The sequence below is a fragment of the Methanolobus sp. genome, assembly GCF_016278385.1.
GTDB lineage: Archaea > Halobacteriota > Methanosarcinia > Methanosarcinales > Methanosarcinaceae > Methanolobus.
The window spans coordinates 1-57671 of record NZ_JADQBY010000003.1 but is presented as its reverse complement, the minus strand read 5'-3'; the positions used below and the strand labels follow the sequence as shown (position 1 = coordinate 57671).

General features: G+C 40.9%; 61 protein-coding genes, 3 tRNA genes and 1 pseudogene (1 of these 65 running past the window's edge). 23 read left to right on the top strand and 42 right to left on the bottom strand.

Annotated elements, in window-relative coordinates; translation table 11 throughout:
- The 4 genes from QZZ23_RS01840 to QZZ23_RS01825 all read left to right on the top strand — a co-directional run.
- Positions 1–519, top strand: the 3' portion of a protein-coding gene (locus QZZ23_RS01840) for a winged helix-turn-helix transcriptional regulator (RefSeq protein ID WP_292466506.1). The gene continues 267 nt to the left of window position 1, outside the view; 519 of the gene's 786 nt are visible here — the last part of the coding sequence; the start codon falls outside the window, past its left edge; its stop codon occupies positions 517–519.
- A gap of 369 nt (positions 520–888) precedes the next feature.
- On the top strand, positions 889–1656 hold the full coding sequence (gene purC / locus QZZ23_RS01835) for a phosphoribosylaminoimidazolesuccinocarboxamide synthase (protein ID WP_292466495.1): 768 nt from the start codon (positions 889–891) through the stop codon (positions 1654–1656).
- A 30-nt stretch (positions 1657–1686) separates the two neighbouring features.
- Complete coding sequence (locus QZZ23_RS01830) at positions 1687–1974, top strand: winged helix-turn-helix transcriptional regulator (protein WP_292466494.1); 288 nt, start codon at positions 1687–1689, stop codon at positions 1972–1974.
- Positions 1975–2013: 39 nt separating this feature from the next.
- Complete coding sequence (locus QZZ23_RS01825) at positions 2014–4062, top strand: cation:proton antiporter (RefSeq protein ID WP_292466493.1); 2049 nt, start codon at positions 2014–2016, stop codon at positions 4060–4062.
- 61 nt (positions 4063–4123) lie between these two features.
- Here QZZ23_RS01825 and QZZ23_RS01820 read toward each other — a convergent pair.
- Positions 4124–4802 (bottom strand): annotated as a pseudogene (locus QZZ23_RS01820) (IS1 family transposase).
- Here QZZ23_RS01820 and QZZ23_RS01815 point away from each other — a divergent pair.
- The gene (locus QZZ23_RS01815) at positions 4801–4932 is read left to right on the top strand and encodes a hypothetical protein (protein WP_292466492.1); all 132 of its coding nucleotides are present in this window, start codon (positions 4801–4803) and stop codon (positions 4930–4932) included. The pseudogene QZZ23_RS01820 and the gene QZZ23_RS01815 sit on opposite strands and share 2 nt — an antisense overlap.
- A 49-nt stretch (positions 4933–4981) precedes the next feature.
- Here the strand turns inward: QZZ23_RS01815 and QZZ23_RS01810 are convergent, their stop codons facing one another.
- Together QZZ23_RS01810 and purE are read right to left on the bottom strand one after the other, a co-directional pair.
- The gene (locus tag QZZ23_RS01810) at positions 4982–5110 is read right to left on the bottom strand and encodes an NAD-binding protein (protein ID WP_292466491.1); all 129 of its coding nucleotides are present in this window, start codon (positions 5108–5110) and stop codon (positions 4982–4984) included.
- A gap of 128 nt (positions 5111–5238) precedes the next feature.
- On the bottom strand, positions 5239–5718 hold the full coding sequence (purE, locus tag QZZ23_RS01805; RefSeq protein ID WP_292466490.1) for a 5-(carboxyamino)imidazole ribonucleotide mutase: 480 nt from the start codon (positions 5716–5718) through the stop codon (positions 5239–5241).
- A gap of 164 nt (positions 5719–5882) precedes the next feature.
- Here purE and ppcA point away from each other — a divergent pair, with 164 nt between their 5' ends.
- From ppcA to QZZ23_RS01765, 8 genes are all read left to right on the top strand, one after another.
- Positions 5883–7463, top strand: coding sequence for a phosphoenolpyruvate carboxylase (gene ppcA, locus QZZ23_RS01800; RefSeq protein ID WP_292466489.1), 1581 nt, complete (start codon positions 5883–5885; stop codon positions 7461–7463).
- A gap of 2 nt (positions 7464–7465) precedes the next feature.
- A complete protein-coding gene (locus tag QZZ23_RS01795; RefSeq protein ID WP_292466488.1) occupies positions 7466–7951 on the top strand; it encodes a carbamoyl-phosphate synthase domain-containing protein in 486 nt (161 codons plus the stop codon).
- Between the two features lie 37 nt (positions 7952–7988).
- Complete coding sequence (locus QZZ23_RS01790) at positions 7989–8213, top strand: hypothetical protein (RefSeq protein WP_292466487.1); 225 nt, start codon at positions 7989–7991, stop codon at positions 8211–8213.
- A gap of 425 nt (positions 8214–8638) precedes the next feature.
- Positions 8639–9151: an amino acid-binding protein gene (locus QZZ23_RS01785; RefSeq protein ID WP_292466486.1), complete on the top strand. Its 513-nt coding sequence runs from the start codon at positions 8639–8641 to the stop codon at positions 9149–9151.
- Positions 9151–10146, top strand: a complete 996-nt coding sequence (locus QZZ23_RS01780) for a homoserine dehydrogenase (protein ID WP_292466485.1) — start codon at positions 9151–9153, stop codon at positions 10144–10146. The genes QZZ23_RS01785 and QZZ23_RS01780 overlap by 1 nt, the downstream gene beginning before the upstream one ends.
- Before the next feature lie 41 nt (positions 10147–10187).
- Complete coding sequence (locus QZZ23_RS01775) at positions 10188–11879, top strand: ATP-dependent DNA ligase (RefSeq protein ID WP_292466484.1); 1692 nt, start codon at positions 10188–10190, stop codon at positions 11877–11879.
- Between the two features lie 45 nt (positions 11880–11924).
- The gene (locus QZZ23_RS01770; protein WP_292466483.1) at positions 11925–12290 is read left to right on the top strand and encodes a hypothetical protein; all 366 of its coding nucleotides are present in this window, start codon (positions 11925–11927) and stop codon (positions 12288–12290) included.
- 153 nt (positions 12291–12443) lie between these two features.
- A complete protein-coding gene (locus QZZ23_RS01765; protein ID WP_292466482.1) occupies positions 12444–13655 on the top strand; it encodes an MFS transporter in 1212 nt (403 codons plus the stop codon).
- A 9-nt stretch (positions 13656–13664) separates the two neighbouring features.
- On the opposite strand, the gene QZZ23_RS01760 is transcribed toward QZZ23_RS01765, so the two are convergent.
- The 6 genes from QZZ23_RS01760 to lonB all read right to left on the bottom strand — a co-directional run bounded on the left by QZZ23_RS01760 (position 13665) and on the right by lonB (position 21389).
- A complete protein-coding gene (locus QZZ23_RS01760; protein WP_292466505.1) occupies positions 13665–14030 on the bottom strand; it encodes a PAS domain S-box protein in 366 nt (121 codons plus the stop codon).
- Positions 14031–14161: 131 nt separating this feature from the next.
- Complete coding sequence (locus tag QZZ23_RS01755) at positions 14162–14473, bottom strand: response regulator (protein WP_366931293.1); 312 nt, start codon at positions 14471–14473, stop codon at positions 14162–14164.
- On the bottom strand, positions 14473–16515 hold the full coding sequence (locus QZZ23_RS01750; protein ID WP_292466481.1) for a CHASE4 domain-containing protein: 2043 nt from the start codon (positions 16513–16515) through the stop codon (positions 14473–14475). The genes QZZ23_RS01755 and QZZ23_RS01750 overlap by 1 nt, the downstream gene beginning before the upstream one ends.
- 268 nt (positions 16516–16783) lie before the next feature.
- Positions 16784–18094, bottom strand: coding sequence for a TldD/PmbA family protein (locus QZZ23_RS01745; RefSeq protein ID WP_292466480.1), 1311 nt, complete (start codon positions 18092–18094; stop codon positions 16784–16786).
- Between the two features lies 1 nt (position 18095).
- Complete coding sequence (locus QZZ23_RS01740) at positions 18096–19427, bottom strand: TldD/PmbA family protein (protein WP_292466479.1); 1332 nt, start codon at positions 19425–19427, stop codon at positions 18096–18098.
- A gap of 57 nt (positions 19428–19484) precedes the next feature.
- Positions 19485–21389, bottom strand: a complete 1905-nt coding sequence (gene lonB, locus QZZ23_RS01735) for an ATP-dependent protease LonB (protein ID WP_292466478.1) — start codon at positions 21387–21389, stop codon at positions 19485–19487.
- A 180-nt stretch (positions 21390–21569) separates the two neighbouring features.
- Here lonB and QZZ23_RS01730 point away from each other — a divergent pair, with 180 nt between their 5' ends.
- The 4 genes from QZZ23_RS01730 to QZZ23_RS01715 all read left to right on the top strand — a co-directional run bounded on the left by QZZ23_RS01730 (position 21570) and on the right by QZZ23_RS01715 (position 22882).
- On the top strand, positions 21570–22016 hold the full coding sequence (locus QZZ23_RS01730; RefSeq protein ID WP_292466477.1) for a hypothetical protein: 447 nt from the start codon (positions 21570–21572) through the stop codon (positions 22014–22016).
- Between the two features lie 567 nt (positions 22017–22583).
- Positions 22584–22660: transfer RNA gene (locus tag QZZ23_RS01725), tRNA-Val, on the top strand.
- 64 nt (positions 22661–22724) lie between these two features.
- A tRNA-Phe gene (locus QZZ23_RS01720) sits at positions 22725–22798 on the top strand.
- Positions 22799–22810: 12 nt separating this feature from the next.
- Positions 22811–22882, top strand: a tRNA-Gly gene (locus QZZ23_RS01715).
- Between the two features lie 229 nt (positions 22883–23111).
- Here the strand turns inward: QZZ23_RS01715 and QZZ23_RS01710 are convergent.
- The 15 genes from QZZ23_RS01710 to QZZ23_RS01640 all read right to left on the bottom strand — a co-directional run bounded on the left by QZZ23_RS01710 (position 23112) and on the right by QZZ23_RS01640 (position 31166).
- Positions 23112–23291, bottom strand: coding sequence for a hypothetical protein (locus QZZ23_RS01710; protein WP_292466476.1), 180 nt, complete (start codon positions 23289–23291; stop codon positions 23112–23114).
- Positions 23288–23704, bottom strand: coding sequence for a hypothetical protein (locus QZZ23_RS01705; protein WP_292466475.1), 417 nt, complete (start codon positions 23702–23704; stop codon positions 23288–23290). The genes QZZ23_RS01710 and QZZ23_RS01705 overlap by 4 nt, the downstream gene beginning before the upstream one ends.
- A 39-nt stretch (positions 23705–23743) precedes the next feature.
- Complete coding sequence (locus QZZ23_RS01700) at positions 23744–24151, bottom strand: hypothetical protein (protein ID WP_292466474.1); 408 nt, start codon at positions 24149–24151, stop codon at positions 23744–23746.
- Between the two features lie 198 nt (positions 24152–24349).
- Positions 24350–24742, bottom strand: coding sequence for a hypothetical protein (locus QZZ23_RS01695; protein WP_292466473.1), 393 nt, complete (start codon positions 24740–24742; stop codon positions 24350–24352).
- Between the two features lie 177 nt (positions 24743–24919).
- A complete protein-coding gene (locus tag QZZ23_RS01690; RefSeq protein ID WP_292466472.1) occupies positions 24920–25564 on the bottom strand; it encodes a hypothetical protein in 645 nt (214 codons plus the stop codon).
- Positions 25561–25833 carry a hypothetical protein gene (locus tag QZZ23_RS01685; protein ID WP_292466471.1) on the bottom strand — a complete coding sequence of 91 codons (273 nt, stop codon included), beginning with the start codon at positions 25831–25833 and terminating at the stop codon, positions 25561–25563. The genes QZZ23_RS01690 and QZZ23_RS01685 overlap by 4 nt, the downstream gene beginning before the upstream one ends.
- On the bottom strand, positions 25830–26069 hold the full coding sequence (locus QZZ23_RS01680) for a hypothetical protein (protein ID WP_292466470.1): 240 nt from the start codon (positions 26067–26069) through the stop codon (positions 25830–25832). Before QZZ23_RS01680 ends, QZZ23_RS01685 begins: the two co-directional genes overlap by 4 nt.
- On the bottom strand, positions 26066–26455 hold the full coding sequence (locus QZZ23_RS01675) for a hypothetical protein (RefSeq protein WP_292466469.1): 390 nt from the start codon (positions 26453–26455) through the stop codon (positions 26066–26068). The genes QZZ23_RS01680 and QZZ23_RS01675 overlap by 4 nt, the downstream gene beginning before the upstream one ends.
- Positions 26452–29136 carry a hypothetical protein gene (locus QZZ23_RS01670; protein ID WP_292466468.1) on the bottom strand — a complete coding sequence of 895 codons (2685 nt, stop codon included), beginning with the start codon at positions 29134–29136 and terminating at the stop codon, positions 26452–26454. Before QZZ23_RS01670 ends, QZZ23_RS01675 begins: the two co-directional genes overlap by 4 nt.
- A gap of 59 nt (positions 29137–29195) precedes the next feature.
- On the bottom strand, positions 29196–29393 hold the full coding sequence (locus tag QZZ23_RS01665) for a hypothetical protein (protein ID WP_292466467.1): 198 nt from the start codon (positions 29391–29393) through the stop codon (positions 29196–29198).
- Positions 29394–29754: 361 nt separating this feature from the next.
- Positions 29755–29886 carry a hypothetical protein gene (locus QZZ23_RS01660; RefSeq protein ID WP_292466466.1) on the bottom strand — a complete coding sequence of 44 codons (132 nt, stop codon included), beginning with the start codon at positions 29884–29886 and terminating at the stop codon, positions 29755–29757.
- A gap of 121 nt (positions 29887–30007) precedes the next feature.
- Entirely contained in the window at positions 30008–30154 is a 147-nt protein-coding gene (locus QZZ23_RS01655) for a hypothetical protein (RefSeq protein WP_292466465.1), read from the bottom strand.
- An 89-nt stretch (positions 30155–30243) separates the two neighbouring features.
- Positions 30244–30393: a hypothetical protein gene (locus QZZ23_RS01650; protein ID WP_292466464.1), complete on the bottom strand. Its 150-nt coding sequence runs from the start codon at positions 30391–30393 to the stop codon at positions 30244–30246.
- A gap of 147 nt (positions 30394–30540) precedes the next feature.
- Positions 30541–30837, bottom strand: a complete 297-nt coding sequence (locus QZZ23_RS01645; RefSeq protein WP_292466463.1) for a hypothetical protein — start codon at positions 30835–30837, stop codon at positions 30541–30543.
- A gap of 206 nt (positions 30838–31043) precedes the next feature.
- Positions 31044–31166, bottom strand: coding sequence for a hypothetical protein (locus QZZ23_RS01640; RefSeq protein ID WP_292466462.1), 123 nt, complete (start codon positions 31164–31166; stop codon positions 31044–31046).
- A 364-nt stretch (positions 31167–31530) separates the two neighbouring features.
- Here QZZ23_RS01640 and QZZ23_RS01635 point away from each other — a divergent pair, with 364 nt between their 5' ends.
- From QZZ23_RS01635 to QZZ23_RS01620, 4 genes are all read left to right on the top strand, one after another.
- Positions 31531–31860, top strand: coding sequence for a ribbon-helix-helix domain-containing protein (locus tag QZZ23_RS01635; protein ID WP_292466461.1), 330 nt, complete (start codon positions 31531–31533; stop codon positions 31858–31860).
- Positions 31861–31991: 131 nt separating this feature from the next.
- A complete protein-coding gene (locus QZZ23_RS01630; RefSeq protein WP_292466460.1) occupies positions 31992–32747 on the top strand; it encodes a hypothetical protein in 756 nt (251 codons plus the stop codon).
- A 258-nt stretch (positions 32748–33005) separates the two neighbouring features.
- Positions 33006–33341 carry a hypothetical protein gene (locus QZZ23_RS01625; protein WP_292466459.1) on the top strand — a complete coding sequence of 112 codons (336 nt, stop codon included), beginning with the start codon at positions 33006–33008 and terminating at the stop codon, positions 33339–33341.
- Positions 33322–33702, top strand: coding sequence for a DUF2283 domain-containing protein (locus tag QZZ23_RS01620; protein ID WP_292466458.1), 381 nt, complete (start codon positions 33322–33324; stop codon positions 33700–33702). The genes QZZ23_RS01625 and QZZ23_RS01620 overlap by 20 nt, the downstream gene beginning before the upstream one ends.
- A 19-nt stretch (positions 33703–33721) precedes the next feature.
- Here the strand turns inward: QZZ23_RS01620 and QZZ23_RS01615 are convergent, their stop codons facing one another.
- The gene (locus QZZ23_RS01615) at positions 33722–34921 is read right to left on the bottom strand and encodes a site-specific integrase (protein WP_292466457.1); all 1200 of its coding nucleotides are present in this window, start codon (positions 34919–34921) and stop codon (positions 33722–33724) included.
- Positions 34922–35419: 498 nt separating this feature from the next.
- Here QZZ23_RS01615 and QZZ23_RS01610 point away from each other — a divergent pair, with 498 nt between their 5' ends.
- Both QZZ23_RS01610 and QZZ23_RS01605 read left to right on the top strand, forming a co-directional pair.
- The gene (locus QZZ23_RS01610) at positions 35420–36784 is read left to right on the top strand and encodes an MATE family efflux transporter (RefSeq protein ID WP_292466456.1); all 1365 of its coding nucleotides are present in this window, start codon (positions 35420–35422) and stop codon (positions 36782–36784) included.
- A 192-nt stretch (positions 36785–36976) separates the two neighbouring features.
- Complete coding sequence (locus QZZ23_RS01605; RefSeq protein ID WP_292466455.1) at positions 36977–37201, top strand: DUF2892 domain-containing protein; 225 nt, start codon at positions 36977–36979, stop codon at positions 37199–37201.
- 94 nt (positions 37202–37295) lie between these two features.
- Here QZZ23_RS01605 and QZZ23_RS01600 read toward each other — a convergent pair whose 3' ends face one another.
- The 17 genes from QZZ23_RS01600 to QZZ23_RS01520 form a co-directional block, all read right to left on the bottom strand.
- Positions 37296–37562, bottom strand: coding sequence for a zinc ribbon domain-containing protein (locus tag QZZ23_RS01600; protein WP_292466454.1), 267 nt, complete (start codon positions 37560–37562; stop codon positions 37296–37298).
- A 158-nt stretch (positions 37563–37720) separates the two neighbouring features.
- Complete coding sequence (locus QZZ23_RS01595) at positions 37721–38086, bottom strand: DUF2149 domain-containing protein (protein ID WP_292466453.1); 366 nt, start codon at positions 38084–38086, stop codon at positions 37721–37723.
- Positions 38083–38706, bottom strand: a complete 624-nt coding sequence (locus tag QZZ23_RS01590; RefSeq protein ID WP_292466452.1) for a MotA/TolQ/ExbB proton channel family protein — start codon at positions 38704–38706, stop codon at positions 38083–38085. Before QZZ23_RS01590 ends, QZZ23_RS01595 begins: the two co-directional genes overlap by 4 nt.
- Positions 38707–39429: 723 nt before the next feature.
- Positions 39430–42036 carry an S-layer protein domain-containing protein gene (locus QZZ23_RS01585; protein ID WP_292466451.1) on the bottom strand — a complete coding sequence of 869 codons (2607 nt, stop codon included), beginning with the start codon at positions 42034–42036 and terminating at the stop codon, positions 39430–39432.
- Between the two features lie 186 nt (positions 42037–42222).
- A complete protein-coding gene (locus tag QZZ23_RS01580) occupies positions 42223–42435 on the bottom strand; it encodes a winged helix-turn-helix domain-containing protein (RefSeq protein WP_292466450.1) in 213 nt (70 codons plus the stop codon).
- A gap of 10 nt (positions 42436–42445) precedes the next feature.
- A complete protein-coding gene (locus QZZ23_RS01575; protein WP_292466449.1) occupies positions 42446–43612 on the bottom strand; it encodes a glycosyltransferase family 4 protein in 1167 nt (388 codons plus the stop codon).
- Between the two features lie 87 nt (positions 43613–43699).
- Positions 43700–45655: an amylo-alpha-1,6-glucosidase gene (locus QZZ23_RS01570; RefSeq protein ID WP_292466448.1), complete on the bottom strand. Its 1956-nt coding sequence runs from the start codon at positions 45653–45655 to the stop codon at positions 43700–43702.
- 34 nt (positions 45656–45689) lie between these two features.
- Positions 45690–47654, bottom strand: a complete 1965-nt coding sequence (locus QZZ23_RS01565) for a glycoside hydrolase family 15 protein (protein WP_292466447.1) — start codon at positions 47652–47654, stop codon at positions 45690–45692.
- Positions 47651–48460, bottom strand: coding sequence for a V4R domain-containing protein (locus QZZ23_RS01560; RefSeq protein WP_292466446.1), 810 nt, complete (start codon positions 48458–48460; stop codon positions 47651–47653). Before QZZ23_RS01560 ends, QZZ23_RS01565 begins: the two co-directional genes overlap by 4 nt.
- A gap of 46 nt (positions 48461–48506) precedes the next feature.
- Positions 48507–49703: a glycoside hydrolase family 57 protein gene (locus QZZ23_RS01555; RefSeq protein WP_292466445.1), complete on the bottom strand. Its 1197-nt coding sequence runs from the start codon at positions 49701–49703 to the stop codon at positions 48507–48509.
- A complete protein-coding gene (locus QZZ23_RS01550; protein WP_292466444.1) occupies positions 49700–50830 on the bottom strand; it encodes an alpha-amylase in 1131 nt (376 codons plus the stop codon). Before QZZ23_RS01550 ends, QZZ23_RS01555 begins: the two co-directional genes overlap by 4 nt.
- Positions 50827–51702, bottom strand: a complete 876-nt coding sequence (locus QZZ23_RS01545) for a mechanosensitive ion channel family protein (protein WP_292466443.1) — start codon at positions 51700–51702, stop codon at positions 50827–50829. Before QZZ23_RS01545 ends, QZZ23_RS01550 begins: the two co-directional genes overlap by 4 nt.
- Positions 51699–52412: a DUF432 domain-containing protein gene (locus QZZ23_RS01540; protein ID WP_292466442.1), complete on the bottom strand. Its 714-nt coding sequence runs from the start codon at positions 52410–52412 to the stop codon at positions 51699–51701. The genes QZZ23_RS01545 and QZZ23_RS01540 overlap by 4 nt, the downstream gene beginning before the upstream one ends.
- Before the next feature lie 30 nt (positions 52413–52442).
- Positions 52443–53516: a magnesium/cobalt transporter CorA gene (gene corA / locus QZZ23_RS01535; protein ID WP_366931292.1), complete on the bottom strand. Its 1074-nt coding sequence runs from the start codon at positions 53514–53516 to the stop codon at positions 52443–52445.
- Positions 53517–53561: 45 nt separating this feature from the next.
- Positions 53562–54728 (bottom strand): glycosyltransferase family 4 protein, encoded by a 1167-nt coding sequence (locus tag QZZ23_RS01530; RefSeq protein WP_292466441.1) that lies wholly within the window; start codon positions 54726–54728, stop codon positions 53562–53564.
- A 26-nt stretch (positions 54729–54754) separates the two neighbouring features.
- Complete coding sequence (locus tag QZZ23_RS01525; RefSeq protein WP_292466440.1) at positions 54755–55732, bottom strand: DUF4921 family protein; 978 nt, start codon at positions 55730–55732, stop codon at positions 54755–54757.
- Positions 55733–55735: 3 nt separating this feature from the next.
- On the bottom strand, positions 55736–57535 hold the full coding sequence (locus QZZ23_RS01520) for a glycosyltransferase (protein ID WP_292466439.1): 1800 nt from the start codon (positions 57533–57535) through the stop codon (positions 55736–55738).
- Positions 57536–57671: the final 136 nt, after the last annotated feature.

Sequence of the window (57671 nt, the reverse complement as noted above, 5' to 3'; positions counted from 1 at the left end):
GAAGAACAGATTACCATCACAGATGATGGCGATTATGTTATGGATATGATACTGCTTCCTATCTACTATGATGCTTCATTTAATGAAAGTGAGTTTTCAGAGCTTGATGTGATCGCCAGTTTTTCAGATGATGACCAGGGGACAATTTCACCTTATGTGATTGTGTTTGTTTTCATACTTCTTATAGGCTTTATTGCAGGTGGATATTATTTTGTAAAACAGCGCAGTGCGAAATCAGTCCTGGTAAATGAGGACGAATATATCGATGAAGGTGAGTTAGGATTAATATTGCCTGATGATAAATGGCAGGATTTACCTGATGATCTTCGGCAGGTCATAAATATCATTGTGAAAAGTGATGGCCGGATTACTCAGAAAGATCTGCGTACAAAAGTAAAGCATTCCGAAGCAAAGGTCAGTCTTATGGTGTCGGATCTTGAGAGTCGTGGTATTGTCCGGAAATTTAAGAAAGGCCGGGGTAATGTGATCATTCTTGAAGATTCGGAATCAGAAACATAAAAAAGAGGAAGATCCACAAGATTCGAGTATGGGTCATATCGTAAAAGAGTGACATGGGACATTTCTTTGCATGATTGAAGATGGGATTTAGAAAAATAGCAAGTAGGTATGAGGGCATAATGTTGTTTTCAAGGGGATTCCTGGATATTGTATGCTTTCTAATGTGTTGGAAAAAGGTTCAAGAAGCTTTTTGAAGTAGTTCACTTTTGTCTGATATCTGGATTAATAATTTATATGTGCATAAGGAAAAAGTACGTGTGCTTACAGAAACATTGTAGTAATCTATAAATAATTATGAAAATGCCTTCTGTTCAAGTATATGAGAAAATATGATAAGATATTTAAGTTATGAGTCTGATTTAATAATATATGCAGCAAAAAAAGTCAACATATATTTTTTCTGGAAAAGCTAAGGATGTTTATGAATGTTCAATAGACACCCTTCTTTTTGAGTTTACTGATAGGGTAACTGCCTTTGACGGTAAAAAGAAATCAGAGTATCAAGAAAAAGGTGAAATTACTTGTAAGTTGGCAGAATATTGGTTTAAGGTATTAGATCATAATGGCATACCTACGCATTACATTGAATGTCCAACATCAACAAGTATGATTGTTAAACGCTTGGACATAATACCTGTAGAAGTAATTTGGAGGAATTACGTGGCAGGATCCCTCTTACGGCGCTATGAAGTAGGAGACACAGTGCTTCCAGAAGGTGCCGAACCAATCGAAGGTTCCGCAATACCTGATGGAATGATTGAATTCACGACAAAATTTGAAGCTGTGGACAGGCCTATTAATATAGATGAAATAATATCCAATGGCTGGCTAAACAAAGAAGAAATAGAAACTATAACTAACATAACAAAAAAGATAAATGAAATATTGGGCCAGGAACTGGCTAATAGTAACATAATATTAGCAGACTTTAAAGTGGAGTATGGACGGACTTCTAGTGGCGAAATAATTCTTGCAGATGAAGTGGGAACTCCAGATGGATGTCGCTTCTGGAAAATGGAAGAATTTGAAAAAGGAGTTATAAAAAGCCTCGATAAAGATGTGTTCAGAAAGAGTACTGGTGATTTGAGCCTTGCATATAGGGAAATTTTTAACAAAATCCAAAAGACTAATATATGATATTGGAAACTCACATTTGAAGGTATCACAATGGAAGATCAGAACGAGAATTCAATTGATGAGCTGCTTATATGGGTCATAACTGTTGATAGACGCCTTATTCTTATGAAATCTATGCGAAGCCATAATGTTATCACAGCTTCAGATATTGCTCGTGAAACGAACAGGTCAACTCAAAATATCAGCCGTGCTTTGAGAGAACTGGAATCTAATAATTTAATTATGTGTTTAACCCCCGATAAGTCGACATGGAAAAAATATATTTTAACAGGTCTCGGGAAGAAAGTATTGCAGAAAATGGAAGATACATATTTGTAATCGCAAATATGCGTTGATTATTAATTATAGAGAATGAACATGTTCCCATCAATCCCCATACATGAGCCTGTATTGATCTTTGCGTTGTCGATGCTTGTTTTCCTTATAGCACCTCTTCTATTCAAATCATTAAGATTACCGGGGATGATCGGTGTTATTCTTGCTGGTGCATTAATCGGTCCCAATGCTTTGCATATACTGGAGAGAGATGAGACCATTGTGCTTCTTGGTGAAATTGGTCTTGTCTACCTGATGTTCATAGCAGGACTTGAGATTAATATTAACAAGTTCATTGAGAAGATAGATCGGAGCTTGGTCTTTGGCATATTATCATTTTTAATTCCACAGGTTGCAGGGACCGCTGCAGGATATTATGTATTGGGTCTGTCTTTCACTGAAGCCCTCCTTTTTGCTTCCGTGTTTGCTTCACAAACCTTGCTTGCATATCCTGTTATCAAGAAGCTGGGTATCGTCAACAATGAAGGCATTACTGCTGCAATTGGGGCTACTTTACTTACTGATACACTGACCCTGATGATCCTGGCTGTTGTGGTCTCTTCCCTAGAGGGAAGCCTTGATATGCTCTTCTGGATCAAGTTGCTTTTCGGTTTGGTTGTTTTCTTTGTAGGTTCGTTGTTCATTGTACCACGCATTGCACGATGGTTTTTCAGTAAACTTACAGATGAGAGTTATTTTGAATTTCTTTTTGTGTTGGCTATAGCATTTATACTTGCATATCTTGCAGAAATTGCTGGAATCGAACCTATTATTGGATCTTTTCTTGCCGGTCTTTTGCTTAACCGTCTAATTCCAAATACCAGTCCCCTCATGAACAGAATAGAGTTTGCCGGAAACGTACTGTTCATACCTTTCTTCCTTCTTTCAGTGGGAATGCTTACAAATGTTCATTCTTTTTTTGGAGGAGGAAATCAGCTCACCTTGGGATTCTTGATGATAGGCGTTATGATCAGTGCCAAGTTTGGAGCTGCATGGCTTGCAGGAAAAATGTACCATTATAGTAAGGACCAAATAATGACCATGTTCGGCTTGTCTATAGGGCATGCTGCAGCAGCACTTGCAATTGTGCTCGTTGGTTTTGAAGCGGGTCTTTTCAATGAGAGCATGATAAACGCCGTAATAATGATGATACTTATTGTCGGGGTAATAAGTCCTCAGATTGTTGAAATATATGGTAAAAGAGTTTCCCTTGCAGATAATAGTGTCACATGCAATACTCTGGAATCAGACTCTCGTATACTGGTTTCTTTTTCGGCGCAATCTACGTACAAGCAACTTTTAATGGATCTGGCCCTGATGATTCGGGAGAAAAAATCCAGTGAACCACTGCATGTACTTTCTGTTGTAAAACAAGATTCCGATAACTCTGAAAAAAAGGTTGCAGAAGCTGAGAAAATGCTTTTTGAGACCATTAATTATGCAGCATGCGCTGAAGTTCCCGTAAAAACTCATGTGCGACTTCGCTACAATGTAGCTTCAGGTATAATGGGAGCAGTACTTGAGAACAGGATCTCAACCATCGTAATAGGCTGGAATGGTGTTCATTCTCTAAAAGAAAGTATTATTGGTCCGGTCATTGATCAGGTAATAAGGAAAACTAAGAAACTTGTGCTCGTTTCAATGATTAGGACTCCTTTGTGCAATACGCAGGGAATCACTCTTATAATCCCTCAAGGTATGGATCACAATCCAGGTTTTTGTTCCGTAGTGGATTCCATAAAAAGGATCGCTGAACATACATCAGCACCTGTAAAAGCTATGGTGGTCGATGATGATCCTATGAAATATAAGGAATTTTTCGATAGTTCAGGATCTGATATTTCTATAGTGTTTGAAGGTATAGAAGGATGGGATATGCTCATAGACTCTCTGAATGCAAGAGGCGAATGTCAAAATGATCTAATAATAATTGCAAGTACTCACCGAGATACTCCAGGGTGGCATTCGGTATTGCAGGTACTACCAAAGCGTATTACTACATTGTTCAAAAGCAACCTTATAATAACTTATCCAGCATCTGAAGAAAGATTTGATGATAAAACTAATCACAATCTTTTCCTTAATCGCTAAAGCTACAGTATAATATTGGGGAATAATAACTAGAAATGGAACAGAAAAATATTGGGCATTGTTAACTAAACATAGTCCTATCTTTATTTCTGTATTTCATCAAAAGAAGAACAGAGTACTTCAAGATTTCAAGACTCTATGTATAACATTTTGACTTTCTCCTTAATCTTGGCAGAAAATGCCTAAGTATGCTGTTGTATCCTTCAATGGTATATGTTTCAGCTTTGGATCGAGTATGAATACTGCTTGGGAGAAACTCTGCATATGCCCTCCAGTGGTCAGTTATCACTTCCCCAATCTCCTTCAATTTGTTCCAGAGTTTTTGTCCTGTTTCTGTCCCCCTACTACCAAAAGAACAGTCTATGAACTTTTTTCCAACTCTATCAACAGAAATCCAGATTCAGCAATATTTTTTGTGTTCCCGATGTAAGTGTGCATCTCCTCTAATTCAACGATCATGATCTCATTTTCGCTTTTCAAATCCTCTAATTCCTAGCCAAATGTCTTTATCCATTTTTGAACAGAAACATGACTTACTTCTAAAAAACGTCCGATTGAACGAAATCCCAATTCTTCAAGACAAAGCTGTAAAGCCCGTCGTTTAACAGATAAGGGACTAGCAGTTGATTTTATCCCCCTGCCGAATAGCTATATCCGCAATCATGGCATTTATAGCGTTGGTGTTCACTTATTTTTCCGTTCTTTTTATGATGGGAACTTTTACACCGGGGGCAATTCATGCAGAACTATAAGTCCTCATTTCATGTAACAGTGTTTACTTACCAACGCCTTCCTGTCATATTGACAAGAATAACAGCTGAACTCATTGCAGGATTCATAGCACGAATCTCAAGATCCCAGAATGCATAATATTTTTCTATATTGTTGACTTTGGCAACGATTTGTTCTTTTTAGAATCCTAACTTAGTTTTTTTATCTGACAGACAAGTATTTTTGTGTTGTCTTGATCTGTAGTACTGACTATATATTTAGCATTAGTGGTGTTTACTTTCTTTAGTATTTTACTATCTCTCGCATCACCCTGCACACCCAGATTTCTTTCTTAGAAGACGCTGGTATCTATGAATAGAAATGCTTCAATGTTGCATTGAAGCATGGAATGAATTTACTGCTCAAGTTTATGCAGATAATATTTCACTAAAACTTTACTTGAATTTATTCAAATAAGCTTAGAGCATCCCTTTCTACTTTTTCGGCAAGTTCTCTTCTATAATCTGTCAATTTTGTCTCCAATTCTTTGTTATTAGTTGCCATTATTTGAACGGCTAGAATTCCTGCGTTATCTCCTCTTCCAATCCCCACACATGCAACTGGAATACCTGGAGGCATCTGAACAATAGAGAGCAGAGAATCATTTCCGTCAAGTTCAGCATTTACAGGAACTCCAATAACTGGTTTTATCGTGTGTGCCGCCACAACACCAGGAAGATGTGCTGCGAGCCCTGCGACAGCTATGAAGACTTTTACATCATTTTTATGAGCTTCTTGGATTATCTCAATTACTCTACTGGGTGTTCTATGTGCTGATGCGACTGTAATTTCATATTCAACATCGAATTGATTGAAAATATCAATCGTTTTTTTTGCTACATCTCTATCTGATTTGCTTCCGAGTATTACTATTACATCAGTCATTGGTTCACCTTTTTCATTTAATAATATGAGAACATATGCAAATATATGATAATATATTTAAACATATGGTTGTCCTCATTTATAATAAATTATCTTAAAAACTCATATGTTACAATAACTTTAAATAAGTTATCATAATTAGTCATATCAAGCGTGACTCAAATATGACATCAAATATCAAATTTCCAAACGTGATGTGTACACAGCACCCAGATTCAGTGTCAAAGTACATCTCTACTCAGGAAGAGATTATAGAAGCCATTGAAGCGATCACAAAATATGACTGCGATGAATACATGCCTGATTATGAAGGGAAGACCACACCTTATCATCAAAATGTCCAGATCGTATCAAAGATTATCGAAGAAACCGGACTTATTCCTGGTAAAGATGTATTCATCACTCCAAGAGCACCAAGTGCAGCTCACGAAAACAGATTCAGACAACTTATGGTTATGATGTCTGTTGCTGAAGCCAACTACAACGCCTATGAATATTCAGATTTTCAGGCAATCTCAGAATTGGTACATCCCATGACAAGTACCTTTGAAGAAATCGTAGAGGCGCAGCAACACATGATAGATGTGAGTAAATTGGCCAAAAAAGAGTTCAATTTCGAAATGGAACCTCCACGAATAATACCTTTAATTGAAGATGTGCCTGGTCTCCTGAATGCAAAAAATATAATTTCCAATACTATCCTTGGCTGCCAAAATCAGCTAAATGATACGTTTGAAAGATACAGAATATTTATTGGAAAATCCGATTCTGCATTGACATTTGGTCATGTCGCGAGTACTCTCTCGTGTAAATATGCCATAAGCAGTCTTCATGAATTAGAAGCTGGCATTGATACAAAAATAGGAATCATATTTGGAGGTGGTGCTCTTCCTTTTAGAGGACACGTGACCCTCAAAAATGCTGATAGTTTTTTCGAAGAATACCGAGGGATAGATACTATAACACTTCAGTCCGGAATAAGATACGACCACAAGAAAGGAGACGCAGAGAATTTTGTAAAACATGCTAAAAACAAACTGTCAAGATCTCCTGATGAATTCTCTGATGATGAAAAAGAAGAGCTCATCAACATCATAGCAATATTCGGTGCTCGGTACAACAGAGCAATACAAAGTATATCACCAGTTGTAAACAGTATATCTGATTTTCTGCCTCAGCAGCGTGATCGTCTTACACGTGGTGGAAAAACTGGATACTCGAGAGATGCACCCGATGTAACACAGATATCTGGTTTTTGTCGCAGTGATATAAAGCAAGAACTAGAATCTAGCATGCCAGTAAGAAATCTGAATCTACCAAGGGCAATAAAGTTTACAGGCGCATTTTATTCAATAGGCTTGCCTCCTGAGATCATCGGAACAGGATGTGCTATAGCAGATGTAAGGGATAAAATGGGTGAAAATGTTTGTGAGCGATTGCTTACAAAGTATTTCCCTACCCTGCAATCTGATTTTAAATTTGCTTTTGATTACTTAAACATGAGTGCAGCATCTAAATTCCTATCAAAAGATTTCATGAACTGTGTTTCACAAGATGTCGATATTCTAAGAGAGATATTTGATCTGGACAATGAATGTGACCCATCCTATGAAATTCTGCTTGAGATGGTGCCGGCGGGAGTCTTATTGGCAAATAGTAGTTCCATTGATATGGATAAGGATTTATTACAGCTCATACAGTCAACATTTTTCAAAATGGGAAAAATTCGAAAATCACTGGGATAATCATGAAAAAAGCAATATTAGTACTCGAAGACGGTACTACAATATTTGGGAAAGGTTTCGGAGCAGTAGGTGAAACATATGGGGAGTTAGTATTTAATACAGCAATGACGGGTTATGTGGAATCACTTACCGATCCTTCCTATACAGGACAGATACTCATGTCGACCTATCCATTGGTCGGAAATTACGGGGTTTGTAATGAAGACTATGAGTCAGACAGTATAAAAGCAAGTGGCTTTGTGGTGAAAGAACTCTGTAGAACTCCTAGTAACTGGAGATCACAGATGGATCTTGACACATTCATGAAAAAGAATGGTACTCCAGGAATAGAAGGAGTAGATACCAGAATAGTTGCAGGGACAAATCCGTACATTAATGGTTCACCATACTCTGAGTTCATCCAGCCTGAATTATCCACAGGTCGAAGGATAGCAAATGAGATTAAAAAGGCACGGGACATGGGATGCCTTGATAGGGTGCTAACATGAACAAGTAGTAAAATGATATGAAAATAAGGTGAACATCTTGAAACTAGAGAAAAAGGAAAGAATAATCAGAAAACATAAGTCTCGCAGTATTCTTGTTAGAAACAGGAAGATCAATAGAATAAATATATTCATACTCGGTATAGGATTGATGCTAATGTTTCTTGGACAAAATCAGGTTGCATCAATCCTTATATGGGCTGGAGTTGCAATATATATGTATACAGCACTAACAAATGCCTTTGCACGTCGCGCCAAAATATAATATACACACAAAATGGCTCTGTAGAAATCTATCAAAATCAACATTCATAAACTGGAGTTGAGATTGTAATACAATATCGTGCAACACATTAGATGACATTTTGAAATCAAATTGTTGTCCGAACAGTGAGGATTTCTATAGAGCCCACTCTCTGCTATATTTTTAGAGATTGTTAATTAGTATTGTATGCTTTGCTCTTACAGCACTGAACTAATATTCCGTCTATCATTTACAATTATTGACAAATGTATCAATTTAAGTACTATTTAAGTGTATCTAGTAATGATTTGCAACCGAATGTGAACAAATTTGTAGCAAACAAGCAAAAAGTTTGTACGTAGAATATATCTACATTTAATGTATATGGGTTTAAGCATTCAGAAATAGTTCTATTTGCTATATTTATGACATTTACGAGGGTATACATGCGAGTTTCTATGGACATTGAGTTAAAAGATATCCCCGGGCAGTTACTTCTTGCTTTAAGGCCGGTATCCGAATTCAAAGGTAATTTGATATCGGTGGTTCATCATCATGAAAAAAGAACTCCCCGCGGTACTATCCCGGTTAATGTCGTTTTTGAGACAAAACCGGACAATCTTAACAGTATCATTTCCAGTCTTGAAGATAGCGATATAGGTATTGCACGTATTGATGAAAAGAGATACTTTGAGCACGGTGCAGTAATTCTTATCGGACATATAGTTCATACTGATATCCAGGACACCATTGATACAATTGACAATACCGGATACGCAGAGGTTGTTGATCTTAACCTTTCTATGCCAAAGATAAAAAAACCATCTTCTGCATCCTTAAAAATAGATGCAGTAAGCAAGGAACACCTTGCATCAGCTATTGAGCTTCTAAAAGAGATTGCCAAAAAGAAAGACCTTCTGGTCATCGAACCTATTAAAAGTGAATTGGGGGCAGTTTGATGAAAACTATTCGTCTCTCTATTATAGGCTTTGGTGCAGTGGGTCAGGGTGTTGCAAAAGTTATTCTTGATAAGCAAGTGTATCTTGAAAAAATCGGAATTGATTTTAAAGTTGTTGCGATTGCAGATTCAAGGACTGCTGTCATTGACGAAGATGGTGTGGATCTTGCTGCAGTAATCTCCAGAAAAAAGACAGAAGGAACCGTTGGCTCTGAAAAGCTCACAGGACTTGAAATCATAGAAACCATTGACCATGAATTGGTGGTGGAAACAACTCCAACCAACATAGTAACAGGTGGTGCAGGTCTTGGGAACATGTTTATGGCTTTTAAGCATGGCAGAGATCTGGTTACCTCTAATAAAGGCCCTCTGGCAATGAAATATGGTGAGCTCATAGCAGCTGCCGAAGCAAGTGGTTCCAAATTCCTGTTCGAAGCAACTGTAGGTGGTGCTATGCCTGTGTTAAATCTTGCAAGGGATGTGCTTGCAGGTAACAAGATCACCAATGTTGAAGGTATATTCAATGGTACCTGTAATTATATTCTTACCCGTATGATGGAGGAGCATGCCCCTTATGAACAGATGCTTGCAGAGGCACAGGAACTCGGATATGCCGAAACAGACCCTACATATGATGTTGAGGGTATTGATACAGCCTGCAAACTTGTGATACTTGCAAATTGCGTGTTTGGAATGAATGCTACTCATGAAGATGTTACCGTTACAGGTATAACCAAGATAACACCTGAAGCACTTATGCTGGCCCAGAATGATGGTTATGTTATCAAACTGATAGGTGAGGTCAACGACAGCAGGATAAATGTGGCTCCTAAACTGGTTCCAATCGATCATCCACTGGCAGTTGGCGGTTCTCTTAATGTTGCATCCATGCAGACCGACCTTTCCGGTCCTATTACTGTAACAGGACGCGGAGCAGGGTCAATTGAAACTGCAAGTGCAATCCTCAGTGATATGATTTCTATTTACAGGGACTGAAAGATTCCTACATATCCATATTTTCAGGATAAAGACGTATTATGACAAGTTTCAGAGAATTTGCTCAGGCCTGCAAGGTTATTGAAAGCACTCCCGGTTCGCTAGATATGACTGCTCAGGTCGCAGAATTGCTTGAAAAAGTAACTCCTGAGGAACTCCCGATCATAACTCATTTTGTAATGGGTGAGATCTTTCCTGCATGGAGCAGTGAGGAAATAGGTGTAGGTGCCGGTATTCTCTACAATGCACTCGCAAAGTCAGCAGGTATTTCAATTTCTGATGTAAAGGAACTTGTAAGGGAAACCGGTGACATAGGCGAAACTGCTGTCAGGGCTCTAAAGAAAGTATCCAGTGGTCAGGCAACATTCTCTTCTTTCCTTGAGGAATCCAGTGATATTTCTATTCTTGAGGTATTTGACAGGTTCAAATCCATATCAAAATCATCGGGTAAAGGTTCTCAGGCATCCAAAATAAAAAACCTTCAATATCTTTTTAATTCAGTTTCACCGGAGGAAGTTGGCTATATTGCTCGTATTGCAGTTGCAGAACTGCGGATCGGAGTTGGCGAGGGCATTGTAAGGGATGCTATTTCCAGGGCGTCTGATGTACCGTCAGAAGAGGTTGAGCGTGCGTTCATGCTTACCAATGATCTTGGACTTGTTGCGGTCACTGCAATGGAAGGAGGAAGAGATGCAGTACTATCTCTTGGACTTGAACTAAATCGTCCCATACGTATGATGCTGGCCCAGATTACTCCAAGTCTTGATGCAGCGATTTCAGATTTAGGTACCGCTGCAATAGAGTGGAAATTTGATGGGGCCAGGGTCCAGATACACAAGGACGGAAACAACATTACGCTTTTCTCCCGCAGGCTTGAAAATATCACCGAATCACTTCCGGATATTGTGGAAGCTGTAAAGGAAAACGTAAGTGCTGAGTCTGCAATACTTGACGGTGAGGCTGTGGCAATTGATGAGAATGGAAGGCCCAGGGCATTCCAGGACATATTGAAACGTTTCAGGAGAAAATATGATGTTCAGTCCACAGCACGCGAAATTCCTCTCATACTCAACCTTTTTGATATAATGTATCTCAATGGTGAGGGATTACTCAATCTTCCACTTGTCCAGAGAAGGGCAAAACTTGAGGGCTGTGTCAAAAACGGAGATAAGATCAGCGTTGATACTCAGTACCTGACAGATGATCTCGAAAAGATCCTTGAGATATACAATGAAGCACTAAAAGCAGGTCATGAGGGCGTGATGATAAAGAACCCTGAATCACCTTATTCTCCTGGAAAACGGGGCAAGAACTGGCTTAAGAAAAAGCCGGTCATGGAGACACTTGACCTTGTTGTCATCGGGGCTGAATGGGGATACGGACGTCGTACCAGTTTCCTTGGTTCCTATGCACTTGCATGTCATGATCCTGATACAGGTCGTTTCCTGCCAGTTGGACGTGTGGCAACAGGTTTTTCCGACGAACAGCTTGCTGAACTCACGGAAATATTCTCTGATCTTATTGTAGTTGAGTCCGGAACAGAAGTCGAGATCAAACCGGAAGTTATTTTTGAGGTAGCCTTTGAGGAAATCCAGAAAAGTGTCAACTATGAATCCGGTTATGCACTTCGTTTCCCAAGACTTGTCAACGTACGGTCTGACAAATCCATTGAAGATGTTGAGACAATAGGCCGCCTTGAGGAAATGTACCTTGTGCAGCGTGAAAGGAACTGAGTTCTTATCAAAAGTGTTATTAGTAAATAGTAATTGTTGTAAAATATGAGATTAAGAAGCCTTGTATTCCTTACCATGCTAATATCCATATTTGCATTATCTTTTTCAGGTTGTGTGGATGACCAAACTTCAGAGGCCCAAGATATCGAGGCTGATGCTATTGTATATATTGATCAGTATGAATTCCATCCTTACTCAACCAGCATATCCTCTGGTGACACTGTAAAGTGGATCAATAATGACTCTGTAGCTTTTATCATAAAAGGTAATCTTGTTGGTGGTAACAGTTTCCAGTCTCCTACCCTCAGGAAAAATGACACATTTACCTATACATTTGAAGATATAGGTACTTACAAATATGAGCTTGTAACCCATCCATGGACAAAGGGTGGACAAATTGTTGTAGAGTGATCTTTTAAAGCAGGACATCCTTAAGTCCTGCATCTTTGATCATTTTGATTGCTTTTTCTTTTTTCTGAACGTTTAATGCCCTGTCAATTTCAGGATACATTGTTGTTTCCTATGCTTTTATACTTTGAGAATAATCCACTATAAGGTCATATGATGAAATCCAATTATAAGGCACTTCAGAATGACAGGCAGAAATTGGATCCTGCACTTTATGTACTCTCTCTTTCCAAGTTATTCAAGGACCTTGGTACCGGGATGCTTGCATTTTTGCTTCCCCTGTATATAGTTGGTCTGGATACTGATGTATTTTCAGGTACTCCTATTGTAGTCCGGGCAGGTATTATAGCTACTGTTTTTGGATTGTCAAATGCCATATCACAGCCATTTATTGGGAGGCTTTCAGATTCTCTTAACAGGAGGAAGCCTTTTGTTGTTATAGGCATGGCAGGATTCACCATTATATCCTTCACATATGCCAATACAAGTAATTTCGACTACCTGGTTATACTGCGTATTGTTCAGGGTATCACAGTAGGTGCAACTGTACCTGCAATTGTTGCAATGGTGACTCATATGTCAACATCAGGTACAAGAGGCGTTGCCATTGGTATATATTCTACTGTAAGAGGTTTTGGCTTTGGTATGGGTTCCATTATAGGTGGTGTGATTGCCAGCTATTACAGCTTTGCCACAGCATTCTATGTATGTTCCTTGCTGGGTTTTGCAAGCTTAGTATTAATATCCTTTTTTGTATCTGAAACTCATAATGGTGCGCCTGCCAAGCAAAAAATATCAGAGCCAGGTCAAGGATTTCAGTTCGCTATTCTTGCAACTGCTATGTTTATGATGATGGCAGGAATTATGATCATATTTGCTTTTTTGCCTGAATATGAAACAAGGCTCAACACTGGTCAGGTATCCCTTAGTATCGCAGTTTCTGCATATGTGATTGTAAGGGTATTGTTCCAGACTCCAATGGGTTTCATATCTGACCGCTTAGGCAGAAAAAACATAATAGCTCTGGGTCTGCTTCTTAATATACCAATTGTAATTGGTCTTGGGCATGTTGAAAACGTCAATCAGCTTATAGTGTTGCGTGCAGTACAGGGCATATCAATGGCTGCTGTGGAAACACCTATAATGGCTCTGGCAGTTGATCTTGCAGGTGCTTCGGTAAGTTCTAAGGTAAGTTCCATAACAGCTTCCCAGGCAGCTGGAATGGCTCTGGGACCCATAATAGGTGGGCTGCTTGCAGGTTATATCTCGTTTGAGTTGCCATTCTACCTGTGTGCAATTATGTTACTGCTATCATTGTTGCTTGTGCTGGGTGGCATTAAAGACCCAATGACCCTTAAAGCAGAATAAGAAATATCGTCAGCTGTAGGCTACTTCAAAACTCCTGAAGGACTTTTCAATCTTCTTCCTGTCAGTTATGTCATAGAAAATAATAACGGTACCAATTATCTCATTTTTCTTATTGGTGATGGGAGAACCTATTATATCCAGTGGTATATGCGCACCACTTCTGGAAATGAGTGTTGTATTCTCTTCAAGACCAAAGAATGCACCTTCCCGAAGGACTTTTTTTGTTGGATCTTCCGCACATTTATTACTGTCCCCACAGATGACTTTGAATATGCTGTTCATCCCTTTACCAAGCGCTTCTTCCTTGGTATATCCGGTAAGTGCCTGAGCAAGAGGGTTCATGTATTTAATTATGCCATTATCATCGGTGGATATGATGGCGTCACCAAAATTATTAAGCAGAGAAGTGATCCATTTTTCATGATCGAAATTTTTCTCTTTTTCTCTTTCCTTTTTGTAAAGTGCAATTTCAATATTTGTCCGTAGCTCTCTTTCATCAAAAGGTTTCAGGATATGTCCAAACGGTTCGGTGAGTTTTGCTCTTTGTAGTGTTTTTTCATCTGAGTATGCGGTGAGATAGATACAGGTATATCGCAGTTTTTATGGATTGCTCTTGCGGCATCTATACCGTCTATTTTTCCTTTGAGAACAATGTCCATCAGTATGAGGTCGGGCTTGCATTCATTGACAGATCTGATGGCCTCCTCTCCACTTGATGCCATGCAGGGTACAGAGTATCCAAAATGTTCCAAACTATCTTTTATATCTAGAGCTACAATTTTTTCATCTTCGACTATCATTATCCTTTCTTTAGTCATCAATAGTCCCTTCTGTTGTAGGATAGTTCTTTAAACGTAATTCTGAATTCTGTACCATTGTCTCTCCAGAGTTCTATTTTTCCCTCTATTTGTTCTACAAGCGAGACAACAAGTCTCATCCCCAGCGAATCCGTGTTCGTGAAATCAATATCTTCCGGGAATCCTATTCCGTTATCCCTGATTACAAGTAAATAAAATCCGTCGTTTTCAGGAAGCAATTCTATTTGTATTTGTCCTTTATTGCTTTTAAATGCATGTTTAAGGGTATTTGAAACTATTTCAGTTATGATCAATCCGAGCGGGATGGCCATATCAATGCCTTGTGTTACGTTTTTAATCTTTATATCAATTTTGATATCTTCCTGTTTGTAACCATAGTTATTGAGTAAATATTTTGTTAGTGTTTTGATGTAAGCTTCAAGCTCTATGTTTTCAAGATCTTGTGATTGGTATAATTTTTCATGTGCTATGGCCATTGATTTTGCACGATTCTGGCTTTTACGGAAAGCCTCTATTGTATCCTTATCAGTAAATTTCCGTGATTGGAGCCTTAAAAGACTAGATATTATTTGGAGATTATTCTTGACACGGTGATGTATCTCTTTTAAGAGAATATCTTTTCTACGCATCTCATCTATCTGTTTTATTTCGGTTATGTCTTTTACAACAGCCATAACTTCATCCTTTCCACTGGCAACTACTCTCACTTCAAAGTCCCTCATTTCTCCCTTTACAGGCATTGTGTATTGCATAGTCTGCATTTGATTTGTCCTGAGTGCTTGTTCTATGATTTCAAGTTCTTTCTTTGCGATATGAGCTGGAAGAACATCATCAAGGCATATACTGAGTTCTGCTTCGGGGGATTCATAAATGCAATTATCTGTTGAGAGTTTATAATTGCGTATAGTTCCATCTTTTTTAATCTGGAACATCATATCAGGCAATGCCTGTAAAATTGCATTTATGGTGATATCTCTCTTTATAATTAGATCCTGTGATTTTTCAAGCGATTCCAGCATATTGTTTATTGACTCTCCTAAGCTGGCAATTTCATCGTTACCTTCATAGTTCACTCTTCTTGAAAAGTCCCCTTTGTCTCCAATATTCCTGATTTCGTTCTCAAGTCTCTTAAGGCGGGAAATATGGGATTTTTCTAGCACGGCTGCTATAGTAACCCCAAAAACAATGCCAATAAGCAGTAGAATAGCAAGGAAATAGTTAATAGTATTAACCCCACGTTGGTGTATGTTCCGAAGCATACTGATTTCCAGGGAAAATGCATCTGCTCCGTAGATGTTATTGAACTGTGCATATGAATAAATATGAATGTCATCATTAAGGATATGTGTAATTATCTTCTCTTCATTATTGCCAGCATAGACGGCATTGCTGGCATTATTCTCATTGTAATTGCTGATGTTTTTAACATCAAGTTCCAGATATGTTATTTCATGCAAGCGTGTAAATTCATCGTCATCAATGACTCGACCCATAAGTATTGTCCCTTTAATTGGTCCGCTTTTATCGCTTTTCACAATCGGCTGAGAACTGACTAAAATTGGCTGACCTGCAAATACCAGAAAGCCTGTCTTCCTGCTGCTATTATCCTCATGTTCCAGAAGATCGCTTCTCTGCTTTAAATGTTCTTCCAATCCCTTGATCGACTGGTTATTTGCTTCTGTTGTCAATAATTCTTTCTTAAATACCAGTTTTCCATTTGCATTATAGAAAAGCATAAAATCGAGTCTCTGGTTAAAAAAAGTCTCATCCATTAGATATTTATCAACATACTGGGTATCATTACTTTGGACGAATTCGTATGTTTCATCCCATACAGACCAGTCAGCAGCTTTGTTTTCAAGGCTCTGGATTTCAGATGACATGATATTTTCCAGGCGAATGGCATTTTCCCTGGCTTCTTTCTCTTCCAGTTTATCAAAACTGTCCATTATAATAAAGTGTGAACTCAGGTATATGATGAAAATCATACCAATAAGAGTTGCACCAATGATGCCTAATATTTTGTTGTGTAATGTTGCCATTTATTATCTTTTAACATCTCATAAAAAATCATCATTGGTTTTTACGTTATATAACATTCATATAATTTATATGCCTATATAATTGTTTCTGAATTATGCGCACATTTGCAAATATTATGCATTTTGAACTGGCGCAGATTGTTAAAAAGATTCCCTTTTGTCGGGCAATAGGACATCTGCGCAAAGTATAGTATGAGAGAAAGATTAAAAAAAAGAAGTAAAATTAATGAGAACAATAGAATTATGTTCCCATAATTATTTATCAAACTTAACCTATGACACTCATGTCCGAAACCCTTATGGACGGCGTAATAGTGCCGCCAACTTTCCTGACATCAGTGCCTGCTCCATTGATTTTCTTAAGCATGTCAAATATATTACCTGATATCATGAGTGATTTTATGGGCTTATCCAGTTTCCCGTCCTTTATAGTAAAAGCATTTCTGGCTTCTACTGAAAAATCTCCCGATATTCCATTTGCTGTGTGGGCACCTATCACTGTGTTAACGTAAACACCAATGTCTGTGTCGGCTATAACATCACATTTAGGGAAATCTATTATGAAATTCCTTGATCCTACAGAAGGTGTTGACAGGTATGAATTGCGGGACGCATTGCCTGTGCTTTCTACATCATCTTTGCCTGCCGTATAGGTGTCATAAAGGTAAGATATGAATGTTCCCTTCTCTATTACAGTTGTCTTTTGTGATGCAACTCCTTCATCATCAGCAATGCCTGTTTCGATACCACCTTCAAGTAAACCGTCATCGTATATTGAAAGTTTCTCGTTTGCTATGATCTCATCTTTCCTTCCAATGAGATTTGAACGTCCTTTCTGGACGTTGTCAGCATCAATTGACGGTATAAATGCATTTTCAACAAGGTCTGAGAATGCGAAGGGGTGCAGAATTACCTCTGTTCTATGGGGTTCAACCGAAATGGTGTCTTGAGACATTTTTGCAAGTTCAGCTGCATTCTTTCCAATTAAATTGAAATCGATGTCATTTTTGCGGGATATTGCAAAATCATAAGCTGTAGAAGTTTCTCCTGAATCTGTGATCACATCTACAAATCCAGATACTCCCGTTCCTTCTTCTGATACTTCCACTCCGTTTGTGTTCATGATTATTCTTTTACCGTGGCTGCGTCCAAAGCTCCCGGAAGTGACTATTATGCCTGGTATTGTTTTTGCCCCTTCTATCATTTCCATGGTATGGCCAATGCAATCATCGAGCTCCATGTTTTGGAGTTGCATATCCATAATTCCGGAAACATCAGGATATTTCTGGTTTGATGGCAATGCTTTCCATTTTGTGTCAGAATCCTGTGTCTTAGCAGATACGACTGCATTCTTAGCAGCCTCATCAATATGACTCATCATGTTAGTGCTTGCAAAACCGATTGCACCATTTATAACAGCACGGATTCCGATGCCGGTTGTGATACTTTCCTTTGCTCCTTCTATTACATCTTTCTGGATGTTCACTGAAGTTTTCTGACTTTCCATAATGTATACTTCTGCTTCTTTAGCACCATATTTTGTTGCTGCCTTTAAGGCCTTTTCAGCAAGTTCGTACATATTATGCTCCTCCTACCATGGCTTTTGTTATCATAAGGTGCGGAGAACCATCAGTGACAGGTACGAGTTGACCACCTTTTCCACATCTTCCCGAGTTCATTTTAAGGTCATTACCAACCATTTTTACATTATTCAGTATCTCAAGTATCTTTCCGGAGAGTGAAACATCCCTGATAAGGGTTGTGAGTTTTCCATCTTCTATGAGGTATCCTTTCTCAGCATTGAACTGGAAAACACCTTCTCCGGTGTTTACCTGCCCTCCTCTGGAACCTATCAGATACATTCCATTTCCTATTTCCTCAAACATTTCCTCTAATTTGGAATTTCCATTATCAATATAAGTGTTACTCATACGGATAATTGGTCTGGAATGTCCCTGTGCCCGGCAGTGTCCAGGTGTTCCTCCAAGTTTAGCGGCGGTTTCCCTTGAATGAAGATATGACTTAAGTACGCCATTTTCTATGAGGGTTGTTTTCTCTGACTGTGAACCTTCGTCGTCAAAGGGGAAGTAGCCATATTCATGTAGTGTGGGGTCATCAATAATTGTGATAAGAGGGGATGCAATGTCCTCTCCTATACGGTTCTCAAGGACTGAACTTCCTTCAAGCACAAGGTCCGCTTCAGATGCATGTCCGACTGCCTCATGAGCAAACACGCCTGCAAGCTCAGGATCAAGAATGACTGGCATATTCCCACCTTTGGCTGGCTTTGCATCAAGTAATTGCAATGCGCTTTTTGCTGCTTCTTCTGCAAGCTCTGATGCATTATATTTATCAAATATCTCGTAGCCTGTAACACCAAAACGGCTCTCTCTTCCTGCCTGGTATATTCCGCCCATTGATGCTACCGCACTAATGGCAAAACCGGTTCGTACGATATCATATTCTCCTTCGATACCGGTAGAATCAGTATACATTATCTTGTAGGAGGATTCACTGTATACAGCGCTGGTACTGCTGATTCCGTCCATTTTGGCATGTTTGCCAAATTCCTTAAGGTTTTTGACCTTCTCTTCAAGGGATATGTCCAATGGGTTCTTTTTTATTTTTGGGAGGTTGGAAACAATTGGCTTTGCTATTTCCTTTATCTGCACTTTTTCTTTAGGTGATTTCTCATCCATACTAATAGCAAGCTCTGTAGCTGCACGTATGGCCTTCTCAATATCGAAGTCCCCGTCGGCGGATGTGAATCCCCATGAACCTCTTTTTAAAGCACGTACTGCAGCACCTTTTGTAAAATTGACAGATATCTGTTCGATCTTATCATTATCAAGTACAATGGAGGTGGTTGTTCCCTCTATGATCCTTGTATCAAAAAAGTCTACACTATGCATAATTTCACTTCTCCCTGTATAAATGGAATACAAGTTTAATAAATAAAAATTCCCTGTTCAAACAGGGACAATTTCCGGCATTTCTGCGTTGGTTTTGAGACTGCTCAGGCTCTTTAACTTCTCAACGATTCTGTCCTTATCAGGGCCATCAACAAGACTGTGTTCGATAACTTCAATAATATTAGTTACCGGAACGATCTCTATCTTATCTTTATATGCTTCCTCTATCAGCACATCAGCCTCATTGGATTTTGGAATAATTACTTTCTTTATTCCTGCTCTGGCTGCAGCCTCTATCTTATAGGTTGCTCCTCCGATTGGAAGTACATCTCCTCTTACGGACAACGAGCCTGTCATTGCTACAGATTGGTCGATAGGAATATTCTCAAGAGCAGATATGACTGCAGTTGCTATAGATATGGATGCACTGTCTCCTTCCACTCCTTCATAAGTTCCGATGAACTGTATGTGGATGTCATGGTTTGGTATGCTCTTACCTGTGACGTTCTTGATAACAGCAGACACGTTCTGAACTGCTTCCTTTGCTATATCTTTTAACATCCCTGTGGCAATTACTTTTCCTTCTGAGTTGGAAAGTGATGGTGTCACTCCTGCCATTATGGGCAGTACGATACCTGAATCTCCTCCCATTACTGCAAGACCATTAACCCTTCCAACAGCACTGCCTGTTTTCTTGAACAGCTGGTAATCATTCTTACGTTCAAGGTAATTGTCAGCAAGTTGCTGTTCTATGGACCTTGCCATCTTCTTTGCCGCAAGTACGTGTTTTGCAGTTGTAATTGCCGCATCTTCGGAATGTGCGATATCGCCTGCGACTCGTACCAGACCTCCAAGGTCACGGAGTTTCAGTGTAAGGTGTCCTTTTCTCCCTGCTCTTCTCTGGGCTTCTCGGATTACCTCATCCACGGCTTCCTTGTCAAAAGGTGGTAGGTGGCCATCTCTTTGAATTTCCTGTGCTACGAATCTAACCAGATTCTTACGGTTTTCAGGTGTATCCTCCATGGAATCTCTCATGAACAGCTCATATCCGTAACCCTTTATACGGGACCTGAGTGCCGGATGCATCTTTTCCACTGCATCAAGGTTACCTGCAGCTACCATGATGAAGTCACATGGCACAGGTTCTGTTTTCACCAGTGCACCGGAACTCCTTTCTGACTGCCCAGTGATGGGGTATTCCTTTTCCTGAAGTGCTGTTAGCATACTTTGCTGAGACTCAAGGCTCAATGTGTTAATCTCATCTAAGAAGAGCACACCTTTGTGTGATTTGTGGATGTCCCCACTCTCGACTCTGTCATGTGCAGGTGTCTCAAGTCCTCCGGACTGGAACGGATCATGCCTGACATCACCAAGAAGTGCACCTGCGTGAGTGCCGGTAGCATCCAAAAATGGTGCATGTTCCTTCTGGTAGTTTGAAACTATAAGTTTCGGAATCATCATTTCTTCTTTTGGCAAGAACTGTCGTGTCAGGAGCAAGATCATTATTGCAGCTATGATACCCCATAGGAGCTGGCCGACGTAGAATGAATATATTATGATACCAAATACAAGTATCATCATCAGCATATTACGTGACTGGATCTTCTTCTGAGCTTCCAATTTGTGGGCCATGACAATTTCCCTGCCCTTACCGGCGGGAACCGAACGTATCTTTGGATTATTATTATCCTCAGGGTTGGGGTAGGCCATTATGTCTTGTAACTCTTCCTTTGGAAGAAGCTCAGCCATAGCTTTTGCCAGAAGGGATTTTCCAGTACCTGGGCTACCTATCATCATGACATGGCGTCTCTGACTTGCTGCTTTTTTGACCACTTCCACTGCATGTTCCTGTCCTATTATCTGGTCTATCAGAAGTTCGGGAACATCTATGGAGTCTGTGGTTTCGAAATTGTCCTCGTATAGTTCAATCTCTTCGCTAGGAGTAGTAATCTCTTTTTCCATAGTCTTCTCACAAGGTTTGTGGTTATTCACAGTTGTACGTACAAAATATATACTTGGCGGTTTTTATAATTATGTAAATCAAATTTATTTTATATTTAACTTGTGAGTAAAGTTAATATGAATATAGTGGTATCAGGATATAAGAAACTATGCATTTTTTGCCCCTGGATATGATATGAAATGAAGCTGACAGTTTTTCTGATATTTGCATTGATTCTCTCTCTTTTATCGTTCTCAGCTAATTATGATATCATTTCAAATGGTGAGGAATATATAAAAGTTAATCACGTTTCAATGAGATTTCAGGGCACAGATGCAGTTATTTCAGTGTCCTATGGCCTGGATATGTTCTCCGGTATGTATGTATTCCTGCTGGGTGCACATAATCTGGAACCTGCTATTGACGACCTTTTCTTTGATTTTGGGGATATTGAGGTAATTGAGCTTAGAAACGATCAGGCGGTCATTTTAGTTAACAATGTCTCTCGTCAAAATGATGAATTCTATCTCCATGATTCTCATAAACTTGGTACCACTGTAAAGGTGCTGACACTAGTTTACCCGGATGGTTCTACGCGAACTATTTCTGGCGCCAGTGCCACACCCGATACTTTCTACAGTGGCTGAATTATTTAATTTATTCATCACTTATTATGTTCATTTTTTATATTCATGTCTCTGCACATGAATCTATTTTGTAATGGATTGGTCATGGCCCCATGTGATTGAGTGTTAAGATATTCATGGTATGGAATGTATCTATGTTCGATAATTATGCCTCATCATTGAATAGAAATTTAAATACATTCAAGATTATCAAATAAAATGGTTTTATGAATAAAGGATTAACCGATGTGCAGAGGAGGGGGGATGCTATCATCTTGTGCTTTAAAGGCAAATGGTGAGATTGGATATAATAAATTTTTATTGTCACGCGTCCTATGTGTTGGTACAAATGGTTTTTCATCTCTGGCCATCTAATATCTTGCTGTCGCAGTAAAGGAAATATTGCTTGATAATTACAAGAAAGATTGTTCTTTATATGGTAAATGACCATGTTGTGTCTGTTTACCCAAAAGGTTTATTATCTATTATGCATTATGTGGGGTGCTGGTAAGCGCCAAGGCATGCGATAATAGCACTTAAGTGCCGTTATGCAGCAAGGTGTTTACAGACATTAGCTAACTGTTCAATGGGCTCGTGGTCTAGCTGGTCATGACGTCGCCTTGACATGGCGGAGGTCGGGTGTTCGAATCTCCCCGGGCCCACCACAAGCAGTTCAGTAACAGATAAATTTAAATCTAAAAGCAACATTTAGGTGCTTCGGGTCATTATGCCCAGGTAGCTCAGTTTGGGAGAGCGCTGCCCTGAAGAGGCAGTTGTCCCCGGTTCGAGTCCGGGTCTGGGCACCTAATCTAAGAACATCAGTAGTGTAGCGGTCATCACCGGGCGTTGCCAACGCTCGAACCCGGGTTCGAATCCCGGCTGATGTACTAATAAATTTTTTATACACCGTCCTTTATGGATGGTGATTTTCCTTATTTTTTAAGATCCGAAAAGAGGGTACTATAGTTTTCTCGATACTTGTCGAGCAGATGTAGAATTAAATATAGAACCGGCAGGATATAGACCCATTATATCACAATTACCTGAAAAACAGTTAAGAAATAGTTTTGAGGCACCCCCTGCCACCACGCTTTCGGGTGCCTCCGCTGCCTTGGTTCAGTGTTTTTTATCCACAGTCACGGTGATCCCAGACACACCGAGTCCTTCGGGAGCTACGTATTCATCGGTTCTTAAGTGCTTTGACACCTCGGACCTTATAGGCGCTTCCCCCTTCTGCTGGTGGAAGTCATCAAGAGCATTTTTGACGGCTCGCTGGATGATTTCGTCGTTGCTCACAGATTCACCCCGGTAATGACCTGGTAGAGTTCTGTCTTCTTGGATGTCAGCCTCTCGTGAGCCTTGGCATACCTGGCCATGTAAAACAGTGAGTACGACATCTTCTTGTCAAAGCCGTGCTCCTTTCCAGCAAGCTCAACTGCAAGCTCATCCCATTTCGTAGTGTAGGTGTCGGGATTCTTCTGGAAACGGTCCAGGAGCTTGAACACGTTAACAACAGTATCCGCATTGGTCTTTGTGATCGGCAGATTCTCGATGTCTGGAAGGGTGTCCGCGAGAGATTTAAGGCCTTTCATAAATTCTTTTTCTTTGACCTCTTCCTGGAATTTGTGGGTAGTTTCCTGATACTCTGCCAGGACATCCTTCTTGAAGTCCTCGAACTTTGATTCAAGTGTTTTGGTGTTGGTTTTCATTGTAATTCCTCGAATTGAAATCAGTAGGGATGTCCCTGTTCACTCCTCTGCCAAGATGATCTCGACCATCTTGTCTTTCTGTGCACCGAGATTGCTGAGGGCCTTGGCATACAGGTTCATGTTGTATATACACATGCTTTCTTCCACAGTGAACCCGTGCTCTTTTCCACGTGAATGGATTGTCTCTGTGCTGTCGGCCTTCACATCATCGAGAGATTCCATTAATTTGAAAATCTTTGAAACAAACCGGGCGTTCTCTCTGTTGACTTTGAGTGTCTGGTAACTCGAGAGAATGCCACGTGGACCATAGAGCCTTTCCATAGCCTCTCTGTGTTCCTGGCCCCGGATCTCTTGGCGAGTGCTTTCAACTGCTTCTTTGAACAGGACGTTGAAGTCTTGTGTAAACTGGTTGATCCTTTCGAGGACGGGCTGTGCTTTTGCGTTCATATTCATACGGTGGTCACCTGCTTTGATTTTAGTTCCTGGAGGGCAAGACCGACGACTTCCCAGTTTTTCATCTTCTGGGAGCGTGCGATCTCGCGTATGTCTCTACGGATGGACTTGGGAAGCAAGACCTGAGCCCACTGGTTTCGGTCATACATACCTACGTGTGGTACGTACCACCTATATAAAGGAAGGTTGAAATTATTGGGTTACCACCGCGTGATGCAGTGGGTCATCGAAAACAACCGATGTGTTGCACTTTCTGTCCTTCCCGATATCCACAAAAACTAACACAATTTTCTTACCAGGCAGCAACAGGCGAAGGTGTTCTTCTTGGCATTGTTTAGAACAGTAAGGAAGCATGAACCGGCCGTACTTCCGATAATACACATCGTTGAACTTGTTCCACTGTGATTCCGTCATGTGGAATCGGTTATTACACCCCGGTTTTGCACAGGTGATCTCAAGCACATCAGAAGAATCATGGCCGTAAAATATGAGATCATTGATATAGGCATCTGGTTGTGTTTCCTCGATGCTGAAACACTCGGCCTTAACACCGGCTTCCTCGCCCGTTCCCTTTGACCCGCACACGATGCTCACCGCGGGGATCATAAGAGACCTCTTTGGCTTTTGACAGGTCAAGCGATGTTCACATTTGTTGGTGCAAATGACACCGTAGCTGTCTTCATGATAGGAATGACAGAGAAACATGTTTTTGCCTCCCAGTGAACATGGCTCTTAAAAAGTCAGAGAGCCCAGGAATTGAGCTCACACACTTACATCGGCATCTGCAAAACTGGCAGGCAATAACCGAGAATCGGGGCATATCCGCCGAACTCTCTTAGTAAGCAAGGTCTGATATGGTTCTATTTCAGGGACTCCGCCCAGACCTTCCCATAATTTAGGGTTAAGCAGTTCATTCCTTTCTTGTTCAGATTGCTTAAGTCCCTGGAATATTGGGAGCATTGCCTCCTTGCGTTCTTTGATATCTTCTTCTACGAGTCTCACGGCCTTGTCGGCAGGATAAGCATGATATAGCCTGTCCTCATGCCATGCGCTCTGTGTGGCCTCGTGGTTGAGTATCTCCTCAAGGAAACGGCGAGTGGCATCTATGCCACAGATCACTGCTATCTTGTGATTACGGTCCATTTCCTTGTATGCTTCGATGGCTACTCGGATAGCATCTTTGTGCAGGGCCTCGATAAAACGAACCGCATCAACGTACTCCATCGTATCAGTGATCTTGGATAAAACCACATCAAAACGATGTTCAAGTTCATCCTCTGGGATGTTGCCTGCTTTCATCTCTTTAAATAGATCGATTCCTACTTTCCTGGTATAAACTGCTTGATCCTCAACTGTGAGGTTTGATACTACTTTATCGAGTTGTTTGCTAAGTGTTACTGTGCTCATATCTGTCCCCCCTGGGCTGCTTCGATGTGTTCGAGTCTGCGCTTAATGTCTTCGAGATCGTCATCTTTAAGAATGGATGAATGTGCTTGAATAGCTGAAACCAACACTCTTAAGAATTTCAGTTTAGTCTCATCTCCTTCTCTGACCCGGAAGCGGTCACCTCTCACGCGCTGCTCAATATCCGTTATCATCCTGGTTGAAACTTCAAGGAGCTGTTCTCTTGACATTTTTTTTAAAGTTTGGGTGTCAATGTCGTCTTTTTCGGTCATCTAATGCCTCTTAGTGCTTCTTTTTTGTGTGATTCGGTTCTTAACGGCTTATTCTGAGTAGGGTAGTTATCACTATATTGATACCTCTTCATCCTGCCATTGTGAGTTCGAATCACTCGTTTGATTGTACCGACCGGGATATCCAGCTCCTCGGCTATCTCACCGTAACACCTGAGGTTTGCTTCCTGCAGGATCTTCTCACGTTCTTCGGCGGAGAGGTCTTGGACGTTTCTCACAATACCACCGTTTCCCCCGGGAACAGTTCCTCACTGATCGCAGCGTACCGGTAGTACATGGCTGCACATTTCTCCTTGATTGGTCTTGCACGGTGATTCACCACTACTGTCCACCATTCCAGGCCACCGGGCTCTGGAACTCCATAGAATATGAGCCAATACTTGAGATCCGCGTTCAGTATCTGGACGAGCACAAGATCCTCATCCGGAACATCGGCCAAGGTATAGAAGCCCAGAACATCCTTTTCTGTCACGTCTACCTTGTAGAGAAGGATGGCCTGCTCTTCAGGGGAAGCTACACAGTATACAATGAAATGTGCATTGATTTCCAAGAGTTCTGGGCCACCAGCTTCACTGGGAGAACTGTAGAGGCAGGAAGGTATCATAGCGGGGCCTCCACAGGTTCAGGCTGATTCGGGTGTTCAGATGCCCGGTTGATATACTTTTGATAGCAGGTATGGCAACGATGCTCTACCTGGCCATTTATGAGAGTGGAAGTGTTAGGGGCACTGGTGGATCCACAGTCGGCACAATAGGCTTGTGTTTGTTCACCTTCTACATTCAATGGACCAGACATCGGTCTTTCGGTGGGTATCTTAGCATACCGTCTAATGGTATCAGTAACTTCAGTGAACTTGTCAGAAGGCACACTATACCTCTTGCAGTATTCCATTGCTACATGGGTCACGTTGAGGCGATTGATGCTCTTTTTATGGGAAGATTCCCACCGCGGAGCCCAAGCCAACAAGTGTTCCTGCATAGCGGTGTTTCCGGTATTACCGATATCTAGCGGGGGTGCTGATGCACTGTTACCAGCAATATTACTACCACTGTTACCTAGCTTTTCACTATCTTGCGAACTACTGATACCATTGATACACTGGTTTGACTTTTGTGTAAGTAAAGAATCAGATTTCTCATTTTTCACACAATTGGGTTTTTTTTGCTGTACTCTATCTATATTGGTATCAGTGGTATCAGTGTATGTATTGTTACTGATTATTGGAGTATCAGTGTGTGTATCAGTCGTGTAACAGTGCGTATCACCCACATCAAGAGACACAACCGAGCCAAACATTCCAAGGGCGTCGAATCCATCGAGTTTTAGATATGTCTTCTGTGTTTTGTGGCCTACAGAATTCTCAACTGTTCTTTTTTCAACATAGAATCCCTCAACTTTATGGAGGAGGCCCGCATCTTTGTTTCTATCCTTTCCATAAATTAGATGTGATACTCTGCCCACGGATTTACCCAGAGCCTTGGCAATTTCTTCCCGGGTAGCTTCTCCCCTGCCAGCAAGTACTATACATAGCCGCATCTCCGCATCACTTAGCTTTAGTCCCTGGTTCTCCGCCCTCCTAGTATACAGTGCCTTAGCATCGTTGAAGTCTTGGACTTCTGCTATTAGGGCGCCTTCCTGGTCTTTCTGCCTTTGTCTATGTCGAAGAACTGTATATCCCCTCAAGATATCCAGGAAGATAGAATAGTTTCTGCGATTCCTGGTATCTCTCCATGTAATCCTTTCTACAAAGGGGATTTTCACAATGAAATTGCTTGACTTTATGTCCTGGAGGATCTCTCTGCAGATCAGTACGCTATCGTTCAGGGGTAGGCCAACTTCACCAGATGCGGCCTTTTTTGACAGGAACTCCACAACCTTTCTATCCTGTTCCTCTGACTCGTCCACGCCCCCGCCGAACTGTCTGTTTAACAGCTGCAGGCTTTGGTCATCGTCCACCGAAGTGAGCCACCAAGATATCCTGGAGGGTATCCTCTTTGTTTCTTCTCTTCGCTTAATGTCCAAGGTGGTGTATGTGGTCCCCGTCTGAAAGTTGGAGGTCGCACGCTTGATCACGCCTTCCAGTGTTTCAGATAGATCAATATCATCACAGAAGATGATACTGCCATCCTTCAGCCCCTTCATGTAAAAAATAGCCTTGTCTGATAGTGTTGTTTCAAAAATCCATTTAGGTGGCACAAGGTGAGCCATGGCTTTACAGCAGTGTGTCTTTCCTTTACCAGACTCCCCGCTCACCTTGGGCTGGATGCCGTCCGCGTTTAGAACCGACTGAACGCCAACGGATACAAGTAAGGTCTTAGCAAGTTCGAGGTCCCCCACATGCAGAGACTGGTGAGTATCAAGAATGAACTGAACAGGATTCTCTCGGCTGGCTATCATGTCGGCAGCCTCTTTAATCAGCGGGTCGGTTTCTTCATCGTTCGTGGCTTGTTGTTCGCTTTGCTCTCTTCCTTCCACTGAGGGGGGTGTATATCTTTTTGTCAAACTGCTTATGGCGTTCCCAATGGTAGCCTTAAGATAAGTCGGGTGAGTATCCCACTTGCTGCGAGCAAGGCCCGACTGTCTCATGAGTCTTTCAATCCGGACTTCATCTTGAGTGTAGAAGGCTATCAGTTTAGCAAGTTCATAATCTGCCTCGCTGTTTGAAGGATATCCGGCTGTGCTTCCATCCCACAGAGATTCGAATGTATCTGCAATAGATGAGCCCATCAACAGAGAAATGACCTTTTCATCCTCCTGGTTACAGCTCTCCTTACTCCCATTTCGCGGGGACTTGCATGCCTCACGGTGTGGATCTATCTTATCATAAACAGCCTTGATAGCTTCAGGCGGTGCTTCGTTTATGGTATCTGGCGTTCCTTCTAGGTGGTTTCCTGTAACCACAAAGAAGCGATCGTGTGTGTACATCTCATAGTTTCCACGCCTGCACTTGCTCCCCGGTTTCTCTCCCTTGCAAATAACATGTGCACCCGTTCCACTCTGGGAGATCTCCGCATAGCTTGCAAACCGCTTGATCTCTTCAAGTGTTCCGTTCTCCCATTCTCCGGTTTCGGGGTTCCTGATATTATCCCAATCAACTCCCATATATGGGTCATAATAGGAGAAAACAAAACCGATACCATTGAATATCTTTGGGTCGAAAGCTTCAATGCAAGCTTCAAATATGTTCCAGGTCCCGGGGGCTGTGGAGTCTGCTGGTTTGTTTTCAACCGTGAATAAAACTTTATCTGGTTTTTTCTTACCTGGTTTCTGCACAAATTTCCACATGACCCACTGTGGACATTCCTTAAGTTCTGCAGGAATGTTGTCGATATTAACAGGAGGGGTTATTCTTCAACACCCCCCGCGCAGATCTCCTTGGCCAGGTCCACAAAAAGCTTCAACGTCGGATTAGTCGCCGTCACTAAACGGTAAATATCCTCCGGCATCGAGGCAAAATCCCTTATAGTGGGATGCTCACGCAGGCTCTGAAGATCAGCGTCAGAGCTTGAACCACCGCTTTGAATATAACCCATGGAGTTCATGTATAACATGGCCTCCTAGTGGTGCAGGTGGTCATATAGCAATTCAGGGGGGCACTGCCCCCAACTTCTATTGTGTTTCTGTTTTCGGGTAAATTCATGCGGCGCTTCCCGGAAGGCCACAAGCTCAAAACAGCATACCTTTTGTTAGAACAAATGTTCATACAAAAAGTATTATAATATCCTACCGCGTAATACCACATGGTCTGAAATGTGGGTTATACTTGGAGTATAATCATGTTTCGAGCTGCAGGCGTGTTAGCGCACACCTGTGGCTTCCTTCTTATCGTTTTGTTAATATAATTCCTTTAGTTTAATACTGTTTCTGCTATCAGAATTGGTAATGAAATGCCCGCTTCTGTTATCAATTGGTTTTCTCCGGGAATCTCTGATCTATCAGAGCATACATCTTCATCCCCGCGACATCGGCTTCTCGCTTGATCTTATCTCTGGTGGATTCTTTGACAAGGATACTCGTCCATCCTTTGGCTGCCATTTACTGCCTCCTTATCTGGTAATGTTCACTTTTTCACTACTAGTATATAAAGAAAAGTTGAATTTTTCTTCACAATTCTATTGTCGAGCTCATGATTTATAAATAATCGGTCTCTGGTTAGCTACCTCCTTCTTTTTGAATAGTCTACTGTAATGACCTGCAGCTCATCCTCTGTGAACACTCCTGCGTATTCGTCGTATCTGAGTTCATAAGGACCCCCGTCCCATGGATACAGGCGCCTGGCATGTTCACGTTCTCCTCCTCCCACAACTGCGACACTGCAGGTTATGCGGAAGGATCCTCCCGCACACAGGGCATCTTTGCTTCATCTTCATATCACATCACCCCATGGCCTTATCACGTGGACCTTGCCGGCCACGAACCTGTTCCAGTATCGATCAACTGTACCCTGACCGACCATGCCATACTTCCGGAGGTCCTTCCTGGTATACTCAGGATGTTCTCTGTGAAGATCATAGAGTTGCTTAAGCCAGTGGTGGCTTTCACCCCGGGAGATCTCCCAGGACTCCTGCAACCTCATCACCGGCTCAGAGCCAGCCCATCCGCATTGGTGACACTTCCACTTCTCTTCCTTTACCACGTGATTGATTGTCAGTGAATCACATTCCGGACAGTGGGCACGTGGACGAGGGGTCATATCCCCACCCCTGGCATTCTTCCCATCATTCTTTCCTCAACTGCCTGGACGAGCTCAAGGCACTCATCTGCCGATACCCCGAAGGCATCTTTGAGTATGGCAGAGAGCAGAGCGCGGTCCCTGATTTTGACGCCTCGGAGCTCTCGGATGATATCCTCCACGAATTGGTCCTCAGTAGCGACATCCCGGGCGACTGCATATTCCAACCTAAATTTTTCTACAGCGGGTGCTCCCACAACAATATCCGCGTAGAGTCTCTTGCCGGTTTCAGGATCCTTAATGCAGGTGTACACTTAGATTTCCTCCGGAGCGTTTTTCAATGGACAGTTTGGGAGAATCCCGCATTTGAGATAATCATCTTTCGATATGAAGGGACTTCCTTGGATATCCTCATTATCACAATACTCTCCCCTATCATTGCTAGAAAGATAGAAACACCGCCTGCAGGACGGCACAAGAATCATCTTCACGCCATCACCGCCTGAGCTCTGATCTGTTCCTAGGGGATCTCCTCAAGAGCTGGTTGTCTGCAGAAGGTGCACACGACAAGCCTTGTTTCCGGGTCTACACTTGGGAAGAATACCATCTTTCCACAATCCATACATATCCATTGGTTTCTCATGTTCTCTGATCTCCGGAGGGACACCCGAGACCAGAACCTTTAAAGCCAGAGAAACACAATAATTGATTGCGAGTCATTACGTGGATCTCTGGGGCCTTGGTCCTGGGGTCCCTTAATGCATTACTTCTTTTCTATAAACGCTACCCTCACAGCTTTGCGTATCGCCTGTGAATAATTATCACATTCTCGCGCATCGATTACCCTTTTCAAGGCGTCGTGTACATCCTCTGTGAGCGAAACTGTCATTCGGTGTGTTACATTTGGTGTAATCATCATACCAATCTAAGCAGGCATTATATTTAAGTATTACGTTTGGTGAAATTATCATCGAATTGTTTATCATTGGTCGAATTGTATTCACTTCATGAAAGAACGATTCAGTGTATCTATGGACGATGATCTTGTCAAATGGCTTGACAGGATGGTCGATGAAAAAATATTTTCAAGCCGCAGCCACGCTTTAGAATTCTGTGTCAAACAGCTATCTAATTTCGGAATAGAAAATATAGTCATGCTGAACTATGGAGACGGAAGGAAAGAACCAATCTTCCTGACTGATCAAGCATTTAAAAAAATGGAATACATTATGCAACAGCTCAATCTCAAAACGGTAAACGACGCGCTGGCGTACATTATTAACAACTCGTGGGAAGCACGCCAAAAAGAAACAACTAGCCAATCCGAAAAGAAGTAGGAGCTGTGGTTACAATGGTATCCGGTTCGGGCCATTGTGGCCTTGTGGATTTTCCAGGACACCATTGAACAATTTCCTTTTCCCAGCAACAAATAACAAAGTTGAAATCTAATTAGATTTGACGTTAAAATATGGGGATGTTTGACTTCTTGAAACGGCCTTCTTCAAAAGAGAGTAGCCAGGTAATAGCCGAGATCATTAAAGACGAATTGCCCGAACACACGGGTGACCAAGAAAGCCCCTCACCTATCTGTCCTTACTGTAATACAGAACTTGAACAGATGCCAAAGGGTAAGAAAAAGTGTCCCCACTGTAGTAATTATATTCGCGTTAGAAAGCCAATGATCGGTGAAGAAAAGGTGTTAATGACCGAAGAAGAAGCCGATGATGTGGCCTTCGTCGCCGAGCAACTGAAAGGATTGGAATATTATAACATCACACAAGATGATTACGTTAATACGCGGAAACATCTGAAAGAGGAGCACGGAGAGAAGACAGGGCCAGTCGATGTTCTTTGGACGATGGTCAAGAATCTAAATGACAATGCCATCGAGAAAAAGGATATCGACACTATTAGAAACACGTTATGGATAATGTCATTAATATTGTACCGGGAAGGAAGAGACTTCATTCGACTAAAGCAAGAATCGGAAAAGATGCGATTGGTTAAATATCGCAAAGAGGGGGTCGAAATGGTCAAGATCTCCTCCCCTGGTCCATGTGAAGCATGTGCCAAGAACAATGGTAAGGTATTAACGATTGACGAGGCCCTCGAGACAATGCCCATCCCTAATCCAGATTGCACCACCAAGACAAGAGATGGTCCATCCGGATGGTGTCGATGCAGATATGTGGTCTTCTTTGATGATGCTGAATTAGATAAATAACCACTCCCGTTTGATTTAATTCCCATAAAAGAGCTTCTATGGTCCGTAAAAATACCTACATTTTTATATTTTAATATTATTAATAAAATATAGGTGTGTGATTCCTTTTTTATCCACCCCCAACCAACCCCACGAATCACACATCTCTACCGCCTTCCCCACAGATATTCTTTGAGGTCTTTAACTTATTCTACTAAATTTTTATAGTATGGCGGATTTAGATGTTTCTAATCGCTGAGAGTATTGTGGTGTTACTATATGGAAAAAATGGATATCTACACCTTTGGACAATATCTATCTACTATCAAGGTAGATAATATCTATGAAACACAACACTTTCGTGAGAGGATGAAAGTCCGATTTGGTGAAGATTTTATTAAAGAAGTATACACCAAAATATTCGATTGTACTCCAGTTGGAATATTAGAGCAATTCACGGGAAAGTTTAAAGTCTTGTATCGCTATAATGAAGACTACGACCTTACCATAATCATTGGCATAAAAAAAGTTAATCCTATAGAATTCTCGTTGGTAACATGTTTTAAAGAAGCATCAAGAAAGAGGGTGAGAGCAGATGGGCAAGACCAGAATTAAAATAAAAGGAGATGCTGCTGACTATGATATGCAAAATGATAGCTTCTTTGCGTATTCTAAAGGGATGAAGTATAAATCATCTATCGACTTAGATGGGATTGTCATAGATATCTCTGAAGAGAATTCTATAATGGGTGTGGAAATTCTCGAAGTATCTGATAAATTCGGCATCAGTAAATATGATGTTAAAAACTATAAAGCACTAAATATGAATGTTAAAATTTCTAAAAAGATGATTAGAGTGGAACTAGTTTTTAGTGTCTTGAAAAGGAATGCCCCCACTCCACATGTTATACAGGCCTCTGCACTCAACTCCATGAACTTGCCGGTAGGGTCTGAATCTTTAGCTGTAGTTGCCTGATGCCTGCATCATTTTTACTTTACTCTTTTTCACCCATCTTAGCTAGCAGTTTTCTTGCCTCTTCCGACCTCATCACCAACTGCAAGATCTCCGGAATCCTGGCCTCATATTTGCCGATCTCATCGAGTGCTTGGTGGTCCAAGACAAGGGAACACTGTGAGCAGAACTTATCCTCGGGCCGGAGAATGTTGTGACAACGTGGGCAATTGCTCAATGTTACCTGCTTCTTATCATCCTTCTTAAGGCCATACTTCTCATAGACCACATCATTCATTTCCTGGTCCGTAAAATTGCCATAGACCTTATACATCTGTGTGCTGCCCTTTGACCATCCTGCACGGTGGTTAATTGTCTGTTCATTGAACCCCTGCAGGATCCAATCGGTTATTGCCTTGTGCCGCAACAGGTAAGGATAGAAGTCCTTGATACCTGCGTCCTTTGCTATCTTCTGTATGGTTACGCGGAACGTCTTGTAACTCATTGCAGTATGGTTCTTGTCAAGAGTAACCCACAGAGGCGCTTCGGGGTCGTCCCGGAGAGGATGCACGGCTAACCATTGCTGCAGGTAACCTGAAGACCATGTGAGAGGTATTCCCTTTGCCGGTGTGGTTTTCTTTGATCTCGATGTTTTTGAGAGATATACGATTGATCCGTAATCATTTGACTCGACATTTCCAACCCTGCAGGAGATTAGTGCCCCAGGACGGAACCCACCGTCATAGAAGGTTGCCACAAGGGCCCTATTTCGGGCATTCGTGCAGACCTTGATCATCTTGTCTATCATATCCTTTTCAGGCAGGTCCTGAGGCTGCACATGTGTTTCTACGGTCCCTAATTTGATCTTCTCTACCCACCTGGGCACATTGTCGCCATATATGTGTCTGTAGAGCTTCCTCACGACCTTCTTGTAATTCCGGATCTCATTGTGTGACAGTTGCGCCTTATCTTCCAGGTATATGATGAAGTCGTAGAAAGCATCTTCATCGAGTTTGTCAATTGTGCCTTCAAAACCACTTTCCGGGAGCCTTTGAATCATTCTCTTCAACTGGTTGGTGTAGTGGGTAAGGGTACTTTTTGCCAGGCCGTCCAGCCTGCAGCTTTTGATGAACTTCTTAACAATGGCCTTGTTTTCTTCGGAGGTATCGAGTTCGTCCAACCTTTCCATTGCTTTTAAAAAACCAGTATCAAAAGCGTGTACATCGTCCACATTGCGAGTCATATATTCTTTAATATGTGGTTTAGGTGTATAAACTTTCGTTATATACACCCGGCTGATGTACTTTACTTCTTTTTATTCATTCAACATCCATTAAATTACAATATCGATTAGTTTTTTACTTCCATAGATAAAAAGGCGGTATCAAACATATTAACAGATAATTCAATGATCCTGAGGATGTGATATTCAATGTCAAAAGAAAAAGCTGATGCACAACATAATTCATGCTGTCGTGGTGGTTCCTGTGGTTTTAGTATGTTTAAAGTATGGATACTAATAGGAGTTTTGATTGGAATGATATGGTATTTTGTTCAATGATTATCATGCTTCTATACAGAATCTTATTTTTTTGATTTTTTGCAATTAAGGGATAACCAAAAAATAAGTCAATGTGGCTTACAATCCGGTCGAGCCAGCAGGCTCTGAATGACAGGTACTTATATGGAAAAGATTTGTATTATGAGTCTCAACAGTCCCTAATCATCCGGGGTCCATTGTATGAAAAACGAAAGATATGACATACTTGCCAATGAGAACATAAAAAAGCTCATCTACAGGATGTCAACTCCTGCAATCGTAGGGTTGCTCGTTCAGGCATTCTACAATCTTGTGGATACCATCTTTGTGGGCAGGGGACTGGGGGCAGATAGTGCCTTTGGAATTGCCGGGATCTCTGTTGCATTCCCTGTACAGATGCTCATGATGGGCATTTCCATGGGGCTGGGTATTGGAGGAGCATCACTCATCTCAAGAGCTCTTGGCATGGGTGATCACAAAAAGGCTGAAAGGACCCTGGGGAATATGGTTATGCTGGTCATCATATCCAGTGTGATCTTCACTATTCTGGGACTGGCATTCATTGACCCTGTGCTGAAAGTATTCGGAGCATCGCAGAGCATACTTCCTTTTGCAAGGGAGTATACGAAGTACATACTCATGGGAACCATATTCTTTGCATTCTCCGCAGCATTGAGCAATACCATAAGAGCAGAAGGACATGCAAAGTTTGCAATGTCCGTCATGTTGATCTCAAGTGTTGTGAACATCATACTTGACCCGCTCTTCATCTTTGAGTTCAACATGGGAATAATGGGGGCAGCTGTTGCAACGGTCATATCCCAGATAGTTGGCTGTGTATTGGTAGTTCACTATTATACAAGCAACATCAGCATAATCCCATTGAAGCTTGCATATATGGTGCCTGATATTGCTCTTTCCTGGGAGACCATAAGTATAGGGATGTCAGAGTTCATTTTCAATTCAGTTGAAAGTCTGGTCTTCATTCTGCTGAATCAGAGCCTCCTGATATATGGAGGGGATATGGCAATCGCTGTATTCGGAATAATCATCAAGGTCTTCATGCTCACTCTTATGCCTATAATAGGTATCAAGCATGGGATCCAGCCGATTATTGGTTTTAACTACGGTGCCGGCAATTTTGGGAGGGTCTGGGAAACCGTCTCCATTTCAAATTATATTGTATTTGGCATGTGTACACTGAGTGTAATTAGTGTTTTCCTCATCCTTGAACAGATATTCCGTGTTTTCAGCAGTGATTCCGGACTTATAGAGATGGGGGTGCCGGCAATAAAGATAAGTTTCCTGATGATGCCGTTCATAGGAACTCAGGTCGTGGCAATGGCCCTACTTCAGTCTCTTGGCAAGTCTAAAGAATCACTGATGATCACACTCTCAAGGCAGATCTTCTTTTTGCCACCCCTTGTATTTATACTTCCATTGTTCATGGACCTGACAGGTATATGGGTATCGTTCCCGATATCTGATTTTTTGGGGTTTGTCGTAGCGGTGATCTTAATGAAAAGGGAAGTTACCAAACTCAAGGCATCAATATCTCAGGTCTGAAACCAAAAGAGAACTGAATTTTGGACGTAGACCTGAAATTATAGATCCACTATTTTATCTTTCATTATTTTGATTTTGTTTCAAAATCCTTTTACTCAAGAAATTCATTTATCTGTTCATTCCTTCATATTAATTACTTATGAAGCATTGATTTTAATCGCTTCTGGATAATTTAATAATGGGGGTCAAAATATGGATATGAATGAATTATTCTTCAAGGAGAATGTAGGTGGGTTTGATCTTATTTTCAGAGCACTTTTTGGGACAGCAGCAATAATTGTCCTTGCAATGGATTTGGTAGCTCCGGGCATATGGCAATGGGTAATTGCCATTATTGCTTTTGTGGGACTTTTCTCATCTATTTTGCGCCACTGCACGCCATACTCTCTTATGGGCTTTAGTACCGCAAAGAAATGAAACCGTAGATTGTATTTGGAAGTATCAATCTAGGGAATATACAATAATCTCTTCAATAGTCCTATTATGAAAAAGGGGATGTTTAATCCCCTTTTTACTTCCATCTTTTAAGGTAGGGTATGAATTGCATATTCATTGCCCTTGCCTCACTTTCAGGTATCTGTTTCATCTCAGACATAATGTGGGTGCATTTGTCCACCATTTCCTGCATGGAGATATCAGGTTCGATGAATGTACCATCCTGGTAGCAATAAGCACAGTAATCATAATTCTTTGAACCATCTGCATTTGTCCCGAAATCTCCATTATTCTGCTGAGGCATTCCGCAACTCTGGCAGAAATTCATGTATTTCCTGTTCATAGTTTTATCTCCATTCCAATTAATATTACTTCATTTTATTTTTGTGCATCATCTGGTAAAAAACGAATGGATGTTTATGCATGAGCAGATAATCGTTGGCATAAACACAGTAAAATCAAAAAGAAAATAGATTAGGTATCAAGCAAATTTAATATTCTCTAAATTGAAGTTTCATTTTCCCCAAACGGCACATAAATTATACTGCCATCAGCTAGTCTGTAAGCGGTACCAAGAGCTTCTCCGCTTCCGCTGCCAAGTTCATTAGTCATGTTCAGTATTTCGATTGGTTTGCCTTCTTCCTTGATGATTATCTGCATATCCTTCTGTCCCGGATTTTTTACGATCGTTATATTTTCAGTGGGACTTAAGAGTTCAGGCAACTGGTATGACATAACAAGTGCAACCAGCAGTGCTACAGAGAATACCATTGCAATGTCAAAGAGGTTAGCCACACCTGTAAGTGGGTTTTGCTCATCGTCATCACCTATATGCCTTCTTCGGCTCGATCTTCCTCTCCTGTTCAATCCCTTTCCTCCAGGATATCAAGGATATAGTCAATGTCAGTCATGTCCTGCCAGTACCATCTTTTTCTAACCTGTGTCAGCACATAGCCGATACTTCCGGCGAAAAGGCCTATTACCGTAGTGGCAAAAGCTATCATCAGATTGTTTGCAAGCTGCTCGATATCTCCCTGAGAGAGTCCAATGAGTGCAGGACCCAGTGGTATAAGGGTTCCCATAAGACCTACCATTGGTGAGATAGTTGCAACAATCCGTGTCTGCTCAAGTCTTTTTGACATTTTGATCTCATAATCTTGTGCAAGCCATTCCAGTGAAGATATACTCTCCATTTGAATATGTTTCGCGGCGTCCCTGGCAAAACACATAACAATATAGTTCTGTCTCAAAAATTTCAATGAACCTGCAGCTTTTCTAAAATCTCTATTTTTAATATATTGCCGTGTACTGTTACAGCAAAGTTCAAGGTTGGGTACATCGCGCTGTCTCTTTGCAAATTCTGATGCAAATTCTCCTATGAGCATCAGAGAATAAACAGCCAGCATTATCAGTGTGATTACTACCGGGTAAAGTAATGCAGATGAGAATGTGTAAAGAATGCTGAATATATACGAAGTTGTATCCATTTTTAATGTCCTCTTTTGTGTGTCAGATATAAACACTTAGAATCCATATTATTTTTTTAAAAATAACTTACTTTGATTTATCAAGTAGTTATAAAAATATTGTGGTTGACATAATATTTATCTTTCCGTTTATTTACATTAAAAGCATATTATGGGACACAGATAAGCGATAAAAGCGATTTTAGGGAATTAATGCCTGTAAATGTGGTGTTATAGAATCAATTGTAGTGTTTGAGTCCATTAATAGTGTTTACAAGGGTGCCATCAATATGAATGGAATTAATTGTTGGGGATGAGCCTACTTACACGATTGTTTTTTTCTGTTGCAGGTCTTAATGCTTGAGTTTTTTCAGGGGATACAGGAAGAAACTTATGTATTTTATCTGGTTATTTCCATCAGGTCGATATTATGAGTCATGTCTGCCACGAATACTGTATTCTTGAGAATGGAATGATTCTCTTTATTTGTATGACAATTAATAATGTCAGTAATTTCAAAAGTTGATTAATGTGGGTTTCTTTCAGGGACCTACTTTATATGGCTTCTACTTAGGGATAAGCACTTAAAATTGATGCTGAAAGTTAATCTATATTCTGTTTGGTAAATTTGCTACCCATTCTTTCAGAAAGAGAATATTGATCCTGTATATATGAGGTAATCGAAAAAAGGAAGTTGCGCCTGCACATGGCAGGCACATCTGTTACTCAATTGTCTTTTCGGTCTTATTTCTTCTTTTCATTCCTGCGTATCAGCATTGCAATAGCAATCACTGCAATCATTGATACAATAATACCTGGTGCCGGAATAGAACTCTTTTCAACTTCAAGGATTGCAGTAGAGCTGCCAATCTGTATCTCATAAGTACCTGCCTCTTCCTGTGAAACAGTGAAGGTCAAAGTAGTTTCTTCTCCTGCATCAAGTGATATGCTCTGTGTGTCTACAATAGTTCCGTTGACGAGCAGATCCACATCCTCATTACCTTTAACGGTACCTGAGTTCATTACATCGACTGTGACAGTAGCTTCTTCCCCGGTCTTTACCAAAATAGGTGTGACCTGCAGGTTAGAATAAGTAAGCTTTGCTTCCAGTGCAAGTACATCAAGATTCAGTTCTGCTTCAAGGTATTCATCTGCCATGGTTGTCAGTTTGTGCAGACCTGTTTCTTTCACTGTGTATGTAAGTATACCATTAGAACTAGTGCTTCCTATGAGTTTGCCATCGTAGTATACCTGCACATCTTTAACAGCTTCTCCGCCAATAGCTTTGGTTACAGAGATTGTTATAGTATCTTCCGGAACAACCTTTTCAGGTGACACTTCAATGACAAGCTTTCTGCTTGCATCATCAGCTGAGACCACTTCTACTTTCTCGCTTGCCGAAACGTACCCTTCCTTTTCAGCAGTAACTGTGAAAGTGCCTGCTGTTTTAGGAGTGTAGCTTATTGTACCATCAGTTGCAGTTTCTCCTATTTCTTCATTACCAAACATAACAAGTGCATCTTTAACTGCGGCACCTCTTGATGTTACCATAATTTTAACTTCATCGCCTTGTTGAATTACAGAAGGTACGTCCATAGAAAGTGATTTTGAAGGCAAAGTTGATACTTCTACAAACGGATAGTAGCGTACATCACCGGAGTCTGCAACTTTAAATGAGATATCTCCCATTACATCGATTGTCTTTCCTCTTGAAAGTGATAGTGAATCTCCATTTTCAAGGACAATTTCATCTGATGCGAAACTCTTTACTTCCATCTCTCCGAATTTCTCATTGTCTGCTATCTCTACAACATCTTCTGAAATCTGGAAGATACCTTCGATGAACACAGCATTTGATTCAGTTCCCTGGAATATTTCGTCAAAATGTACTACTATAGTAGGAACATCATCTGTTGAACCAATGTCCATCTCGTAGATATAGTCATCATTAGAGGAAACAATTCCTGTATCAATGTCATCGCCATCCTTGACGAGGTTTACCATAACACTACTACCATCAAGGTCAACTTCAACTATGTAAAGCTCATACCCGTCTTCCAATACCAGCGAGGAACCGGAGTATAGTGATGTCTTACTGTCGTCGTCGATGAGCACCTTTGAGAGCTGGCCATCAGAAAGAAGGCTTACATGATCTGTAAACTCATTGTCAGGATATCCCGCAAAGTACTTTTCTGCCATAAATCCGATAACCTGGAACTCTCCCCAGCCACTATGATCAAAACTGACATCCAGCGGCACACTTCTGTAAACAAGGTCACCATCATCGATGCTCCTGCCACTAAGGTCCTTAATTTCAAGTGATTCGGTTCCCACACCTTCATCAATGTTGTAATAGAATCCTTCAAAGTTCAGTGGTGTCCATTCAAGTTTATCGTTCTCTGCAACCGTACCTCTGAGTTCATAAGTACCTGGATCTGACATGTCTACTACAGGGCCGAACCTCAATATACTGTCATCAGCAACTATGAATTTCAATTTACCCATAATAGTTATTGTATTTCCTCTTCCCAGGCTGATAGAATCTGAATTTTCCATTGTAATTATGTCTGAACCCAGTGCATTAACTTCCATCTTCCCGAATTTGTCTCCAGATACAATTTCCACATAATCCTCAGATATCTGGAATATACCCTCTACAAATACTGCATTTGTTTCAGTTCCCTGGAATATATTGTTTAAATGAACTGCTATAATTGGTACATCATTGTTTCCGAGTTCTATCTCATAGACGTAGTCATCATCTGATGAAACAATATCCGTATCTAGTTTCTTTCCATCCTTTTCAAGGGTGACAAGAACACTGTTTCCGTTTACGTCAACCTCTTCCAGGTTCAGTTCGTATCCTTCTTCAAGTACAAGGGAAGAGCCGGAATAAAATGAGACTTCTTCATCATCATCGACCAGGACTTTTGTAAGTATGCCATCAGATATCAAGCTTATATCGTCCTTAGCAAATTCTGTATCGTCGGTGTAACCTGCAAAATATCTTTCTGCCATAAATCCTATTACCTGATATGAACCCCAGTCACCCTGTTCAAAATCAGTATTAATAGGAGTTGTTGAATATTCGAGGTCTCCATCATTTATACTTCTGTCACTGTCGCTGTCCAGTGTTATTGTTAGTGTTTCTGATCCTTCTCCTGAATCTAAGTCATAATAGAAGCCGGAATAAGTCAGTGCAGTCCATGTATATTCGAGGGACAAATTCTCACTTGCATCCCATATACGATTTCCTGTGCTGTTGTTTGTTGCAGCCATGGCTGTGCATGAAAGCATGACCAATACGGCCACTGTAACAACAGATAAATAATATTTACGTTCATTTATCATATTATCTCCCCTTAATTTGTTTTCTTTTTTGTGAGAAAAAAATAATCATATAATTCAATTCTTATAATATATTACAATATTATATAAAACAATCTCAGTGTCGATGTTCTTAAAGTGCAAGATTTGATCTGAAAGATTAATGCTAACTTTGCAGGTGTATTCAGGATAAACAATTGTTTATCCTGGTCACTTCAATTTTAGGGACCAGGAATTCCCGTTCTTTTCTATGCATATTTTGTCTTCCCTTGCAAGCCATCCGATTGCCATAAATGTTGACTGGTTGTCAAAACCATTCTCTTTGAGGTGGTTTTTCAGCTTTGCCATGTTCGATTCTCCACTTTCAAGCAGTTTGTACACATATCCTGCTGCCTCACCTATGTTCAAACACATTTCATCCATGTATATCACTTCATGTATTTTTATTATAAACATCAATCGTGTTTCTGGCAATGTTTTCCCAGCAGAACTTTGTATTTACCAGTTCTTTACCATTGTTTCCCATAAGGGGCGTTTCAGAATCCAGTCCACCAAGTGCATAATTAAGTCCCCATGCTATGGATTCAGGCGTCCTGTAGCTTATCAGCCCATTCTGGAAATTATCAACTATATTTACTGCATCCGTTGCAATCACTGCCTTGTTTGCATCCCATGATTCAAGTACCACAATTCCAAAAGGCTCATTCCTGCTTGGAACACATGTCATATCACATGCGTTTGCCCAGTCCTTAAGTACTTCATCAGGCGAATAACCCAGGAAATGGCATGCATGGCCAATGTTTAGATCGTTGGCAAGATTCTGGCAAAATGGCCTCATTTCCCCTTCACCTATGAATACGAAATGTGCCCCCCAATTCCCGTCAAGTACTTTCGGAATAGCCCTTATAAGTAAATCAGGTCCTTTCTGGTAGTTCATTCTTCCGGTGAATAGTACTACAGGTGCAAACGGATGGATGCCATAATTTGTCTTAATTAATCCTGAATCCACATCTTTCTCCATTTTTCCCGGAGATATCCCGTTAGGTATTACAGATATTTTATAATCCGGAATTCCATAGATATTCTGAACTTCCCTTTTGAAATTATCCGACGTGATTATCACTTCTGAACTTTCATATCCTCCAAGCCATTCCCGGTGGGAAACTTCATTGGCTGTCGGAGAATTCAGGTTGATGTTCCCATTACGTCCCCATTCAGTACTATGATACGTCATTACATAAGGTTTTCCACATTTGTACTTTATTCTGTTAAGTACATTTACAGGATGCCAGTCATGTCCGTGTACAATATCAAAATCCCCGTGTTCTCTTGATACCTGTACAAACCTTGAATACATTGCATCGCACATTTTATCCATTTGGGTCAATATGCCCCCGGATTGGTCGAAGCTGCATCTCTGGTAATGTACTCCGTTTATTTCATCATAATCTCTATACCACCCGCTCCGGGTGAATATATGAACTTCATGTCCTAGCTTTACCAGCTGCTCTGATAACTCAGTCACATGGGGAGCTAATCCTCCTACCTTAGCAGAATGAAGACTCTCCCATGAGAACATTGCAATTCTCATTGATTCCATATTCCCACACTCAAGTAAGTAAATCCCCAAAACCAATAATAAAAACATGCTTTAAATATAATATACTTTGCGTACAGAGTTAAAAATTTATAATAAGATATCTTCTATATAAGAGCGTGTTATCTCAGCCACACTCCAGGCCTGTGAGACACATCCACCAGGATTGTGTGGTTTGTCACCATCAAACACCTCTGATATAGAACCGATTCCTGCTTCATCAATGTGTTCCTTTATTCCATTAAGGAAAGTCTTGAGATTGTCTTTAAGGCCAGGTATGTCCTGGTATACTTTTCTGTAAGCTGTTATATACGGGCCAAGCAGCCAGGGCCAAACGGTTCCGTTATGATAGGCACTATCTCTCGTTTCTGTGTTACCTTCATATTTCCCTTTATATTTACTATCAAGGGGTGAAAGAGTCCGCAAACCGTAAGGTGTCAGCAATTCTTTCGTGACCACATCAACAATACTTTTTTCCATTTCATGTGATAGCATGGTATTAGGAAGAGAAACTGCAAATATCTGGTTTGGTCTGATTGAAGCATCTTTCCAGTGTTCTTCTGCAGAGCCGGAAATACAGTCATAAATACAGTCATTTTCTTTATTCCAGAATTTCTCCCTGTAACTTTCCTTTGTTAATCCTGCAATCTCAAGAAACATGGAAGTATCCATTCCAAGGTGTTCACCTATTTTGCTTGCTTGCATCAGTGCATTGTACCAGAGAGCATTGATCTCACATGTTTTCCCACTTCTTGGAGTGATCTCCCAGTCCCCAATCTTTGCATCCATCCATGTAAGCTGTCCTGCATGTTCTATCAGGCCGTCATCATCCATTCTGATACTAAAGGAAGTGTCTGTACGGTAGTTATCCAGTATGTTTTCAACAGTAGGCCAGAGTTTTTCAGTAAATTCAACATCTCCCGTGTAATCAAGATATCTTCCAACAGCGTGAACAAACCAGAGTGATGCATCTACTGTATTATAAAGAGGTGAATGAGATGCATTTTCAGGGAAGTTATTAGGTATGAGTCCGTCTTTGCAGCTAGCGGCAAAAGTGGATAATATGGACCTTGCATCACTGAACCTTCCGGTTACAAGTGTCAGGCCAGGGAGTGAGATCATGGTATCCCTGCCCCAGTCCCCGAACCAGTGATAACCTGCAATAATGGATTTGGATGAAGTTGACCTTCTGTTAACTATAAAAGAATCACCGGCAATGAGAAGTTTTTGGAAAAATATATCTTCATTTTCATCTATCAGTTTTCCATCAACAAGTTCCTTTTTGCGTTTTTCTTCATTTGCAAACAGTTCATCTACTTTTTGCATATCCCATTTTTTCTCAGGTTCTGTGGAGGCGATTAAAAAGCAGGAATTATCAGTTCCATCTATTTTCAAGTCAAAATATCCCGGATTGAAATTATCTTCCCTGTATGGATAACCTCTTGAAAGTTCTACTTCATATTCAAAATTGTGATACCAGTGCTCGTCTGCTTCGTACGGTATATTGGAATTTATTCTGAAAGAAGTACCCAGACTACTAAGTACAGTTCCTTTAGCAGATGCTTCCTGTATGAAGAAAAGTCGGTTCGCACTGCTGACATGGTGTATAGACCTGTTGTTGACTAGTGGCAATAATCTGAAAACACCTTTTTTTCCTGATGGGTTACTAATCTCATACTTCATTATGGTGGTGTTTTCACCATGTATCATCAGAACCTGTTTTTTAATGTTCATTCCGCCGGCATTGTAAATGAAAGCAGGATAAGGTTCAGTGTTGAATTTTTCAAGAAATTCATTACCATTGGGATAAACAATATCGGGGTATTTATGTACCGCAAGCTTATAAATATCCTTTCCAAGAATAAGTTCCTCGTCAAGGGATGAAAGCAGGACTTTTCTCTCAACAGGAGGATTCAATGAAGCTATCAATAAACCATGATATTTTCTGGTATTCGCTCCGATGACTGTGGAGGATGCATATCCTCCAAGACCATTGGTAATGATCCATTCCTTACTGGTTCCTGAAACATAATCAGCATAGTTCATGAAGTATCTGGCTCAGCATTTGATCGTATGAATGTTAGTCGTTGTCCAGATTCTTCTGGAGTTTGTCCAATAGCATTACATTGTCCAGCATCAGGGCACAACTCCAGCTTAGAGGTATGGCCCATGCAGGCATGCCTGTGTATTTATTGACCTGCTCCGGCAGCATTCCTGCTCCCGTGGTTCCCTTTAATGACCATCTGATATACTTGAGTGCATCATTGATCAGTGTTTTTAGCTCATCTTTCTCGCTATTGCTTTCATCAATGGTAATTGCCAGCTCAAGCAACGCTTTTGACAGCCACAGGGTTGTGACTATCCAAGGGTTGCCTTCGATATAATTATCATCCACATATCTCTTGATTCCAAAATGATCGTTAACAGGAACCCTGAGGTAATGTTCTATATTTTTGATAATGGATTTGATCATTTTTCTCTCTTTCTCATTGTGGGGTGAGAGCATATTGAAAGGAACAAAGGTACCAATTATACTTGCATCAATAACAGTGTCAATATTGCCATGTTTAATACCCCTGGCAAAATAACCTTCTTCAAGCCAGAATTTTTCGATTGTCGTACTCTTGATAAATTCAGCTCTTTCTATCCATCTGTCAGCAAGTCCTTTTTCATTATAATCCATAGCCATGTTTGCAGCTCCTATCAGTCCTGCATAAATGGCAGCATTTGTATAGGTGAATATCCCGGAATGTGTTTCCCATAAGCATATACATGTTTCATGCAGGCCAGTGGGGGTTCTTCTCATAAGATACTCTGCCGCACACAGTACAGTAGCCCACATGCTGTCAAGAAACTCTGCTTTTACAGGCTGTTCAAGGGTACGATAATAACTGTCCATTGCAAAAATAGTGGTACCGGTTTCATCTATTTGGGTTGAGTAATTGAAATTTCCCCACGATGGTGCAGTATTTCCGTCAAGCCAGTAACGCTGGAACCATGAACCGTCCTGAAGCTGTGTATTTTTACACCACTTGAAGAAACGTGAACAATATTCGGGGTAGCCCGCTTCCATTAGTGACGTTACAATTTCCGCAGAATCCCTGTTCCAGCAATATCCATATCCTCCACTCATCTCAAATTCATGGTCAAATTCAGGAGCTGCGATAAATGAACCTTTTCCCGGATCGTTCAATATGCTTAACGCAAGTAACGAGCGGTTGAAAGCTTTTAAGAGATCCTGCCTGAAAGTTTCAAAACCAGGATATTCAGGCATTTCAAGGAGTTTCTTTCTTGAAAGCCATTTGATCCATTTCTCCTGTGTTTCATTGTATATACTTTCAACAGATTCTTTCTGGACCTCACGCATCCTTCTGTAAAGTGCAGGTCTTCTTGATGCTGCACCAATAAATACAGTAATCTCAGCAGGTTTTGAATCATCAATATCCAGTTTCCATCCCACGGCACAGTTCAGGTTACCTATATCTTCGTTGTTTTTCTGGAGTTCACCGTCTTCCATGTCATATTTGGCATTTGTCCACCAGATGGTGTCCATGGCTTTTCCAACCTGCCATTCTTCAAACACGGGCTTTGAGCTAATACCCACATAGTAATTCTTCCAGTGTTGTGCCAGCAGGCCGGAATCATGGTCACAGAAAGCTGAGTTCTTTTTTTTCATTTCACCAACCTGTAGATTTGAGAAATAGAACAACTTCCCATGGAATTCTTTCTTTGAACTTATCTTATATTTGCGTACGAGCACCGGCAGGGTGGGATGAACAAAATCCAGAATATTCATGGAAAGTCCGGAAGGATGGATGAGTTCGGTGCTTACTATATTTGTATTGTCTATATATTTCTGGTCTGCTATCCATTCCCGGGCATTTGACCATATAAGCTCTTTTCCATCATACAGGCAGGCCTGTGAATCTTCAACATGTTGAGCAAAATCCTTTCCGGGATAATAGTACCCGAAGATCTCTCCCTTTTTCCCGATCGTTACCAAAAGTCTGTCATTGCCCAGTATTGCATTGGGTTGTCGTATCAATATGATTCGCCCCTGAGTAAATGCTCTATCTTTACTCCTTTTGGAGCAGGTGAAATTACGTGCTCACAGAAAGGGTCACCCATACTTTTACATCTTGTTTCCCTGACCTGGACAGTTCTGCTCAAAGATTCAGAAATGTATCCTGCAAGAAAACCACTGATATATCCGCATACAGGGACATCACTGTCTCTATATTCTCCTGCAATGAACGAGTCAGTGATTGTTGCGCTTCCTTTAAGTTCAACAGTATCAATGTCATAATCAAGAATACCCCAGCCTGCAGCCATAAGTAATTCCCTGAGGAGGTCAAGGAAGTTTTTGTCATTGAGATCTGTCATTTCGCGCAGATATTTTGCAGCACCTTCTCCGTTCTTCAGTCCGACTATGGTTAGCAGTCCTTCTGATTGTGGTACGTGTTCATTCAGAACATCGAGGAAATTTATAAAAGTCTTTGCCCTGATAATGATGGCTCTGTCACCAAGCAAGTGCAAGGGGAATTCTACAGATTGGATCACTCTGTTCTTTGAAAATCCCCAGTCTATATCAAGTACTACATTCATTTGTTCCAGTTCATCTGCAATACTTTTGATATCCCTGCCTTTTTTAGCCTCTGTGAACATAACATACTTGCCTTTGCTAGGATCTTCCGAGCTATCAAGGTACGCAAATCTGATGTCAAGGTTTTTCTCTGCAAAAAATGATGTTATATCTGCTTCAGAATGAACTGTGTTCTCATATATGACTTTGAACCAGACTACATCTGCTTCTTTGTCCACTTTGGAGAACGTATAAAGGTCTCTTACCATGTACTAACACTCCCGGTAAATAAGTAAGACTTTAAACAATATATTATTATTCTGTTAATGTGAGGGTTCTGAATACATGAGCCTTGAAATCTGTCAATGCTGCCATGAAGTTCACTGCTGCATCGTAAGGGCTGCTGTGTATGCTGAAATAGGAATGTACATCCCCGTCGCCAAGCCACTTTGTGCTCATGTAATAGTAGTGGTCTGATGTAAGCAGGTGTTTCCATATCCTCAGCAGTTCTGCATCACCAGTCTTTTTAACATAGCTTTCAAGAATTTTCATTTCCTCTAAACAACGTCGTTGCATATCATTTCCAAGCCATGCACTGGTATCCCTTTCAATATCAGCCCACGATATCGTGGAAAATTCACCTACATCTATCTCCCCGGCAGGTTTGTAGGCTTCAATTGTCTGTGACGGTGTAAGGAAACGCATCCCTCTATCCATAACCTCACCGGGCAGTGCCCCGAGGAAATCAAAGATGCCTGTTTCTTCCCACTGATGTTCGCCAAATGTTTCGTAATCCATGAAGATGTTCAGGGTTTCACCTGTATTCCCGGACGCCCAGTCTGCCCACTTACTGGCAGTAAGCGGATATTCTTCCCACCATATGGATGAAAAACGATATCCTATATCATCGCTTAATTTGTAATTGCGTAGCAGGACTGCTATATTCGCATCTTTTGCCTTATATACATGGTCAGGGGACCTGCCTGCAAGAACACGTTCAATACCCTCTGTCATTATTGCCTTATATCCCATCTGATCTGCGAAGCGCGCAATGCTGTTATTATACAGCATCTCTGTATTCCTGAATATACGCGGAGTGATTCCCAGTAGTTCAGATATGAGGTCGCGGTGCTCTTTCACCTCATCCATGAACTCTTCCTTTGATTCAAAAAGAGATGCAAGGGAATGATAACACGTTTCATCCAGGAATTCTATACATCCTGTTTCTGCAAGGTCGCGGAAGGAGTCAAGTACATCTTCTCCCCATTCTTGGCACTGCTCAAGCAGGGTGCCGGTAACTGACATGCTTGCCCTGAATTTACCATCGGTACTATCTGTAAGTTCGAGCAGGGTCCTGTTTGTAGGAAGGTAGCATTTCCCTGCAACTTTCAAGAATATTTCCTTATTTACAGCTTCGTCAAAGTACCTGTTAAAACCCTGTTTATTGTCAGGCCAGAACCACCTGAGCCGGTATGGCTGGTGGACCTCAAAAAAGGGACAGATGGAATTCATTTTTCTACCTCCAATATGGCACGTTCGATGTCGGAAAGTATTGAAAGGGTGTTAACGGCTCTTTCATACCCAAGGCGTCTTTCTTCAGAGTTCATTTCCAGGAAGTTCTCACTCTGTTGTAGGTAGCGATATATTCTTTTGATTTCCTTTTTGTTTTCCGGATACTTTATCGTTTTGAGCTTTTCACCAATATCTACAAGCTCATGCATAAAGAGGTGTTGTGCATGGTTTCCCAGCAGGTTATGCATTCCATAGCGTGCTGTTATCTTTGAATCAAGGGATGAAAGTTCTGTCTTTTCGAACATCTCCACGGCTTCTTCGGCTAACACCATTTTGATCCCGTGCTTTTTGAAACTCAGGGGAATTTCCTTCAGGAATTTGAGTATTTCCTTATTGTTCTGCAGGTGGGTGTTTATGGCATCATATTTTATGTAGAGAGTTATAACATCTCCTTCCATACTTGCTATCCATGATGCGAACTTATCTGCTATAAGTGGATATCCGGACCATGCCATGTCAGAAAATTTGATCTCAAGGTCCTCACTCAGTTTTATATGTCGAAGGAGTGTGGGGATATCATTGTTGTAAACATGCATGGGGTCATAACCATTCATTATGTTGTGGGAACCTTCTGAAATAAAACACTTGAATCCCATTCCTTTGAGCACTTTGAGTGCCTTTTTTTCAAAAAGAAGTTCGGTGTTCACAAATGTCTTTGCTTCCCTGCCAAAAATTTCCCTGATAATATTGACATCCATTTCAACCTGTTCCTTGAATTCTTTCATATCAGGGAACATTGAACAGACAGAGTGATAGTAAGGTGAGGCTGCAAAAGATACCTTTTTTTTGTCAAGTTTTCTGAAGCTTTCTATAACTTCAGGTGCCCATTTGCATTGCTCAAGGAACACACCGGACACATCCAGAGTATATTTGCCCCCGTTATTTATAGACTCTGCCAGGGTATCGTTAAGCGTTTCCACATTCTCCGCAAGTTTTGTGAAATTATGGAATGCTTTCTCCATATCAAAGTATTTCTCCATATGGACTTCACCATACCCTTCCCTGGGCCAGTACCAGCGCAGGGGTAGAGGCAGATGTACTTCAAAACAAATGCATACAGCTTTCATGATTCATCAATTCCATTATCCATGCCATTTTCCACATATCCTGCACGGCTATTTCTTGTATTGAGCTCGCTGGCAAACCATATTGTTCTTTGTGGGAAGGCTATCTCTATACCGTTCTCTTCAAGTGTCTTTTTTATTATCCAGAGAAGCTTTGTTCTCAGATCATACCATTCAGTGGCAGGTGCCCATACTCTTACAGTAATGTTGACTGAATTATCTCCTAAATTATCTACAAAAACATTAGGTGAAGGGTTAATAAGTGCATATGGCTGTTCATCTATAAGGTCCTTGATAATCTTTATAGCTATATCAGCATCGTCTTCGTAACGGATACCAACAACATATTCGAATCTCCTGGCAAGGTTTGCCACATAGTTTGTGATGCTGGTGGTGAATACAGTCTCATTTGGAAGCCTGACATAGAGTCCGTCAAATGTACGGATGATGGTCGATATTATTTTTATATCTTCAACGTATCCCATCTTGTTATCAATATTTACCTGGTCACCTATCTTTACAGGGCGTTCTATCATCAGAAATATGCCGGAGATGAAGTTACCTACTATGCTCTGGCTGGCAAAACCGATTACTATCCCCGCAAAACCACCGGCAACAAGCAGACCGGATGTGTTGATATTAAGTAAAGGAAAGATAAATCCTACGATTGCAACGATTACTATTCCGTAATAGATGGTTTTGAGCAGGATGTTGAGGTGTTCTTTGTCCATCTTGTCTTTAAGTGAGCGCTGCAGGTATATTGTTATACCCTTGCTAATTATAACAGCAAAAACTAATATGGCTATTACTGTGATTGCCTTTAGGAATGGATCTGAAAGTTGAGGGATATATGCTGCTATACTGCTGTTGTTCATAAACCGAACTCCATTATTCCCTTTGTTCCGTTGATTATGAGTTTGCGTGAAGTATAAAGTTCCATTGATCTTTTAAATCTTGAAGTGGTGGGATATGTGCTAAAATCGGTTTCGGCAAGGAGCTTATTTATGATCCTCATTGACGCTTTCACGCCAAGTCTTTTATCCCCGTAGTATATCTTCATTCCATAAGCATTGAAAACAGCTTTTGTGACTTCCATCAGGTGGCTTGAATCATTAATTATCTCAAGTTCTATGTATCCCTCATAGAGTGTATTTGTTTTGGGTATTTCGCTAAATACATCGCTTTCCCAGTGCCTGCAAATGAGTCCTTTATTGTGACCTCCATAAAGTGTGAACTTCACTCTGGAATATGTGAAGATATCAATTACTTCGTGGTTCCCTGCCTTGTCCGAAACGAATGCCCCTATTTCCACAGGAAATGTAAGATATATATTCCTCCTGTCACCAGGACGTATCAGAGCAGGGCGCTTGAAGTCTATGAGCAGGAATGATGTGAGCTTGCTTGGAAGATTTACTGGTTCTATAGGATTTATAAGAATATCACCATCGTTATTTAGCAATACAAGTTCAGTCTCTTCTTCTCCCTTCAACGTGCGTTTATATACAAGGTCGTTTCCCTGTTTCTCAACTGTGATGACAGTATCTTCAATTTCTACTGTAAATGGTGGATGATATATCTCAAACATTTTCTATCGGTGTCCGTTATCCAGTTTTTATTAAAGCCAGTTCTTTTTCCGGAAGTATATGTACATTGACAGGAATATTGTTATATTGATAGTCCAAACAGCAGGATATCCCCACTTCCATCCAAGTTCTGGCATATAAGTGAAATTCATCCCATAAATTCCGGCAAGGAATGTCAGTGGTATGAAGATGGTCGCTATGATGGTAAGTGTTTTCATAACTTCGTTCATCTTATTGCTGACGCTTGATAAATAGACATCCAGTATCCCCGAGAGTATATCTCTGTAAGTTTCCACAGTTTCGGCTACCTGTATCGTATGGTCATAGACATCTTTAAGAAATACAAATGTCGTATCTTCTATCAGTGGTGATTCGGTTCTTTCCAGCCCGTTTATAACTTCCCGAAGAGGCCATACAGACTTGCGCAGGTATATCATTTCCTTCTTCAGGTCATGGATATTTTGCAGGGTTTCAGGCGATGGATTCTGTATCAGTTTGTTTTCAAGATCCTCTATTATATCTCCAAACTTTTCAATTATTATAAAATAGTTGTCAACTATAGAATCCAGAAGAGCATATGCAAGGTAATCAGCACCCATCAGGCGTACCCTTCCTTTGGAATTCCTGATACGTTCCCTTAGAAAATTAAAAGTATCGCCTTCCATTTCCTGAAATGACAGTACAAAGTTTTTCCCGAGTATTATACTGACCTGTTCAGTCTTTACATCGGTATCGCCATCTTCAAACCAGAGCATTTTAAGAACAACATAAATGTAGGAGTCGTAATCCTCCATCTTTGGTCTCTGGCTTGTGTGGACAATATCCTCCATGACAAGAGGATGCAGGCCAAAGTGCTTACCGAGTTTTTCAATTATATCCACCTGATGTATCCCATCAACATTGATCCATGACACTGTGGGATAATCCTTGAATGGGAAACATTCCTCTACGTTTTCGACAACTCTTTCCTGATAGTTGTCCCTGTCATAGTCTATTATGGTGATTTTTGGTTTCTCAGTCCTCTCTTCTCCCACATGCACCAGACTTCCAGGTGACAGACCTGCTTTTCTTGAAACCCGGTTAGTTAATTTCCTGATACATAACACCCCTTTTGAACTTAACTTTCCTGAAATAAATATGATATTGAATGTTTATGAAAGCATGTTCATGTAAACATCAATGGTCATTTTGGCTATGTTATTCCAATTATATCTCGTTCCGATGAGCTTCTTTCCTTCCTTTCCAAGTTCATCATCAGCATAATTGTTAAAAACATGATTTATTCCCCATGCAATGGAATCCGGATTCTGGTAAACTATAACCCCGTCCTTGAAATTATCTATAAGGGATATTGCATTTGTTGCAACTATATTCTTGCTAACATCCCATGCTTCAAGCAAAACGATTCCAAATGGTTCGTTACGGCTTGGGACACATATAAGGTTGCAGGCATTCATCCATTTCTTCTTAACGGATTCATCGACATAACCCAGGAAATGGCAGCTGTCCTGAATGTTCAGCTCGTAAGTTATCCTTTCACATTCAGGTCTCATCTCTCCTTCGCCGATTATGACAAATTTTGCATCCCACTTGCTTGCAAGCACATCAGGGATAGCCCTTACAAAAAGGTCAGGTCCTTTTTGGTAATTCATCCTTCCCACAAAAAGGACAACTGGTGCAAAAGGGTGTATTCCATATTCTTCCTTTAGCTTGCCGGGGTCCACTTCCATTTGTATTTTATTCTCGTGTATTCCATTGGGTACGATGGCTATCTTGTAATCAGGAATCTGATAAAGGTGCTGTATCTCATTTGTAAGGATCGTGGATGTGGATATCACACAGGCAGACTCGTATCCGCCTCTCCATTCGCGGTGGCTTATCTCCATGGCCTCCCACCAGGTACCATGTTGATTACCATTTCGTCCCCATTCCGTACTGTGATAGGTTATGGCAAAAGGAATGCCGTATTCCTCTTTCAACCTGCAGACCAGGGTTACAGGATGCCAGTCATGAACATGTGTAATGTCAAAATCTCCAAAATCCCGTGTGGCTTCAACAAAGGCTGTGTGCATGGAATCACACATGCTATCCATTTGTTGTACTATGCCTCCATCAAGGGCATGGTAGATCCGATGATAATGCACTCCGTTTACTATTTCATAGGGAATCATATCCCTGTTCCGGGTGAATATATGAACTTCATGCCCCATTGTGGCCAGGGCTTCTGAGAGTTCGGTAACATGGGGGGCCAGTCCTCCAACTTTAATAGAATGAAGGCTTTCCCACGAGAACATAGCTATTCGCAATTTCTTTTTCATTTGTTTACCCCCTTTTACATAAGTTCCTATTCTTTCTCCTGCAGATGTTTTACAGCTACTTCTGGTGGCATAGTATTGATATAAATGTCCGTGTTCTTCTCAAAACCAGCTGCAATTGAAGTTACAGGAGCTATACGGACATTGAAATGGTAACTCTGGTCGTGTTCCAGCTGGAAGAACATGTAGTTGTATGCAAGTTCAGGTATGGTGTTATCCAGCAATGAAACTGCTTTCCTGATGCAGTCTCCCAGGGATAGTAACATATTATCGCTGAAGGATGATATGTGGTTCACATGTTCTTTTGGAAGCATCCACATCTCATAAGGTGATTTGGAATAGTATGGTGCTATCAGGATGAAAGCATCATTCTCGTACACCTGTCTTTCTTTTCCATTTTCCTTTTCAACTATCCTGCAGTAGGGGCAGTTTTCCATATCTTCTATTGCTTTCTTTTCTTTTAGGATGGAAGATGGCATTATGGGAAGCGCTATGAGTTGTGAGTGGGTATGTTCCAGCGAGGCACCTGCTTTCTTCCCCCAGTTCTTGAAAAGGGAGACATATTTTATTCCTTTCTGTGACTGGTAGTGCAGTACCCTGTCCCTGTAAGTCTTCATCAATAGAAGTATCTCATCGTCTGAAAAAAGATGTAATCTGTTTTCATGCAAAGGATTCTCTATGATCACTTCATGAAATCCAAAGCCTTTTTTGGCTTCAAATACAGCCTCTTCAACTTCCGGGGCATCAGGAGACAATGCAGGGTAAAGATTTGGAATACATCTTATATCCCATCCAGTAACACGTTGCTTATCTGTGTCCTTCAGGATTTCTCCTTTTTTGTACACAGCAGTTGCAAGAGGGGTCTCATCTTCATGGCACTTGCAGAATACACAGCTTGTAGATTGTATTTCATCGCCACAGGCTTTAGGTGCAGAGGGTCGTTTGCTCCTTCCAAATGCTATTATACAATGTTCATCAAGGAAATAGTGTTTGCGTATTTCAGACATATTTCACTCCATTCTTGTTCCTGTGAGAAGCTCATAGTATGTTTTTATAGGAACTTCCCAGTTCATGTCCCTTGCCAGCAGATTTGCTTCCTGGCAAAGAAGGTTGTACTTTACTTTATCATCTGTATACGTATCAATGAAATAATCCATTGCAAGGGCGTAATCCGCAATTGATTCAAGATATGGGATATTGATATTGTCAACAACTATTACTCCCCCCATACCCATTACAAGTCGTTTAAGGGTTTTAAGTGCGTCACTGAATCCGCATATCTTACTGACAATACTTGGAGTTGATTCCTTGCCTGCCTCAAGTCCTGTTAGCAGGAAAGGTTCATATTTTGAAGGGAAAATACCAGCGATACACCCTGCCATAAATTCGTCAGGTCTCATGTTAAGCCCACCATCATGGTCAGATATCCACTGTGGGTATAACACTGCTGAAACGTGCCTGGTACCATCAGGTATCTTTGAGCATTCAAGTCCCCTGGCTTTTATCATCTGTTGCAGGCGTATTTCCTCACCTACCAGTACTTCTTCAGGAAGGTTGATCGGGAAGTTCTCAGGGAGATTTGTCTTTGGACCCTGGGCAGCGATAAGGAAACATATTACACGATAGTTTTCATCAAGATGACCTGCATCGATCTCGGTTTTAACCATCCGGTCAAGTATTACAAGGGCATCGAGAAGATCCGGATAACCTTTGTTCTCGATCTCTATGCGGGATATTGAAAAAATAGGTATTATTCTGTCAGCTGGTAGTTTCTTGTTGTCATATACCTGATTAATTTTTTCAGAAAGGAATTCCTGTATCTTCTTCCTGCATTCTATTTTCTTTTCCCAGTCTATTTCATCATCATCTTTGTCTATTCCATTGCGGACGATTATGGAATCTATGCCGTAGAAAAGTTTAATTTCCTTGCGTGTTGAATCACCTACGGCTGTTACAACATCTGCGTATGCTGAAAGTGACTCCAGTTTTGCATGATTTACAGGTACACCTTTGTCCCATGAGCTGTCGTTGTCTCTTATCTTCTGGATAGAACGGTGTCCCGATGACCTTCCAGGAAGTGTTGCGTGGTATGTTGCCACAGTTTTGATACTTATGCCTAACTTCTTCAGACGAGCCAGTGCGTAGAATGCGCCAAATTCATGGCAATGGAGTGAAACATGCATTGCAGGCATAAGGGATGCTGCAAACTCTGATATTGCCTCATCTTCATACTCTTCTGAGCTTTTTTCCCGGGCAGTTACCAGTGCTTTTACAAATTCAGATATTGCATAGGAGAGGTTCAGATAATGCGTGTATTCCATGCCGTTACCCATACTCTCATAGGTCATGGAGTCAAGACCGATAAGGTCAAAAGCTTCTGCTTTAATCATACTGGCCAGGCACATTTCCTGTCCTTTGTATTCTCTGCTGACCCGGCAAAAGTCGTCGGTTTTAAACATCAGGTGTACTATTTTTACACCTTTTACCACTTCAAATCCGGCAAACACCTCTATTCCTTTTCTTTTCAATTCCTCAAGCGTTTCAAAGAGTTCACCTTCCGGTTCCATTTCTTCAAGTTCACTCATATCGGTGATGCGGTTTAGACCCTTGTTCCAGTCAGAGCCGCTATGGCCATAGTAAGGTCCTGCAACAATTATGCTGGGTGCTGTTTTTTCATCGATTATTCCTTTGCTTATCAAACTGGCAAGGCTCTTTGCTTCAGCATCGATTACATTCCAGATACCGCCCATCTTGTTGGATTTTGGTCCGGCTTCTTCCCCTGCTATTATTATACATTTGCTTTCAAGCATTGTTCCCTTCTCCCTTAAATATCTTTAATCTTTAATAGAGTCTCAATTATATATGAAAATATCTCACATGGATACTTAATAGAGGTTATCTAATCAGCTCCCAACCTCTTCCATTCTAATTAGACAAAACATTTTC

Coding starts and splice junctions, on each gene's coding strand:
- QZZ23_RS01575 (WP_292466449.1), bottom strand. CDS start 43,612: ATGGAATCAATGAGAATTGCAATGTTCTCATGGGAGAGTCTTCATTCT.
- QZZ23_RS01795 (WP_292466488.1), top strand. CDS start 7,466: ATGAAAAAAGCAATATTAGTACTCGAAGACGGTACTACAATATTTGGG.
- QZZ23_RS01660 (WP_292466466.1), bottom strand. CDS start 29,886: ATGGCAGCCAAAGGATGGACGAGTATCCTTGTCAAAGAATCCACCAGA.
- QZZ23_RS01635 (WP_292466461.1), top strand. CDS start 31,531: ATGAAAGAACGATTCAGTGTATCTATGGACGATGATCTTGTCAAATGG.
- QZZ23_RS01665 (WP_292466467.1), bottom strand. CDS start 29,393: ATGAACTCCATGGGTTATATTCAAAGCGGTGGTTCAAGCTCTGACGCT.
- QZZ23_RS01560 (WP_292466446.1), bottom strand. CDS start 48,460: ATGGTAAGAGACCTTTATACGTTCTCCAAAGTGGACAAAGAAGCAGAT.
- QZZ23_RS01640 (WP_292466462.1), bottom strand. CDS start 31,166: ATGAGAAACCAATGGATATGTATGGATTGTGGAAAGATGGTATTCTTC.
- purC (WP_292466495.1), top strand. CDS start 889: ATGCAGCAAAAAAAGTCAACATATATTTTTTCTGGAAAAGCTAAGGAT.
- QZZ23_RS01775 (WP_292466484.1), top strand. CDS start 10,188: ATGACAAGTTTCAGAGAATTTGCTCAGGCCTGCAAGGTTATTGAAAGC.
- QZZ23_RS01555 (WP_292466445.1), bottom strand. CDS start 49,703: ATGAATTCCATCTGTCCCTTTTTTGAGGTCCACCAGCCATACCGGCTC.
- QZZ23_RS01745 (WP_292466480.1), bottom strand. CDS start 18,094: ATGTACGAACTTGCTGAAAAGGCCTTAAAGGCAGCAACAAAATATGGT.
- QZZ23_RS01625 (WP_292466459.1), top strand. CDS start 33,006: ATGGAAAAAATGGATATCTACACCTTTGGACAATATCTATCTACTATC.
- QZZ23_RS01825 (WP_292466493.1), top strand. CDS start 2,014: ATGTTCCCATCAATCCCCATACATGAGCCTGTATTGATCTTTGCGTTG.
- lonB (WP_292466478.1), bottom strand. CDS start 21,389: ATGGAAAAAGAGATTACTACTCCTAGCGAAGAGATTGAACTATACGAG.
- QZZ23_RS01630 (WP_292466460.1), top strand. CDS start 31,992: ATGGGGATGTTTGACTTCTTGAAACGGCCTTCTTCAAAAGAGAGTAGC.
- QZZ23_RS01770 (WP_292466483.1), top strand. CDS start 11,925: ATGAGATTAAGAAGCCTTGTATTCCTTACCATGCTAATATCCATATTT.
- QZZ23_RS01675 (WP_292466469.1), bottom strand. CDS start 26,455: ATGATACCTTCCTGCCTCTACAGTTCTCCCAGTGAAGCTGGTGGCCCA.
- QZZ23_RS01550 (WP_292466444.1), bottom strand. CDS start 50,830: ATGAAAGCTGTATGCATTTGTTTTGAAGTACATCTGCCTCTACCCCTG.
- QZZ23_RS01750 (WP_292466481.1), bottom strand. CDS start 16,515: ATGGCAACATTACACAACAAAATATTAGGCATCATTGGTGCAACTCTT.
- QZZ23_RS01590 (WP_292466452.1), bottom strand. CDS start 38,706: ATGGATACAACTTCGTATATATTCAGCATTCTTTACACATTCTCATCT.
- purE (WP_292466490.1), bottom strand. CDS start 5,718: ATGACTGATGTAATAGTAATACTCGGAAGCAAATCAGATAGAGATGTA.
- QZZ23_RS01785 (WP_292466486.1), top strand. CDS start 8,639: ATGCGAGTTTCTATGGACATTGAGTTAAAAGATATCCCCGGGCAGTTA.
- QZZ23_RS01690 (WP_292466472.1), bottom strand. CDS start 25,564: ATGAGCACAGTAACACTTAGCAAACAACTCGATAAAGTAGTATCAAAC.
- QZZ23_RS01540 (WP_292466442.1), bottom strand. CDS start 52,412: ATGTTTGAGATATATCATCCACCATTTACAGTAGAAATTGAAGATACT.
- QZZ23_RS01830 (WP_292466494.1), top strand. CDS start 1,687: ATGGAAGATCAGAACGAGAATTCAATTGATGAGCTGCTTATATGGGTC.
- QZZ23_RS01685 (WP_292466471.1), bottom strand. CDS start 25,833: ATGACCGAAAAAGACGACATTGACACCCAAACTTTAAAAAAAATGTCA.
- QZZ23_RS01600 (WP_292466454.1), bottom strand. CDS start 37,562: ATGAACAGGAAATACATGAATTTCTGCCAGAGTTGCGGAATGCCTCAG.
- QZZ23_RS01580 (WP_292466450.1), bottom strand. CDS start 42,435: ATGGATGAAATGTGTTTGAACATAGGTGAGGCAGCAGGATATGTGTAC.
- QZZ23_RS01605 (WP_292466455.1), top strand. CDS start 36,977: ATGGATATGAATGAATTATTCTTCAAGGAGAATGTAGGTGGGTTTGAT.
- QZZ23_RS01815 (WP_292466492.1), top strand. CDS start 4,801: ATGCAGAACTATAAGTCCTCATTTCATGTAACAGTGTTTACTTACCAA.
- QZZ23_RS01585 (WP_292466451.1), bottom strand. CDS start 42,036: ATGATAAATGAACGTAAATATTATTTATCTGTTGTTACAGTGGCCGTA.
- QZZ23_RS01570 (WP_292466448.1), bottom strand. CDS start 45,655: ATGAACTATGCTGATTATGTTTCAGGAACCAGTAAGGAATGGATCATT.
- QZZ23_RS01780 (WP_292466485.1), top strand. CDS start 9,151: ATGAAAACTATTCGTCTCTCTATTATAGGCTTTGGTGCAGTGGGTCAG.
- QZZ23_RS01545 (WP_292466443.1), bottom strand. CDS start 51,702: ATGAACAACAGCAGTATAGCAGCATATATCCCTCAACTTTCAGATCCA.
- QZZ23_RS01530 (WP_292466441.1), bottom strand. CDS start 54,728: ATGAAAAAGAAATTGCGAATAGCTATGTTCTCGTGGGAAAGCCTTCAT.
- QZZ23_RS01615 (WP_292466457.1), bottom strand. CDS start 34,921: ATGACTCGCAATGTGGACGATGTACACGCTTTTGATACTGGTTTTTTA.
- QZZ23_RS01755 (WP_366931293.1), bottom strand. CDS start 14,473: ATGACTAAAGAAAGGATAATGATAGTCGAAGATGAAAAAATTGTAGCT.
- QZZ23_RS01765 (WP_292466482.1), top strand. CDS start 12,444: ATGAAATCCAATTATAAGGCACTTCAGAATGACAGGCAGAAATTGGAT.
- QZZ23_RS01620 (WP_292466458.1), top strand. CDS start 33,322: ATGGGCAAGACCAGAATTAAAATAAAAGGAGATGCTGCTGACTATGAT.
- QZZ23_RS01610 (WP_292466456.1), top strand. CDS start 35,420: ATGAAAAACGAAAGATATGACATACTTGCCAATGAGAACATAAAAAAG.
- QZZ23_RS01525 (WP_292466440.1), bottom strand. CDS start 55,732: ATGTCTGAAATACGCAAACACTATTTCCTTGATGAACATTGTATAATA.
- QZZ23_RS01700 (WP_292466474.1), bottom strand. CDS start 24,151: ATGAACGCAAAAGCACAGCCCGTCCTCGAAAGGATCAACCAGTTTACA.
- QZZ23_RS01730 (WP_292466477.1), top strand. CDS start 21,570: ATGAAGCTGACAGTTTTTCTGATATTTGCATTGATTCTCTCTCTTTTA.
- QZZ23_RS01670 (WP_292466468.1), bottom strand. CDS start 29,136: ATGTGGAAATTTGTGCAGAAACCAGGTAAGAAAAAACCAGATAAAGTT.
- QZZ23_RS01705 (WP_292466475.1), bottom strand. CDS start 23,704: ATGAAAACCAACACCAAAACACTTGAATCAAAGTTCGAGGACTTCAAG.
- QZZ23_RS01520 (WP_292466439.1), bottom strand. CDS start 57,535: ATGCTTGAAAGCAAATGTATAATAATAGCAGGGGAAGAAGCCGGACCA.
- QZZ23_RS01740 (WP_292466479.1), bottom strand. CDS start 19,427: ATGCATAGTGTAGACTTTTTTGATACAAGGATCATAGAGGGAACAACC.
- ppcA (WP_292466489.1), top strand. CDS start 5,883: ATGACATCAAATATCAAATTTCCAAACGTGATGTGTACACAGCACCCA.